The sequence below is a fragment of the Hymenobacter siberiensis genome (assembly GCF_018967845.1).
GTDB classification, from domain to species: Bacteria; Bacteroidota; Bacteroidia; order Cytophagales; family Hymenobacteraceae; genus Hymenobacter; species Hymenobacter siberiensis.
Genome location: NZ_JAHLZZ010000001.1, coordinates 1,380,951 through 1,437,153, shown reverse-complemented (window position 1 = coordinate 1,437,153; position 56,203 = coordinate 1,380,951). Strand labels below are relative to the sequence as shown.

Sequence of the window (56,203 nt, the reverse complement as noted above, 5' to 3'; positions counted from 1 at the left end):
ATACCGCAGCGGGCACCGCCTGCATGGTGAGGGCCCGGCCGCGCCGAATGGGCTGCGGGTAGCGGCCCAACAGGCGGTTGATGGTGTTCTCGGCGGCGGCAATGCGCTGGCGAGCCTCAGCCGCCAGGCTGCGGGTGCGCAGCAGCTGGGCGGCAAACTGCTGCACGGCTAGCTCGGTGGCCCGCCCACCCAGCTTCTGGATTTTCACCACTTCGAGGGCCCGCTCCTGGTAGGCGCGGTTTTTTTCGAGCACGGCCAACTGGTTGTCGTAGGTCAGCAGCTCGTAGTAGCCGCTGGCCACCTGGGCTACCAACGCAGTTTGCACCAGGCGTCGGCCCTGCTCAGTGGCCAGCAAGCGGGCGTAGGCGGCCTTGCGACGGCTGCGCAGCTTGCCCCAGAGGTCAATCTCCCAGGTGCTGCGGAAGCCCACAAACAGGTCGGGCACGAGGCTGGGCAGGCGGCGGCCGTCGTTGGTGTCGGTGTTGCCCACGCCGCTGTAGTCGGCAAACTTATCGAGGCTGCCCACACCGCCGGCGCTCACCTGCGGGTACAGGGCACCCCGGGCGGCCAGCAGGCCGGCGCGGGCCTGCTCCACCCGTTGCAGGGCAATGGCGAGGTCGGGGTTGGCACGGAGGGCGGTGTCGATGAGGGAAACCAGGGCTGAGTCGGCGAAGAATCGCTGCCAGTCGAGCCGGGCGATGGTGGCGGTGTCGGTGGCCGGGTTCTGAAAGGCGGTGGGGACGGCCGTGGCGCGGGGCTGGGTGACGAGGGGGAGGGAGGCAGTGCAGCTTGTTAAGAAAAGCAGGAGGCCACCTAACGTTCGCCTCACCCCCCGGCCCCCTCTCCGCTGGAGAGGGGGAGCCTGACGACTCGTTGTTGAGTTTGTATCAGAAAAAAGGAATGAGTGAATCAGAGACATAAATCAGTTTTAGTTTTCTATTGCACAAGCTGAAGCATGTGCTACAAGTCGTCTGGCTCCCCCTCTCTGCGGGAGAGGGGGGGCCGGGGGGTGAGGTTACGCGTGGGCTGCCTCGCGCACTTCCTCCTCTGAAAGCGGCTCTTCCACTTTCTCCTTCTTCCCACGCGAAAACAGCACGTACAGCCCCGGAATCAGGATTACCCCGAAGATGGTGCCGATGAACATGCCGCCGGCAGCGGCGGTACCAATGGAGCGGTTGCCCATCGCGCCCGCGCCATCGGCAATGCAGAGCGGGATGAGGCCAGCCACGAAGGCGAACGACGTCATCAGGATGGGGCGCAGGCGGGAGCGGGCGCCTTCCACGGCCGCGTCGAGGGCCGAGAGGCCTTCCTTGCGGCGCAGCACCGCGAATTCGATGATGAGGATGGCGTTTTTGCCCAGCAGGCCCACCAGCATCACCAGCGCCACCTGGGCGTAAATGTTGTTTTCGAGGCCCAGCAGCTTGAGCGCCAGAAAGGCGCCGAAAATGCCCGTGGGCAGGCTCAGCAGCACCGGCAGGGGCAGCAGGAAGCTTTCGTACTGCGCCGCCAGCAGCAGGTACACGAAAATGAGCACCACGCCGAACACGTAGAGTGCCTGGTTGCCGGAGATGATTTGCTCGCGGGTCATGCCGCTCCATTCGTAGCTGTAGCCGCGCGGCAATTCCTTAGCGGCCACTTCCTGAATGGTCTTCACGGCATCGCCGGAGGAGTAGCCGGGGGCGGCGTCGCCGTTCACCTGAGCCGATGTGTACATGTTGTAGCGGGTGAGCTGCTCGGGGCCGTACACGCGCTCCAGGCGCAGGAACGTGGCAAAGGGCACCATCTCACCCCGGTCGTTTTTCACGTACAGTTTCAGCACGTCTTCGGGCTGGGTGCGGGCGCTGGGCAGGGCCTGCACCATCACCTTATACATCTGGCCGAAGCGGATGAAGTTGGAGGCGTAGTTCGCGCCCATCAGGGTTTGCAGGGTGCTCATGGCCCGCTCCACGGTCACGCCTTTTTTGGCGGCCAGGTCGGTATCGAGGTGGATGAGGTACTGCGGGAAATTGGGGTCGAAGCCGGAGAACGTGCCCTCGATGGCCGGCGTAGCGTTCAGGGCCTTGATGAAGCGCTGCGTAACTTTCGCGGTCTGCTGCAAATCGCCGCGCCCGGTGCGGTCCAGCACCCGGAAGTCGAAGCCGCCGGCGTTGCCGAAGCCCGGCACCGTGGGCGGCGTGAAGAACTGAATCTGGGCATCGGTGATGCCGCGGGTTTTGGCTTTCAGCTCGTTGATGATGTCGGTGGTCGACTGCTCACGCTTGTCCCAGGCGGCGAGGTTAATCATGCCCATGCCGTAGCTGGCGCCCGACACGTCGTTGAGCAAGCTGTAGCCGGCCAGGGTCGAAACCGACTCTACCGGACCCAGCTTGCTGGCCACGCGCTGCACCTTATCGAGCACGCGCTGGGTGCGCTCCACGGTGGCGCCGGGCGGCGTGGTTACGTTGATGTACACCATGCCCTGGTCCTCGCTCGGGATGAAGCCGGTGGGCAGAATCCGGCTCACGCCCCAGGTGGCGGCGAAGAAGAACAGCAGCATGGCCACCGTAATCAGGCGGCGCGAAGCCACCGTGCGCACCAGCCCCTGGTAGCGGTCGGCAAAGGCTTCGTAGCGGCGGTTGAAGCCGGCGAAAAACCGGCCCATCAGGCCCGTGCGCTCGCTGTCTTCTTTAGGCTCTTTCAGCAAAAGCGCACAAAGGGCGGGCGTGAGCGTCAGGGCATTCACGCCCGAAATGACAATGGCAATGGCCAGCGTGAGCGAAAACTGCCGGTAGAACACGCCCACCGGCCCGCTCATAAACGACACCGGAATAAACACCGCCGACATCACCAGCGTGATGGCGATGATGGCCCCACCGATTTCGCCCATGGCCGCCAACGTGGCGTCCATGGCGCTGAGGTGCTCCTCGTGCATCTTGGCGTGCACGGCCTCCACCACCACAATGGCGTTATCGACCACAATGCCAATGGCCAGCACCAGCGCAAACAGGGTGAGCAGGTTGATGCTGAAGCCCATGATTTTCATGAAAAACAGCGTGCCCACCAGCGCCACCGGCACGGCCAGCGCCGGAATCAGCGTCGAGCGCCAGTCCTGCAAAAACAGGAATACAATCACGAACACCAGCAAAAATGCCTCGACCAGCGTGCGCAGCACTTCGTGAATACTGGCATCGAGGAAGCGTGATACATCGTAGCTGATGCTATAGCGCATGCCGGGCGGGAAGTTGGTTTTCTGCAGCTCGGCCATGCGCGCCTTCACGGCGTCAATTACGTCCGAAGCATTGGAGCCGGGCAGCTGCTTGAGCATGATGGCGGCCGAGGGCTGGCCGTTCGATTTCGAAGTCATGCGGTAGGTCTGCGCGCCGAATTCCACGTCGGCCACGTCCTGCAGGCGCAGCACCGAGCCGTCGGGGTTGGCCCGCACCACCAGCTGGCGGTACTGCTCCGGCTCGAAAAGCTTGCCCGTGTAGCGCAGCACGTATTGCAGCGCCTGGGCGCCCTGGCCCGAGCTTTCGCCCGAACGCCCGGGAGCCGCCTCAATATTCTGGGCCTGAATGGCGGTTACAATCTCATCAGCCCCCAGCTTGTAGGCCAGCATCCGGTCGGGCTTGAGCCACACGCGCATGGCGTATTCGCGGCTGCCCATAATCTCAGCCAAACCCACGCCTTTGATGCGCTTGAGCTCCTGCAACACGTTGATATCTGCAAAGTTGTAGATAAACTTCTCGCCCACGCTCTTGTCGTCGCTCACCACGTTCAGGTAGAGTAGCATGGAGTTTACCTCCTTCTCAGTGGTCACGCCGGCCTTGATAACTTCCTCCGGCAATTCGTCGATAATGGTGGTCACGCGGTTCTGCACGGCCACGGCAGCCAGGTCGGGGTCGGTGCCCACTTCGAAGAATACCTCCACCAGCGTGGTGCCGTTGTTGGTCGTCACCGTATTCATGTACGTCATGCCCGGTACGCCGTTGATGGCGCGCTCCAGCGGCGTGGCCACGGCCTTGGCGCAGACTTCGGCATTGGCGCCATTGTATTTGGCCCGCACCGTGACGGATGGCGGCACAATGTCGGGAAACTGCGTAACCGGCAGCACAAACAGTGCCCCCACCCCCAGTAGGGTGATGAATAGGGAAATAACGAGCGATAAAACCGGCCGCCGGATGAAGATATTGAACATAGAATCGGGATTTTATCAGACCGTCATGCAGAGCGCGGCGAAGCATCTCGCATAGGGTAGTAATTCAATCGTGAGAAATGGATTAGTGGTAGCACGCGAGATGCTTCGACTGCGCTCAGCATGACGTTCTTTTAGGGCGATGCGAAGCGTTTACTCGTTCGCCGCCACGCTCTTCAGCGTCACCGCACGCCCGGCAATGTGGGTGCCGTCGCGCAGGTCCTGGATGCCTTCGCACACCACCTGCTCACCCGGCTTCAGCCCGGATTTCACCACATAGTAGGCCGCCAGGCGGCTTTTGGGCAGGAAGCTCTGCTGATGCACGATGCCCTTGGCATCCAGCACATATACGTAGTATTTATCCTGCTGCTCAAACACCGCTTTCTGCGGCACCAGCACGGCATCGGATACGGTGTTGGCCAGGCGCACCTTGCCGGTCGCGCCGTGCTTGAGAATGCGCTTCGGATTACCGAAACGGGCCCGGAAGGCAATGGCGCCGGTGTTAGACTCGAACTCACTTTCCACGGTTTCAATCTTGCCGGGGGGCGAGTAGAGGGAGCCGTCGGCCAGCACCAGCCGCACCATATTCGTGCTGCGGGCCGAGTCCTGGGCGCGGGTTTTGATGAACTCCAGGTAATCGGCTTCCGACACGTTGAAGTAGGCGAATACCTCGCTCGCGTCCGATACCGTCGTGAGCAGCGTGCCATCGTCCACGAGGCTGCCTACTTTCAGCAGCTCGCGGTTTACCACCCCGTCGAAGGGGGCGCGTACCAGCGTGTAGCTGAGCATGAGGGCGGCATTGCTTTCGGCCGAGCGGGCCTGGGCCACGTTGGCTTCGGCGGCATTCAGCTGGGCGCGGGCCACGTCGAGCTCCGAGGCGGTAATGACGTTTTTGGCGGTGAGCATCTTCACGCGGTCCAGCTGCAGGGCTGCCACGCGGGCCTGGGCAATGGCATTGCTCAGGCCCGCGTGCAGGCGGGCCAGCTTGGTGCGGTATTCGGCGGCCGAAATCTGGAACAGGGGCTGGCCCTTCTTCACCACGTGGCCTTCATCAACAAAGATTTTTTCGATGTAGCCCTTCACCCGTGCTCGCAGCTCCACGTTGCGTTCGGCCTGAATCTCGGCCACGTATTCGCGGGTAAGCACGGTATCGTGGGCTACGAGGCGCACCACGGGCAACTCCAGCGGCTGGTCGTCTTTAGTGGGCGTGTTGCCTTCCCCACTGCCGCAGCCGGTGAGAGCGGCCCCGCCCAGCACGGGCAGCAGTAAAACAAGGCAGTGGCGGAATAAGCTGGGCAATGGTACAGACATAGAGGGAATAACGAAAAATTTAGACGCTTGGGTATCATTACATCAAAATAGATGGAAGAATCGATATACTCGTACTCAGGGCAGCAGGGCCAGCAGCTCCTCATCCACGGCATCGGGCCGGACGGCCGAGGCACGGGGCGTGACCAAGTAGCAGCGGGCCATGAAATCGAGCAGCACCTGGCCCTGGTGCACAACGGCCGTGTGCTGGTCGGCCGACCATTCCACCACCGGGTCGGCGGCCAGAATGGCGCGGTGCCACCACGAAAGCGAAGCCGCCGAACGGCCCAGACGGCGCACCATGTCGCAGCGCAGTTGGATAACGGCCTGCCACTGGGCGGCGGGCGAAAGGGCGGAGAAGCTGGTGGTCGTCATGGCAACGGCGGAAAAAGGATGAATGAGAAAGGAGAAGGGAGTAGAAATGAAGCGCTAGTAGCTGGTGCGGCAGGCGTCTTCGGCCATGCGGCAGGCATCGGTGCAGCGGCGGCTGAAGTCGCCGGGATGCTGGGTGGTTTCGTCGGCGCAAGCGCGGCACAGCTCAGCGCACTCGCGCAGGATGTAGCGGAAGTGCTCGGAGCCGCGCGCCACGAACACGCCGGCCAGCTGGCACAGGTCGGCGCAGTCGCGGCCCAGGCGCATGCTGCGCGCCCGGCTCGGGAGGTTGGGCTCATTCCAGCTGTAGGCAATGAACTCGTTGCAGGCCGTGGCGCAGGTAAAGAGGGCATCGAGCAGCACCTGCTGGCGGGGCAGCATTTCGGCATGTGCCGGAGCAGTCGAATAGGAAGGAGGAAACATGGTGTTGGGCGGGGTTAAGAATAGCGTGAGGTATCAGGGACGGACGGCCAGTAGCGAATCGGCCGGTGCGGCGGCGGGCTGCCGCAGCGAATCGGGCGGCAGCAGCAAGGCAGTGGGCACACGCAGCTGGGCCTCCAGCTCCTGGTCAAAGGCATGAGTTTCGAGCCGCAGCAAACAGTAAAAGTTGAACGCCGTCGACAGCACCAGGGCCCCCACCAACAGGTAGAGCAGCATGCGCGGACGGGTTTGAGCGGTTCTCTTCATAGCAAAGCCAGTGGCAGTGTTGGCTACAAAGGACCCCAACCGGTATTAACCTGGCCTGAATGCGAGATTAAAAAACATTAAAATGTGCGCGGAAAACGACTGTCATCCTGAGCATTCTGCGATTAAAGCAGAGACGAAGGACCTTCTCACGTCCGCGCCGACAGAATTACTGCAAGCCGTTCCAGCATGATAAGGTCCTTCGTCTCTGCTTTAATCGCAGAATGCTCAGGATGACAGTCGTTTTCCGTTACTTCCTACCCCACCACCGGCAGGCGCAGCGTGGCCGTGGTACCCTGCCCCGGCTCCGAGGCCAGCACCAGCGTGCCGCCGTGGCGCTGCGCAATCTTCTGCGTCACGGCCAAGCCGATGCCGTAGCCAGGCTGCTGGCGGCCGTTTTCGGCTCGGTACAGCGGCTCGAACACCCGCGCCAAATCAGAGGGGGCAATGCCGATGCCGGTATCGGCCACGGCTACCTGCACGGTTTCGGGGTTGGCGTAGCCCAGGGTGGCGCGCACCTCAGCGGCCGAGTATTTGCAGGCGTTGTCGAGCAGGTTGAGCAGGGCCGTGGTGAGGAGCTGAGCATTGCCGGCCACGGCAAAGGGCGTATCCAGTTGGTCGGGCACATCGCCGAAAGCCACCTGCACCAGCCGGCCGGGGTGGCGGGCCTGGCACTGGGCCACGGCCTGGGTCAGGCACTCGTCGAGGCGCACGGGTTCACGGCGGCCGCCCATCTCGCCGGCCTGGGCCAGGGCCAGCAGGCCGTTGGTGATGCCCATCAGCTGGCGCAAATCTTCTACGGCCGAGGCCATACTTTCCTGGGCGTCGGGCAGAGTTTCATCGTAGGCCAGGGCGGTTTGCAGGGTGCCCAGGGCCACGGTGAGGGGCGTGCGCAACTCGTGCGAGGCGTGGCTCACGAAGCTGCGCTGGGCCTCGAAAGCCTGTTCCAGTCCGCCCAGCATCTGGTTGAAGGTAATGGCCAGTTGCGCGATTTCGTCGGTACCGTTGCCTTCATCCACGCGGCGGCTCAGCTCGCGGGCGGTTATTTTTTTCACCTGCTTCACCACCCGGGCAATGGGTTTCAGCGACTCGTCGGCGAAGTACCAGCCGGCCAGAATGATAAGCACCAGCGCCCCCACGTTGCCGGCCAGCAAAATCAGCCGCAGACTGGCTAGCTGGGCCCAGCCCAGCTCGTCGTAGCCGGCCGCAAACAGCCGGTAGGGCTGCCCCGCCGGTCCGTAATTGAAACCCACCGCATCGAGTGGCCCGGCGCGGAAGCGCACCAGCGGTGCGCCAGTGGCCAAGCGTGGCAATTGGCTCTGGTTAGCCTGCTGCGGCACGGTGTCGGCGCTCACGTAAATCAGCCGGTTATCCGGCGCGTAAATGCTGATTTCCTCCTGCTCGATGGTGAGCAAGTCGCTGCGGCTAAAGGTGCGGCGCACGGCCCCGGCCGAGTCGGCGGGCGCAGTGCGCAGGTGCAGGCGGGCCGTCATAATTGCCTTGCCCGCCAGCCGCCGCGTGAAGCGCTGCTCCCGCGCCGCCGCGTGGAAGTAGTACACAAACGCCGAAAACCCGAGCTGAATGGCCAGCACGAGCAGCGTAAAGCGCAGAATCAACTTGTTGCGAATCAGCATGAATTGTAGCGCGGACTTTTAGTCCGTGAGTATTATTATTCAACTCGCGGACTAAAAGTCCGCGCTACTTTACCCACCCTCCCGAGCCACGTAGCCCATGCCCACCACGGTATGAATCAACTTCATACCGAACCCCTTGTCCATCTTCTTGCGCAGGTGGCTCACATACACGTCGATGATATTGGTATTGGTATCGAAGTTCAAATCCCAGACTTTCTCGGCAATATCGACCCGCGAAATCACCCGGTTGCGGTTCAGCAACAGGTACTCGAGCAGGCCATATTCCTTGGTGGTGAGCTCGATGCGCTGGCCGGCGCGGGTCACGGCCTTGGTGTCGAGGTTTAGCTCCAAATCGGCCAGGCGCAGCACCTGCTTCACGGCGGTGGCCTCGGTGCCGCGCCGGGTGAGCACCCGCGCACGCAGTAGCAATTCCTTGAACTCGAAGGGCTTGACGAGGTAGTCGTCGGCCCCGGCCTCGAAGCCAGTCACCTTGTCGTCGAGGCTATCTAGGGCCGTGAGCAGGAGCACCGGCAGGCGCGGGTAGTCGGCCCGGATGAGCCGGCACAGCTCAAAGCCGTTGATGTGGGGCAGGTTCACGTCCAGAATCACCAGGTCGTAGGGCTGCTGCCGCACCATCGAGAGCCCCATCTGGCCGTCGTAGGCCACATCCAGCTCGTAGCCTTCGTGCCGAAAGCCTTTGCTGACAAACGTGGCGAGCTTGGGCTCATCCTCAACGAGTAGTAGTTTCATGGCAAAGAAAAATATGCTGAAGAGCGAAAGGTCGGAACGTCATGGTGGAGTTGTTTAGAAAGTCCCCGAACGGTCATGCTTCGCTGCGCTCTGCATGACCGTTCGGGGACTTTCTAAACAGCTTCGCTACTAAACAGCCGCCGACAACCCCATTAAATCGTCGCGTAGCTCCCGGTAGTCGGCCCGTACCTGGTCAAGGTCGTAGCTGGTGGTGAGGGTGGCTTCGGCCGCTGCCAGTATGAGGTCGGCCTGCTGGCGCAGGGCAGCACGGCTGGCCGTTGCGTGGCATTCGGCCGCGATGGTGCGCAGCGCCACCAGCTGGCGCAGGTAAATAGCCAACGCGTTCGCCGCGTTGGTGCGAATCTGGTCGAAAGCCGTGCCCAGGTAACCGGCAAAGTCGGGCCCCGTGGTTAGCACGCGCACCTGCCCTTCCGCCGCCCGCAGCGGGCTGGCGAGCTGCCGATTGGCCAGCAGCCGCAGCAGCGCACCCAGCCGGTCCACGCACATCACTGCCGTGGTGGTATCGTTGATGCCCGGGGAAAGGGCTTTCATGGCAATATCCACCAGCTGTCGCAGGCCGAAGCCCACGTCTTGGTCGAGGGTGCGCTGGTCGCCGAAGCGGTAGCTGTCGTCCAGGCGGTCGGCGAGCTCATCGGCCGGGGGCAGGGTGTGGCCGTCGGGGCTGGCTACCGCTACCAGCGGCGCGCCCTTCACAATAAAGCTGCCAATGGCCTGCTCCATGCGCACCACCACATTGGCCTGCTCGGCAAAAGCCAGCAGCGCATCATAATCCACGCCCTGAATGTAGCCCGTGACCGGGGCCGGCACCAGCTGCCAGCGCAGGTCCGGGCCGGCGGCCAGGTCGGCACGCTCGGTGGGGGTGGCGGGCTCACCCAGCCGGGCCGGAAACACCTTGTCGAGCAGCTTCTCCGTTTCGGCCGCCACGCCCGCCACAATGTTGGCCGCCTGAATGGAGGTGGCAATATGATGGATAAAGAAAATCAGCATGCCGATGCTCACCAAGGCCAGCACCAGCCCGAAGGCCACGGCCAGGGGCGGCACAAACGAACCTTCGTCGCCCCCACGAATGGTGCGCAGCACCACCAGACAGTACACGAAAATACTTACAAAAAAGCCCATTACCACTTGGTTGGTACGGTCGCGCATGAAATTGTGCAGCAGGCGCGAGGTGTACTGGCTGGCCACCTGCGCCAGCGTGGCCAGCGTGAGCGAGAAGGTGAGGCCCGCCACCGTAATCATGGAGCCGGCAATGGCCGCAAGCATGCCGCGCGCGCCATCGGCCCCCGCCCCAAACAGCAGCGGAAACCGCGCCGTCCACTTCGCCCCGATGTACACGTCGAACACTACCAGCCAGTACGCGGCAAACAGCGAGGCCACGACCATCATCGTCGGCACAAACCAGAGGCTGGAATCCAGCTTCAGCCACAAGGCTTTCAGTTTATTCATATGTCCCGGTTTACTGCCTCCCCGGCCTTACGGTTGTGCGGGCGGGGCCGGCGGTGCGGTGTTGCCAACCTCAGACACCTGAATTGATGTCAAACCTGGCGCGCCCATTTGGCTAGATGTATAGAAGCTGTTTAGAAAGTCACAAAAGGTACTCAAACGGTCATGCTTCGCTGCGCTCTGCATGACCGTTCGGGGACTTTCTAACCAACTCCATAGGCCCAAGAAGTAACAGTGCGTTTTCCGGTCTGGAATTCCACACATAATTATGGGGTATATACGCCTCGGCATCGCCTTCACAGGCCCGGGTTTGGCGTGAAGTCAGTAGGTGTGACCTGAGCAAAGAAAAGGCCCGCTAACAAACTGTAACCAGTTTGTTAGCGGGCCTTTTCTTTGCTCCCTCCTGGGTGCGCCATATGCCCTAATGCAGTCAAAAACGCGGTTTTTAGGTCGAATTTGTCCCGGTTTATGTCCCGAAATCAGGTTGTATCCCGGTTTTGTGTGCCCGCTCCGGTCCTTGATAAATACAATTCACTAAAATATCATATTTCTCCACCCCACCACCTACGTCAGCCCCAACTGCTTGAATTTACGATGCAGCAGCGCCAGGTAGCCCTCCTTCAGCTCGGGCGTTAGAAAGCTTTCCGCCAGCAGCTTCTCCCAGGCCGGCCGGACGCGGACAAACCGGCTAAATACCCCGTCATCACCTTCTCATCTACGCCAGCCCGCTGCGCCGCCGCCAGAAAGTCCTCCGGCCGCAGCTTCTCCTTTTTGCCGTTCAGCGTCAGCGTCAGCTCCTCCGTGTCGGCCGGATTCATCAGCGCCGTGGCCACCAGGTCGTAGGCCGGGGCCAGCCCATGGCCCTGACCCGGCAGCGGCTGGAGGCCCGCGACTTCGGCACGGTGGCAGCGGTGGCCGACGCGGTGGGCTTTGCCTCGGCCAAGCACTTCAGCAACCTCTACGCCGAGCGGTTTGGCCGCCGGCCCAGCGACTACCGCGCGCCCAAAAACCAGCGCTTCTGACGGAACGTGGAGCCGCGCCGGCGGGCCCGGGCCCGGGCCCGCCGGTGGAAAACCCGCCCATCCGCTGGCCAAAGAAGAGTAAATCCCTATCAAAAGGCTTTAAATTTTGCATTAGGCGAAGATTGGCAGAAATTTAACCCGTTTCCAATATAATTATACCATTTTGTAAAACAATAATTAAATGTCGAGGTTAATTATTTCGGAGACCAATGTCCCAAATTACCCGCGTGCTGGCGGTTTGTACCGTGCGCACCACCGCTCAACTGCTTTTTGCTCATCTAAATTTCATGTTTCCTATGCAGCACTTTCTACAAATTACGGCCCCGCCGCGGCGCGGTCTTGGCCGGTTCCTGGTGCTACTCTGCGGGCTGCTGGCCGCCGCGCCCGCCGCCTTCGCCCAGACCGGCTCGGTGGGCATCGGCACCACCACCCCCGCGGCCTCGGCCGCGCTCGACGTGAGCAGCACCAGCAAGGGCCTGCTGCCCCCGCGCCTGACCCAGGCCCAGCGCGATGCCATCGCCAGCCCGGCCGCCGGCCTGACCCTTTACAACACCACCACTGGCAAGTTCAACATCTGGAACGGCACGAGCTGGGACGCGGCCCTGAGCGCCACCGAGCGGCCCGTTATAAACCCCAGCGCCACCTTCGCCTACACCGGCACGGTGCAAAACTACACCGTGCCGGCGGGCGTGTTCCGCCTGCAAGTGGATGCCAAAGGCGCGGCGGGCGGCACCGGGAGCGGGTCGTTCATCGGCAACTTCGGTGGGGCCGGGGCGCGGGTGCAAGCCACCCTGAGCGTGAGTCCGGGCCAGGTGCTGCGAATTCTGGTGGGGGGCAACGGGCTCTATAACAACGCCCAGAGTAGCGGCGGCTACAACGGCGGAGGAACCAATGTAGAAGGTGGCGGGGCCGGGGGCGGGGCCACCGATGTGCGCACCACCGGTGGCGCCCTCACCGACCGCCTGCTGGTGGCGGGCGGCGGCGGCGGCGGCGGCTTAAACCAGTTCGGCTCGCAAGGGGGCGCGGGCGGGGCACCGACCGGGGGCAGCGGCAGCTTCACGAGCAGTAACGGTGCCATTACCTTTTTGGCCACCGGGGGCACCCAGACGGCGGGCGGCAGCATTGGCGGCGTGCTGGGCACGGGCGGCAACGGCCGCGGCACCGTACCTAGCGGCGGCTTCAGCGGCGGCGGCGGCGGGGGTGGCGGCTACTACGGCGGCGGTGGCAGCGATGGCAGCGGCGGCTACAGCGGCGGCGGCGGCGGCTCGTCGTGGGTGACGCCCGCGGACAGCTCGGCCAGCACGTTCACGGCCGGGGCCAATGCCGGCAATGGCAGCCTCACCCTCACCCCGAAAGTGGAGTACGCCGCCCCGGTCCTCGACGGCAGCAACTTCGTGAACCTGCCCGGCTGGAGCCTGAGCGGGGCCGACGTGTACCGCCCCGCCGGCAGCGTGGGCGTAGGCACCAACGGCAGCCCCGCGGCTTCGGCCGCGCTGGAAGTGAGCAGCACCAGCAAGGGCCTGCTGCCCCCGCGCCTGACCACGGCGCAGCGCGATGCCATCGCCAGCCCGGCCGCCGGCCTGACCCTTTACAACACCACCACCGGCAAGCTCAACACCTGGAACGGCACGAGCTGGGACGCGACCCTGAGCGCCACCGAGCAGCCTTTTCAGAACCCCAGCGTCACCTTCGGCTACACCGGCACGGTGCAAAACTACACCGTGCCGGCGGGCGTGACCAGCCTGCAAGTGGATGCACGGGCAGGTTCGGGCGGCACCGGGAGCGGGTCGCTCAGCGTCAACGTGGGCGGGGCCGGGGCGCGGGTGCAAGCCACCCTGAGCGTGAGTCCGGGCCAGGTGCTACAAATTCTGGTGGGGGCAGGCGGGGGCTTCACGGCGGGCACCAACACCGGCGGCGGCTACAACGGCGGCGGGTCCGCCCGTGCCGGCGGGACCGGGGGCGGGGCCACCGACCTGCGCGGCTCCGGTGGCACCCTCGCCGACCGCCTGCTGGTGGCGGGCGGCGGCGGCGGCGGCGGCTACCAAGGGAGCCAGAACAGCTCGCAAGGGGGCGCGGGCGGGGCACCCACCGGGGGCAACGGCACCGTTGGCAGCAGCGGTACCATTTCGGCCACCGGGGGCACCCAGACGGCGGGCGGCACCACGGGCGGCGGCCAGGGCACGGGCGGCGGCGGTAGCACAACCGGCGCCGGCGGCGGCGGCGGCGGCGGCTACTACGGCGGCGGCGGCAGCACCAACTCCGGCGGCGGCGGCGGCGGCTCGTCGTGGGTGACGCTCACGGGCAGCTCGGCCACCACGTTCACGACCGGGGCCAATACCGGCAACGGCAGCCTCACCATTACCACTGGCGGCGTGTACACCGCCCCGACCCTGGACGGCAGTAACTTCGTGAACGTGCCCGGCGACAACCTGGGCAACCACACCGCCACCCAAAACCTCGACCTGGCCGCGAACCAGCTGGTGGGCAACGGCGGCAGCACCGGCCTGGTCATTAGCAGCAGCGGTAGCGTGGGCATCGGCACCACCAGCCCCAACCAGCGCCTGGACGTGCGCACGAGCGACGGCACGGCCCGCATCGTGGTGGGCACCACCGCCAACACGGGCGGCGGCATTGCCTTCGGTAACACCGGCCACGGCATCCAGCGCGGCTTCCCCACCCTCAACGCCGACAACAACGTGGGCTTCTACACCACCGCAGGCAACCTCTACCTGGCCGCCAATGGGGCCGTGACCAACCAGTTTGTGCTTACTAACGGCGGCAACGTGGGTATCGGCACCAGCGCGGCCCCCGCCGCCAAGCTCGACGTGGTGGGCAACGTGCGCGTGGGCGCCGCCAACACCGTAGGCGAGATACTCACCAACACTACCGGCACAAACAACATGCTGGCCGTGGCCTACGGCAAGGCCGGGGGCGGCTCCACCTTGGTGTCCGGCGGCAGCGGCAACTACGGTGTGGGCCGCGGCACGGGGGTGTACGACATCTCCTTCTCGGTCAGCAGTGGCCTGAGCGGGGTCGATTTCCGCAACGTCACCGTCAACGCGACCCTCTTCGGCGACACACCTGGCTTCATCACCTACGACGGTGGCGTGGGCTTCATCAGGGTGCGGACTTTCAACACTAGCGGAGTCCTCAGCTCAAACTACTTCTTCTCCTTCTCGGTGTTTACGCCCTAAGGACCAGCCGGGAGGCCGGCGGCGCCCCGTAGCCTACTTCCTGGTTCAGCCGGAAGGTAGGGTACGGGGCGCCTCAGGTGCTCTCCGGCTGAGCCGGGGGGTAGGCTAGGCGGCGGCGGCTCGAAGCGGGGCAAGGGCAGGCCCAGCGCTGACCCAGGCCGCCGCACCTCACGGCCGAGCTGCCCCGGCGCTTTTCCTCCACTTGTCATCAACTGCTTCCGATGAAAATAGCACTCACCCTCGCCCTGCTGCTGCCCGCCCTCGCCGGCCTGGCCCAGCCTACCCTCACCAACGACGGGGCCACCCTGAGCGTCGGCCCCGGCACCATGCTCTACGTGGCCGGTGCCGTGCAGAACAACGCCGGCAGCACCCTCCTCAACGCCGGCACCGTGCAGCTCACCGGCGACCTGACCAACGCCGGCACCCTCGCTTCGGCCGGCACGCTGCTGTTTGGCGGGGCCGCCAACCAGGTATTTACGCCCGGTGCGGCCACCGTGGCCACGCTCGTGCTGAATAACACCGGGGCCCCCGGCCAGCGCACCCTCGCCCTGCCCGCCGACCTCGCCGTGGGCACCGCCCTGACGCTGCAAAGCGGCCTGCTGCGCACGGCCCCCGCCGCCACCCTCACCCTGCCCGACGGCGCTACGCTCAGCGGCGAAGGCCCCGGCCAGTACGTGCAGGGCAACCTGCGCATCATCCGGGCCGCCGGTAGTGGGGTGCTCGATTTCGGCCACGGCCTAAGCCTGGACCGCAGCGGCCTGGGCCGGGTCACGGCCACCCGCACCGCCGGCCTGCTGACGGACAACCTGAGCCGGGGCGTGAACCTGGGCAATACCGCCTACCAAGGCATCGACCGCATCTGGACCGTGGAAACCGCCGCCGCCCCCGCCGCCGCCGTGCCCGTGACCCTGAGTTGGCTGGCCGACGACGACAACAGCCTGAGCAGCTTCGCGGCCGCCCAGGCCTGGCGCGCCGACCCCGGCACCAGCGCCTGGGGCAAGGCCGGCAGCCCGGCAGCCGCCACGGTGGCCGGCAGCAGCCGCAGCTTCTCGTTTGCCACCGCCGCGCTGGGCCGCCTCACCATCAGCAACGCGGCCAACCCGCTGCCCGTCGAACTGGCCCGCTTCACGGCCGAGCCGCTGGGGGCCGACGCGCTGCTGCGCTGGGCCACGGCCTCGGAAAAGAACAACGACCGGTTTGAGGTGGAAGCCAGCGCCGACGGACGCACGTTCCGGCGCATCGGCCAGGTGCCCGGCCACGGCAGCAGCAGCCAGCCCCACGAGTACCAGCTCGTCGACCCGGCCATTGCCCGCTACGCCGCCAGCCTGGTCTACTACCGCCTGCGGCAGGTTGATGCCGACGGCACGTTCGCCTACTCGCCCGTGCGCACCGTGGCCGCGCGTGGGCTGGCCGGGCTGGCCCTGTTCCCGAACCCGACCAAGCAGGCCGCCACGCTCACCGGCGCGGAGCCGGGCGTGGCCGTCACCGTGTTCGATGCCGTGGGCCGGCTGGTACTGACCCTCCCGGCCGATGCCGCCGGCACCGCCGTACTCACCTTGCCCAACGGCTTTGCCACGGGCGTGTACGTGGTGCGCACGGGCAGTAAAGCCCTGCGCCTCACGGTGGAGTAAGATATAACGGCATTTGAGCAGCTCCGAAAGCTTTCAACAACAGTCGCCCGCCATCTACGCCAGCCCCAGCTGCTCAAATTTACGATGCAGCAGCGCCAGGTAGCCCTCCTTCAACTCGGGCGTTAGAAAGCTTTCCGCCAGCAGCTTCTCCCAGGCCGGCCGGACGCGGACAAACCGGGTAAATACCCCCGTCATCACCTTGTCCTCCACGCCAGCCCGCCGCGCCGCCGCCAGGAAGTCCTCCTGCCGCAGCTTCTTCTTTTTGCCGTTCAGCGTCAAGACCAGCTCCTCCGTGTCGGCCGGATTCACCAGCGCCGTGGCCACCAGGTCGTAGGCCGGGGCCAGCCCGTAGCCCAGGCCCGGCGTGTGCAGCAGCGAGAAGTTCTTCAGGTGCATGTCGGCGTTGCCGGTCAGGAAACTGAACAACATCAGCTCATAGCAATTCACCACGTCCAGACCGGGATTGGCCGAGTAGGTGCGCAGGGCGCGGGCTATCTGCTCATGCGAGCCGTCGTACTTGTTTTCGGTCAGCCGCTCGGTCAGCTGGCACATGTCCTCCATGTGCAGCTTTTCACCCTTCCGGCGGTCGATGCGCCGCGTCACGTAGGCCAAGGCCCCGTCCTGCAGCCGCAGCAGGCCGTGCGGCACGGTGGTAATGCGGGCCAGCGCGGCCAGGTGCATGGTGGCGTCTTCTACTTCCGGCAGGTGCAGGTAGCGCGAAGTCGGCGGCTTCAGAATATACTCCCCGCCCAGGGCCCCCACGATGGTCAGCCGGGCCGGACCATCCGCGGCGCTGCCCGGCACCAGGGATAGCGAAAGCTTGGGCTGCACGCCTGTCACCGTCATGTGCTGGCGTACTATCTCCTCAGCCAAACCCAGCATCTGTGCTTCCGAGTAGGGGAAGGCCGGCGGCGTGGCCCGTGCCCAGGGCATTTCGCCCGCCCTGTTGGGCTGCTGGCAGCGCCAGGCGCTGGATCAAGCCGTGCCCAGTAGCGTCGAGCGTGACGAAATTAAGCAGCTGCGCGTCGCGCTCCAGCGCGTGGAAATGGAGCGCGATATTTTAAAAAAAGCCGTAACCATCTTTGCGTAAGCGCCTCAATCATGAGGCGTTACCAGTTCATCGAGGACTGCGCCGAGCCCTGGCCGGTGCAGGTGCTCTGCCGCTTGTTGGCCGTGAGCACGGCCGGGTATTACCAGTGGCGCCAACGGCCCGCTGCGGCCCCGGCACCTTGGCATATTGCGGCCCAACAGGCCTTTACGCGCCATGCCGGCCGCTACGGCACCCGCCGGTTGCGGGCGGAGTTACGCGCCGAAGGCCACGCAATCGGCCGCTACGCGCTACGCTCGTGGCTGTACCGGCAGGGATTGTGGGCCTTGAGCACCCGGCCCCAACGTCTCCGCACGACCGTGGCTGACCCAGCGGCCATCGTGGCCGAAAACCGACTGCTGGGCCAGCCGGCCCCCACCGCCCCCAACCAGGTCTGGGTCGGCAACATCACGTATTTGCCGTTGGTGGCCGGGCGCTGGTGCTACCTGGCCACCTGGCGCGACGCTTGTTTGCGCCGGGTCGTGGGCTGGCACCTGGCCGCGCAGATGCCCACCGAACTCGTGCTCCACGCGCTCGAACAAGCCCTGCCGCTACGCCAGCCGGCACCCGGGCTCATCATCCACGCCGACCTCGGCAGCCAATACACCAGCGCCGCTTGCCGCGCCCGTATCACACAAGCCGGGGCCCTGCCCAGCTTTAGTCGGCCGGGCAACCCTTACGACAATGCCCAGGCCGAAGCGGGCTGGAGCACCCTCAAAACCGAATTACTACCCGGCGGCAGCCCATTTACCTCCCTGGAAGAGGCCCGGCTGGAGGTCGCCCATTACCTCGACACCTACTTCAATCTCGACCGCCGCCACTCCGCCCTTGACGACCGCTCACCGCATCAATTTGAATGCGACTTCAAAAGCAACCTGCCTTCGCTTACTATCCGTTTTTATTGGACCACCCCAGGCCTCGAGTATCGTAGTTACGCTGGATACTTAAAACCGTGGGTGTGGGTAAGGCACTAAACGAAAGCAGAGGTGATGGACCAAAAGCAAGCTTGTTCATTAAAGTGGCCGCGGAGTAGATGCCCGTCAGGTGAATATGTGGCGAGGCGCTGAGGGCATATGGGCACACCAACGAGCATACAAAGAAAAACCCCCATGTAAACGCTTGGTTTACATGGGGGTTTTTCTTTGTAGCGCTCCCTCCTGGGCTCGAACCAGGGACCCTCTGATTAACAGTCAGATGCTCTAACCGGCTGAGCTAAGGAAGCGTTTTTTCTAGCCGAAACACCGGTTGTTGTTGTTTCGGAGTGCAAATCTACAACGGGCTATTAAAGAAACGCAAGCCTTCGCCCATTTTTTTTCAAAAAAATATGCGAAGGCTCAGTTCGTAATATTGAGAATATTGCCTTGCAGACTGGTACTGTATTGTTTAAGTGGCCGCGGGGCGGGGCCGCCCGTTATTTGCCCCTGCAAATCAAATTGCGAGTTGCAGCACGAATCGCGCATAAAAAGCCGCGACTTGTCCAGGCTGACCGTCGCGCAGGCATCGTACGGGCGGTAAGGGCAGTTGCGCTCGAAGGCTAAATAGCTGTTTGCGTTCTGACGCACGACGATGACGCCTTTTACGCCACCGGTACCAGCCGGGCCCTGCACGGGCAGCGTCACGGCCCCGTTATTGGCACGTAGGTTCACGTACTCTTGGTTGGTGAGCACCAGGCTCAGGTTTACCGGAGCGTAGGGAATGAGCGGCTGGTCATCGTTTTTAGCGCCGCATGCTGCTGTGCCCAGCATTAGGCACAAAATTATAAATACGGAGAGGCGCTGCATAGGAGGATGAACTAAATGAGTGGCTTGCGAAGCGTTTGCCGAGGGCTGCAAATTTCCGCGAGGCCGCTTGCTGCAAACGCAAACCAGCCCTGCTTATTTCTTAAACAGCGAGTTCACGAACGTATGCCGGTCAAAGAGCTGCAAATCCGTCATCTTCTCCCCCACCCCGATGTAGCGCACCGGAATGCTGAGCTGGTCCGAAATGCCGATTACCACGCCGCCACGGGCCGTGCCGTCGAGCTTGGTAATGGCCAGGGCCGTAACTTCGGTGGCTTTCGTGAACTCCTTGGCTTGCAGGAAGGCATTCTGGCCGGTGCTGCCGTCGAGCACCAGCAGCACCTCGTGGGGCGCGTCGGGAATCATCTTCTGCATCACACGCTTGATTTTGCTCAGCTCGTTCATCAGGTTCACCTTGTTGTGCAGGCGGCCGGCCGTGTCGATGATGATGACATCGGCCCCCATTTCCACGCCGGTTTTCACGGCATCGAAGGCCACGGAGGCGGGGTCGGTGTTCATGCCGTGGCTCACCACGGGCACGCCCACGCGCTGGCCCCAGATGATGAGCTGGTCGACGGCGGCGGCGCGGAAGGTATCGGCCGCGCCCAGCACCACCTTTTTGCCGGCCGAGTGGAAGCGGTGGGCCAGCTTGCCAATGGTAGTGGTTTTGCCCACACCATTCACACCTACCACCATAATCACGAAGGGCTGGCCGGTACTACCGGCGCGGTCCAGCACGGCGGTTGAGCCGGAGTCATTATCCTCCAGCAGGGCCACGATTTCCTCGCGCAGTATGCGGTCGAGCTCGCCGGTGCTCACGTACTTGTCGCGCGCCACCCGGGCCTCGATGCGGTCGATGACCTTCACCGTGGTGTCGATGCCCACATCGGCGTGCACCAGCAGAGTTTCCAGGTCGTCGAGCACAGACTCGTCCACGGTGCTTTTGCCCACCACGGCCTTGCTCAGCTGCTCGAAGAAGTTGGTCTTTGTTTTTTCCAGGCCAGCATCAAGCGAGGCTTGCTGGGCAGGAGTTTCCTTGTCCTTTTTAAAAAAATCGAAGAGGCCCATGGGGTTCTGTCATGCTGAGCCTGCGAAGCAACTTATCACGCTCGCAGCACTCGGATTGGTAACTCTACTGAAAGCACCCCGGCTGAGATGCTTCCTTGGCTAACGCCGACCTTCGGCTCGTCAGCAGAACAAAAGTGAGCATACCAAAAGGTATTACACGCAAAAAGTCCCACGAAGGTGGGACTTTTTAAACTTTTACAAAGCCGAAGCAGGCTGGCAACTATTTGTTGCCGGTAGCCAGGTAGTCCTGCACTTTGTCGAGCAACACCATTTCCTCGCGGAAGGTGTAGGCTCCGGTTTTCTCCGATTTAACGGCACGAATTACTTTCGCCCAGTTCTTGGCGTTTTCAACGGTTTTCAGCGTTGCTACTACTTTCTTAGCCATTGTTCAGGTTATTTAATTTCCTTGTGAACAGTCATTTTCCGCATAATCGGGTTGAATTTCTTCAGCTCGATGCGCTCGGGGGTATTCTTGCGGTTCTTGGTGGTGATGTAGCGCGAGGTGCCCGGCAGGCCCGAGGTTTTATGCTCGGTGCACTCCATGATAACCTGCACCCGGTTTCCTTTCTTGGCCATCTCGACGGGGGTGTATGTGTTTTAAAATTTAGGACTGCAAAGGTACGGGGATTTTTGGAAATGCCAAAGGACTCAGCCGCAACTTTCAGTTGGAGAAGCAGAACGGAGGTAAATGTGTGCCAAACAACGTCATGCAGAGCGCAGCGAAGCATCTTGCCCGCCACCACATAAACCAATCTAATGACTTACTTACTGCGAGCAAGATGCTTCGCTGCGCTCTGCATGACGTTCAGTGACACCCAGCACCCGGCCACTAGCTACTTCAATTCCGGCAGTTTGAAGCCTTCCAGGGCACTGGGTTCGGCCATTAGCTTCTCAATGTCGGCCACGGTGCGCGGGGCTTCGGCCGATAAATTCTCGTAGCCGGTGGCGGTAATCAGGGCATCGTCTTCGATGCGGACGCCGATATTCCACCACTTGGGGTCGCAGGGCGAGCCGGCGGGGATGTAGATACCGGGCTCGACGGTGATGACGTTGCCGGCTTGCAGCGGGCCGTAGCTGCCGCTGTCGTGCACGTCGAGGCCGAGGTAGTGGCTGGCCCCGTGGGGGTAATAGTTACGAAATTCCTCTTTCTTTTTGATAATGCCGAGCTTTTGCAGGCCGGCGGCTACTACTTCCTGGGTGGCTTTGTTGGGGGCATCGAAGGGTGCGCCGGGCCGGCAGGCGTCGAAACCTGCCTCCTGGGCGGCCAGCACCAGCTCGTAAATCTGGCGCTGGGCGGGGCTAAAGGTGCCGGAGGGCGGCGCGGTGCGCGTGACGTCGGCGGAGTAGCCGTGGTATTCGGCCCCGCAGTCCATAAGCACGAGGTCGTTGTCGAGGCGCTGGCGGTCGTTGGTTTCGTAGTGCAGGATGCAGCCGTTGGCCCCGCCGCCCACAATGCTGGGGTAGCCCTGGAACTCGGCCCCGTAGCGGCGGTACACGTACTCGTGCAGGCCCTGCACTGCCATTTCGCCCATATCGGGGCGCAGCAGCTTCAGCACCTCGCGCTGGCCCTGGGCGCTGATGCGGATGGCGCGGCGCAGCAGGGCCAGTTCCTCGGGCGTTTTGATGGCGCGCAGGTCGCCGAGCTTTTCGCCCAGCGTGGCATCGTCCAGGCGGCCGGGCGGATTGGCGGCGATGGCTGCCTGACGGGCGGCATCGGTGGTGGCGGCCAGGTAGGCGCCGATGAGCGGCGTGGTGCCGAGGGCCGGCGTTTCCTTCACCTGGCTGCTCAGGTATTCGGCAACGCGCCTGGCATTTCGCATGCCGTTGCGGCGGATGATGCTGTTGAATTCGGTGACGGCCGGGTTGTAGTCGGCTGGCACACCAGCCTGCTGGCGGAAAGTGGCCACCAGGCTGTGCAAATCGGCGGGGTTGGCGAAGTCATCGCGGGTGTCGGCGGGCAGGTTGGGAACCAGTATTTTATCAAAACCAGCCCACTTGATACCGGCGGCGGCGAAGTCTTTGTTGTCGGCGGCATATTGCAGGGCCAGCTGCGATTTGGCCCCGGCAGCGCCCAGGCGGCGGCCGGTCCACTGCTCGCGGGCGGGGTTGCGGGGCTGGGTGAACAGGGCTTCGGTCACGCCGGGCTGGCCACCCACGGTGCGCGGCTCCTTGAAAAGCAGCAGCACGGCATCGGGCTCTTCATAGCCGGTGAGGTAGTGAAAATCGGGGTTTTGGTGGTAGATGTAGTCCACGTCGTTGGCCCGATTGCGGACAGGTGCGGCGAACACCACGGCCACGCTATTGGCAGGCATTTGGGCCCGGAGCAGCTCGCGCCGCTGCTTATGGAAGGCGGGCGTTAGGAAATTGGTGGGCCGAGCGGGGGCCGGGTTATTGGCTAGCGGCTCGGGGATGGAAGTGGGCGCCTGGGCCGAAGCCGCGAAGCCCAGCAGCCCCAGTAAACCGACAAAAACCACTAAGGAAGCTTGTAGCCACGGCCGGAGCGACCAAAAACGGGGAGAGAGCCGGAGCCGCATGAGCATCAGGAATTATGATAACAATCAGACTAACATGCAAGGTAGCCGCCAACAGACAAAGCCAGCGCCGATACGTTTGCCCTGGAGGGCAAACGTATCGGCGCTGGCTTTAAATCAGATTAGCGTTTCCAGTGACTGGTTTCAGACTATTTTAGTCGAACCGGAAACAGGAAACGAGCAACCTAAATTGCTAGTAAACGATGAAGCCCTGCTCCTTTGCCTTCTTCAGGACGGCCATAATGCCGTTCTTGTTGATGGTGCGGATGGTGGAGGTAGCTACTTTCAGGGTTACCCAAGCATCTTGCTCGGGGATGTAGAAGCGCTTTTTCTGCAGGTTCGGATAGAACTTGCGCTTAGTCTTGTTGTTAGCGCGCGAAACGTTGTTACCAACGCGGGTACGCTTGCCGGTCAAATCACAAACACGGGCCATGATATCGGAGGGTTAAATTTTATTGCAAAGCAGGTAAACGGGCCGCAAATATCGGCAAAAGTCTGGCATTCACCAAACACCCCACCCTTATTTCTGGTCAGATGCGCCCTGAGCGCCTGGTTTGGGCTTAAAATTCCAGGGGCAGTGGCGGCAGCTACTCTGGCAACAGCTCCCCCGACGACGGTGGTACTGCTCGGTGAAGACGAGGTAGCCTTCGGGCGTGTAGTAAAAATCGCCGGGCTGGAGCGGCTGGGGTACGGGAGCGGGCATCGGGGAATCAAAGGTAGGTCCGGTGGCGTTGAATAGCTGAGGTGTTGTACCTTGTGCTACTGAAATTTCTAATTAAATCTATGAAAACGCCTACTGGTTTCACGCTGTCGCTCCTAGCTGCGGCCGCCGTATTGCTGGCCCTGCCGGCTGTGGCCCAGGTTGCTACGCCAGTAGTACTAACTATCGCCACGGCCCCGGCCGGGGTACGCCCGGCCCTGGCCCGCGACGAAACGGCCCTGGCCGACCCTGTGCGCGAGGCCCTGCGCACGCTGCCTCAAGCCAAGAAAAAATTCCTGGCCGGCCTGCCCATCGGCGACCAGTTTTTGCTGTCGGTGCGGGTGATTGCCACGGATACCAGCTTCCGACAGGCCTCGGTGCGGGTGCTGGGCTGGCACGGCAATACGGTGCAGGCCTTGCTGCTGCCCGATAAAGCTGCTGTAGCCACTACTCCGGCCGAGCCCACGGCGGTGACCTTCCCCGAAACCGCCGTGGTGGACTGGACCCTGCTGCGGGCCAGCGGCCGCGAAGAAGGCAACTACGTGGGCCGCTACACCGACACCGCGCGCCAGGTGGAAGGCATGCGCCTTCGCTAGTAGACTGGTAAGCGGGCTGCTTGTCATTCCGACGCAGGAGGAATCTGAGTAAAACGGTCACGCACAGTTCTCAGACTCCTCCTGCGTCGGAATGACAGGCTCTACACCAAATAGTATGGGCCGAAAACCCGTAATTTCGGGCTTCACCAACTCCCGCCCGTGCCATGTCAACCACCGCCTCCCCCACCGCCACGTCCAGCCGCGCCGAGCAGCTCATGCAGCTCGAAGACCAGTACGGCGCGCACAACTACCACCCCCTGCCTGTGGTGCTGAACCGGGGCGAAGGCGTGTACCTGTGGGACGTGGACGGCAAGCAGTATTTCGACTTCCTTTCGGCCTATTCGGCAGTCAACCAGGGCCACTGCCACCCGCGCATTATTGATGCGCTGACCAAGCAGGCGCAGCAGCTCACGCTCACGTCGCGGGCTTTTTTTAATGACCAGCTGGGCGCGGCCGAAAAGCAGCTGTGCGAACTGTTTGGCTACGAAAAAGCCCTGATGATGAACTCCGGGGCCGAGGCCGTGGAAACCGCCCTGAAGCTGGCCCGCAAGTGGGGCTACCAAGAAAAAGGCATTGCCCCGAACATGGCCCAAATCATCGTGGCCGAGCACAACTTCCACGGGCGTACCACGGGCATTATTTCCTTCAGCACCGACGGCGACAGCACGGGCGGCTTCGGGCCGTTTGCGCCCGGCTACCGGGTGGTGCCCTACAACGATATGGAGGCGCTGGAAGAGGCCTTGCAGGACCCGCACGTGTGCGGCTTTCTCATTGAGCCCATTCAGGGCGAGGCGGGCGTGATGGTGCCCTCGGTGGGCTACCTGGCCCAGGCGGCGGCGCTGTGCAAGGCGCACAACGTGCTGCTGATTACCGACGAAATCCAGACCGGCCTGGGCCGCACCGGCAAGCTGCTGGCCTGCGACCACGAGGCCGTGCGCGGCGATATTCTCATCCTGGGCAAGGCCCTGAGCGGCGGCGTACTGCCGGTGTCGGCGGTGCTGGCCGACGACCACATCATGCTCACCATTCAGCCGGGCCAGCACGGCTCTACGTTTGGCGGCAACCCCCTGGCCTGCGCTGTGATGCGCGCCGCGCTGGATGTGCTCATCGACGAGAAGCTGGCCGAGAATGCCGCCCGACTGGGCGAGATATTCCGCCAGCGCATGCGCCAAATCCAGGCCCAGCGCCCCGAAACGGTGGACCTAGTGCGCGGTAAGGGCCTGCTGAACGCGGTAATTATTATGCCCGCCGAGGACGGCCGCACCGCCTGGGACGTGTGCGTGACCCTGATGGAGCGCGGCGTGCTGGCCAAGCCCACGCACGGCGACATCATCCGTTTCGCCCCGCCGCTGGTGATTACCGAGGAGCAGCTGCACGCCGCCTGCGATGTGATTGAGGAAGTGATTCTGGCGTTTTAAGCTGTCTGTCATCCTGAGCGCAGCGAAGGACCTTGGCACACCCGAACAAAACGTTCAGATGTGCCAAGGTCCTTCGCTGCGCTCAGGATGACCGTTTTTTTGTGTCCTCATGCCCAACACCAACCTTTCCTACTGGGAACAACGGTCCTTCTTCGGCCCGGCCGATGTCGCCATCATCGGCGCGGGACTGGTGGGCCTCACGGCGGCCATCTACCTGAAGCAGCAGCGGCCCACCTGGCGCGTGGTGGTGCTGGAGCGCGGCGCGCTGCCCAGCGGCGCATCGACTAAAAACGCCGGCTTCGCGTGCTTTGGGTCGATTTCGGAATTGCTGGAGCAGGAAAAGCGGGGCGACTTGCAGGCCGTGGTGGCCGCCCGCTGGGCCGGACTAGGCCGGCTGCGTGCGCTGCTGGGCGATGCCGCGCTGGACTATCAGCCGGTGGGCGGCTATGAGCTATTTCGGCACGAGGAAGCACCGCTGGCAGCTGAGTGCCGGGATAAAATTGACTATTTCAACACCCTGCTGGCGCCGGTGGTGGGCCACGCCCGCACCTTTCGCGACGCCAGTGCCGAAACCGGGCAATTCGGTTTCGGAGGCGTGGGCACACTGCTGAAAAACGAGCACGAAGGCAGCCTCGACGCCGGCCGCATGATGCGCGCCCTGCTGGCCCGCGCCTGGGCCGCCGATATGCCCGTGCTCACCAGCTGCGCCGTGGAAAGCGTGGAAAGCACCGCCGCCGGCCACATCTTATTCCTGGCCAATGGCGCGGCCGTGACAGCCGGCCAGGTGCTGCTGGCCACCAACGCCTTCGCTACAGAGCTGCTGCCGGAGCTGGCCGTGACGCCCGGCCGCGGCCAGGTGCTGGTGACTGAGCCGCTGCCGGACGTGCGCCTGCCGGGCACTTTTCATTACGACCACGGCTACACCTATTTCCGCCAGCTGGCCGACCACCGCATCTTGTTGGGAGGCGGGCGCAACCTGGATTTTCCGGCCGAAGAAACCACCGCGTCCGGCCTCACGCCCACGGTGCAGCACTACCTCGAAAACCTGCTGCATGAGGTGATTATGGCCGGCCAGCGGCCCCGCATCGACTACCGCTGGAGCGGGGTGATGGGGTTCGGGCCGGCGCTGGCGCCCATCATCGACTGGGTGCGGCCGGGCGTGCTGGCCGCCGTGCGCTGCAACGGCATGGGTGTGGCCCTGGGAGCGGGCATTGGCTGGGAGGCGGCGCAAAAGCTGACCGACGGGTAGCGGAAACCGGCCAATATTCGTACAGCCCTGCTCAGACCTCACTTCCGGCTTTCCTCTATGCTTTTTGCTACGCGCCCCCGCCTGTTTCACTCCCGTTTGCTGGCTTTGCTGGTGGTCATTGGCGGCCTGGCCAGTGGCTGCCAGAGTAGCCGGCGCAGCTTCTCGTTTCAGCCGATGCCGGGGCGGGTGCAGGCGGTGAAAGCCGCCGCCGCAGCTGCTGCCACGCCGGAAGCAGCCGCCGCGCCGCTGGCCGTGACCGCAGCCAAAACGGCCGCTCAGCCAATCCTTGCTTTGCCCGCTGCCCGAGAGTACCGCCGTGCATTGCCGCAGCCTGAACCATTGATGGCATCAACAAAAACCGCTGATATTGCGACTTTGCCGATGGTGCGCCCGGCCGCCACGCACCGGCGGCCCCTGCTGGCCCGGGCGCACGCCCCGGCCGAGGCCGGGCTGGGCACCACGGTGCTGGGTGTGCTGGGGCTGGTGGTGCTGCCCATTGCCCTGCTGGGCCTGCTGCTGAGCGGTGGCGGGCTGGTGTGGGGCATTGTGGCGGGCGCGGCGGCGCTGGCGGTGCTGGTGGCGTACATCGACCCGTTTGGGCGGCGGTAGGGTTTCGGGCCGAACTTTGTGGCTTCGTTTTGCTTTTACAGAACGTTTGATTTTCTTTTTTCACGTTCCGGGCGCAGGCCCGGCGTCATCGATATATGCTCCCAACCCACCGCCCCCGCCGCAACCGCAAGTCCGAAGTTATTCGGGACATGGTGCAGGAAACCCGTCTCACCACCCACGATTTCATCTTTCCGCTCTTCATTATTGAAGGCGAGAGTCAAAAGCTGGAAGTGAAGTCCATGCCCGGCATCTACCGGTTTTCGGCCGACCGCATTATCGAAGAAGTGGGCCAGTGCGTGGAGCTGGGCATCAAAACCTTCGCCCCTTTTCCCAGCATCAATGATGCGCTGAAGGACCGGCTGGCCAAGGAATCGGCCAACCCCGAAGGCCTGTACCTGAAAGTAGTGGCCGACATCAAGCGCCAGTTCCCGGAAGTGGTGCTGATGACCGATGTGGCCATGGACCCCTACAGCAGCGACGGCCACGACGGCGTGGTAGATGCCGAATCGGGCGAAATCCTCAATGATGCCACCCTGGAAGTACTGGGCCAGATGGCCCTGGCCCAGGCCCGCGCCGGGGCCGATATCATCGGGCCCAGCGATATGATGGACGGCCGCGTGGCCTGGATTCGGCGGGTACTGGACGAGAATGCATTCAGCCACGTGAGCATCATGAGCTACACGGCCAAGTACGCCTCGGCTTTCTACGGTCCGTTCCGCGACGCCCTGGATTCGGCCCCCAAAAAAGGCGACAAAAAAAGCTACCAGATGAACCCCGCTAACAAGCGCGAGGCCCTGCGCGAGCTGGCCCTCGACGAGGCCGAAGGCGCCGACATAGTGATGATAAAGCCCGCCCTGAGCTACCTCGACGTGATTCATGCCGTGAAGGAGCGCACCCACCTGCCCGTGACGGCCTACAACGTATCGGGGGAGTACGCCATGGTGAAAGCCGCCGCCCAAAACGGCTGGCTCGACGGCGAAAAGACGATGATGGAAGTGCTAACCAGCATCAAGCGCGCTGGGGCCGATGCCATCCTGACCTACTTTGCGAAGGAAGCGGCCGCTGTGCTGCGGCGCGGGTAGCACGGCTTGTATTATTTAGCAGCGTTGGGCAAATGCAGTGGGTAATACCGCCGGATTTGCCCAATTTTGTTGATGGGCAGTGTGCCTGTTTGTCCTTATGACATCGTTTTTCTACCGTTGTGTGCTGCTGGCGCTGCTGGCGTGGGCTGGCCTGGCCCAGCCCGTGCGGGCGCAGGGGAGCAAGCCGAAGCCCCGCCCGGCTGTCCCGGTGCCCTATCGGGCCGTGGATGCCCGGATGCGGGCCGTGCCCGATTCGTCGGCGCGGACGGTGGGCGGGCTGGCGCGCTTCATCACGGCCTCGTTTCCGACGGAAGGCGACCGGGCCCGGGCGGCCTTCGTGTGGGTGGCCCACAACATCCGCTACGACGTGGAGGACATGTATGTGCCGGACCTGCAGGGCGAACACCCCATTTCTGCGCAGCAAACGCTGGACCAACGACGCGGGACGTGCGAGCACTACGCCGAATTGTATAGTGCGCTGGCCAACCAAGTGGGCGTACTGACTTACGTGGTAACCGGCTACACCAGCCTGCGCGCCCCGGTGGGTCATGCCTGGTGTGCCAGCCGCATAGCCAGCCAGTGGTGGCTGATGGACCCTACCTGGGCAGCAGGCTACCTGGAAAAGGAGAAGTTCGCGTTTCGCTTGAACAACTACTTTTTCCGAGTAGCACCGGCCACGTTCATCGCTACCCATATGCCCTTCGACCCGCTATGGCAGTTGCTACCAGCGCCGCGCATGCCCCAACAGTTTCAGCAAGGCACGCGCCCTGCCCCGCCCGGCCTCCCCTTCGCCTTTGCCGACTCAGTAGCCGCCTACGCCTTGCAAAGCCCGGAGCAACGACTACGAGCCACGGCGCGCCGGGTGGAGCAGAACGGCGTGAAAAACGACTTGACGTATAGCTTTCTGCTTCACATTCGCCAGCAGAAGTCCAACCAATTTGTCGATGCGTACAACAGTGCCATCGATGCCTTCAACGTGAGCACCAAGGAGTTTAATGCGTTTATCGTTTTTTTCAATCATCAATTTCTGCCCCGCCGGACCGACCAAGAGCTGCAGCAGGTGCTGGTGCCTTTGGCCGCGCAGCTGGCCGAGGTGCGTCGCTTACTAGCTACGGCCCAGCCGGTTGCCCCAGTCCAACAGGCTTCGCTGACGGAATTTCTTGTTTCGGTGCAGCTACTCGAAACCAAGCTCCATGATGGCCAGGCCTTCGTGGCGCGTTACCAACGCACCAACAAACTTTTGCGGCTCATGCTCTTTGCTAATCCGGCCGCTACGGGGTCGCTGTCGCACTGAGCGGACCAAGTAGCAAGCAGCACTATTCTAGCAACCGCATTCCCATTTCACTGCTCATGCCCACCATCCGCCGCGCCACCGCTGCCGACCTGCCGGCCATTCTGGCCCTCATCCGGCGGGCCGTGCCGCTGATGCACGCCAGCGGCAACTTCCAATGGTCGGCTGACTACCCCAACGAAGCCGTATTCATCGCCGACATCGCACACAACCACCTGTGGGTGGCCGAGCTGGCTGGCACAGTGGCCGGCGTGGCCGCCCTCACCCAGGACCAGGATGCCGAATACGCCCAGGCCGACTGGGACGTGACCGAGCCCGCCCTGGTAACGCACCGCCTGGCCGTGGACCCGGCCGCGCAGGGAAAAGGCGTGGCGCTGGCCCTGATGGCGCAGGCCGAAAGGCAGGCCGTGGCGCAAGGTTTGAAGTTTTTGCGCGTGGACACCAACTCGGAGAATGCCGCCACGCAACGGCTGTTTCCGAAGCTGGGCTACCGATTTGCGGGCGAGATTACGCTGGCATTTCGGCCGGGGCTGCGATTTTTTTGCTACGAAAAGCGGCTGGGGTAATGGATTTATTTCGGGTCGGCTTGGTAGTGGTGTTGCTCGGGCTAGGCATGCTTTACAGCAAGCGAGCGGGCAAACTGACTGCGGCCGCGGCCGGAACCGGCGGAGCATTGGGACTGCTGATTTACCTGGGCAGCGGGTTTGCGGGGCTGGCGCTGCTGGCGTTATTCTTCGGCCTCGGCACGGCGGCTTCCAGCTGGCGCGTGGCCGACAAGCGCCGCCTCGGGCTGGCTGAGGAAAACCGGGGCCGCCGCACCGCCGGGCAGGTAGTGGCCAATGCTGGCGTGGCGGGCCTGCTGGGGCTACTGGCCTGGCAATATCCGCCCGCCGCTCCGCTGGCCCAGCTCATGCTGGCGGGCAGCCTCGCCGCCGCCACCGCCGACACGTTGTCCTCAGAATTAGGCAACGTGTATGGCCGCCGCTACTACAACATCCTCACCCTGCGGCCCGACACGCGCGGCCTCAACGGCGTGGTGAGCCTGGAGGGCACGGCGCTGGGGCTGGCGGGCACGGCCGTTATCGCCACGGCCTACTGCCTGGGCTTCGGCTGGGGGGCGGCGTTTGGGTGGCTGCTGGTGGCGGGCACGGCCGGCAATCTGGTCGATTCGGTGCTGGGCGCTACACTGGAGCGGCGCGGATTATTGAGTAATAACGCTGTCAATTTTATCAATACCCTGACCGGCGCGCTAGTGGCGGGTGGGCTGATGAAGTGGTTGGGTTAGCTGAGCTTTACAAGCGAAAAAATGCCGATACCTCGGCCAGAACTATATTTTCTGGCTGCGGTGAGTGCTGCTAGCGCATCGGGAAATCCTTTGCCACCATCGTGCGCAATTGTTTCTCCAGCACCGCTTCATTTAATGGTTCCCGCTCGGCGGGCGGAGGCGTATGGTTATAGTAAACGATATTCTTTTGCTCCCCATCATAGATAAACAAGCAGATATCTGACTTGGCCTTGATGGCTATCGGCACCATCATTCCCATTGTCAGCAGCCCAACCCCAATACTTTTGGCCAATTGATTGCCGTAATTACCCTCCAGTCGGGTGAAGCCTTGAGTTGCCGCTACCAGTACATAACGTTGATTCTGACTTGCCAATAGATGGTCCAGCACCGGCAAATGTGCTCCCGTATCCAAACGCTGACGCTTTTCAATCCCGTTCACCGCCCGGTAAATCTCTTGTCTGGCCTGTTGCTGAAGCGAATCAGGAATCACCAGCTCATTTCGCAGATGCAGCTCGACCTGATGATTAACCAATAATTTTCGCATCAGCCGCACCGACTCAGCTGATGCTTCCGGATTGAATTCCGGCTGATTACCACGCTGAATAGTAGATACTTGCGCTACTGGCGAAGCAAAGGACATTTCAAGGATAGCCTTGGGCTGAAACCCGGGACGCAGGATGCCAGAAGTGGTGGCACAGGATGATAGCAGCCCCGTGAGCGTTACCAGAATCACAGCGTAGCGCATTTTTTGCATCATGGTGTTCGAAGTGGCGAAAATGCTAAGCTACCGCGCAAACGGCCACCGGCCCAGCCGCCGACTCCAGAGCAGGAATGCGCCGGTGCCCAGCGCCATCATGCCCAGCGCGGCCACTTGGAAGTAGAGTTTGAAGGTCACCCCAAACCACTCTACCTCGGCCGGCGCGATGCCCACGAACACGAACAGCCACACGATGATGGCCAGGATGACAGGCAGCGGGTAGAGCGGCATCTTGAACGGCAGCGCACTGGTGCCACGCCGCTTCCGCAGCAATATCAGGCCCACGGCCTGGCCCACAAACTGCACCAGAATCCGCATGGCCAGAATGGCCGAAATGACCTCGCCCAGCCGGAACAGCAGGCTGAATACAAAGCCCACGCCGCCCAGCAGCAGCAGCGATACGTAAGGGAAGTTTTTGGTGGGATGCAGCTTGCCGAACACGGGCAGGAACTCGCCATCGGCCGCCGCCGCGTAGGGAATGCGCGAGTAGCCCAGCAACACCGCGAACAGCGAGGCAAATGCCACCAGCAGCACCATGGCCGTGGCCACGTTGGCCGCCGTGGGCCCGTACAGCCGCTCCATAAATACGCTGATGATGAACTGCGACTTGTCGCCGGCACCGGCCTGCCAGCTCTGCACTTCCTGCCACGGAATGACGGTGCCCACGCTCCAGTTCAGGAGCAGGTACAGCACCGCGATGCCCAGAATGCTTAGGAAAATGCTGCGCGGAATAACCTTTTCCGGCCTTTTGATTTCGGCCCCGAGGTGGCACACATTATAGTAGCCGAGGTAGGAGTAGATGGTTTTGACAGCCGCCTGGCCCATGGCGGCCGAAATCAGCAGCCCCGGCAGGGCCGAAAAGCCGCCGGCCGGAAAAATATCGACGTGGTGGTTGGGGTGCGTAACGCCGCCGAAAATCAGCCAGCCCATGAGGCTCAGTACGCCCACCCACAGGGCCACGCCCAGCTTACCAATGTCCTCGATGCGGCGGTAGAGCAGCGCCACCAGCAGCAAAACCACCGTGCCGGCTACGGCCTTGGGCTGCCACCACTCGGTCATGGGCACGAGGTAGCCGAAGTACTGGGCGAAGCCGATGGCGCCAGAGGCCAGCACCAGCGGCGACTGAATGAGCGTTTGCCACACGTAGAGGAACGACATGTAGCGGCCCCATTTCTGCTCGCCATACGCCAGCTTGAGGAAACGGTAGCTACCGCCGGCTTCGGGGTAGGCTGCGCCCAGCTCGCTCCAAATCAGGCCATCGACGGAAGCCAGGGCCGCGCCTACCAGCCAAGCCAGCAGGAAATTCGGGCCCATAAAGCCCATCACGAGCGGCAGGGTGACAAAGGGGCCAATGCCCACCATGTCAATCATATTGAGGGCGGTAGCTTGAACCAGGCCCAGACGGCGCTGCAAAGTAGGTGCGGACATAGGAACGAAAGTAGCGCGGACTTTCAGTCCGCGACTGCATTGGCCCCCTCGCGGACTGAAAGTCCGCGCTACATTTTACCAACCTCCGCCCGCCCACCTTCGTACCCCAATGCATCATTTCATACAATGTTCATCGAAAACCAATGGCTGGCAACTCTTCTAAAATCGTAGTCTACGGAGCCATTGGGGCTAACGTGGCCATTGCCATTTCCAAATTTGTGGCGGCCTATTTCACCGGTAGCGCGGCCATGATGTCGGAAGGTATCCACTCGCTCGTGGACAGCGGCAACGGCGGGCTGATTCTTTTCGGGCTGAACCGCAGCGAGCGGCCGGCCGATGCCCGGCACCCCTTTGGCCACAGCAAGGACCTGTATTTCTGGACGGTGATTGTGGCGGTGATGATTTTTGCCGTAGGTGGCGGCATGTCGCTCTACAAGGGCTACCAGTACCTGCAGCACCCCGCGCCCCTCACCGACCCCACCTGGAACTACTGGGTACTGGGCCTGGCCATGCTGTTTGAGGGCACGGCCTGCGCGCTGGCCTACCGCGAATTTCGCAAAACCCAGGGCGCGGCAGGTTTCTGGCAAGCCCTGCGCGACAGCCGCGACCCAGCCGTATTTGCCATTCTGCTCGAAGACATGGCCGCCCTGGTCGGCCTGGTGATTGCGCTGGCCAGCATATTTCTCGGGCATTATTTCAATAATCCTTACTTCGACGGGGCCGCCTCCGTGGCCATTGGCGCGCTGCTGGTGGGCATGTCGATATTCATGTTGCGCGAAGCCCGGGGGTTGCTGGTGGGCGAAGGGGCCAGCCCCGAGGTGCTACGCGGGCTCGAAGCCCTGGCCAGCCAGGACGCCGCCGTCACGAAGCTGCGCGCGCCGCTTACCATGTACCTCGGCCCCACCGATGCCATCCTGGCCCTCGACATTGCCTTTCACGACCACCTTACGGCCGTGGAGATAGAGCAGGCCGTGGAGCGCCTGCAAACCGCCATCAAAGGCAAGTACCCCGAGTTCCAGCGCGTCTTCATCGAAGCCTCGTCCCTCAATGGCCAGCAGCGCCAGAAGGCCTCTCCGCTAACTCCTGGCTAGACTTCTGCCAACGGCAACCCCATTTCCTGCGTACTTGCGCATCTATGTCAGACGCGAACGCATCCAAAATATCCCTCTACGGCGGGATTGCTGCCAACGTGGCCATTGCCATCAGCAAGTTTGTGGCGGCGTATTTCACCGGCTCATCGGCCATGCTCTCGGAGGGCATTCACTCGCTCGTGGATACCGGCAACAGCGGCCTGCTGCTCTACGGCACCGCCCAGAGCCAGCGCCCGCCCGATGCCGAGCATCCCTTCGGCCACAGCAAGGAGCTGTATTTCTGGGGCTTGATTGTGGCCGTGCTCATCTTCGCCATCGGCGGCGGCATGTCGTTTTACGAGGGCATCAAGCACATTCAGCACCCCGAGCCCATCGAAGACGCGGGCTGGAACTACGTGGTGCTGGGCATTTCTTTTCTGTTCGAAGGCATTGCCTTTTATCTCTCGGTGAAAGCGCTACTGGCCCAGGCCGATGCCAACGTGGGCTTCGTAAAAATGCTGCGCACGAGCAAAGACCCCGCAGTATTTGCCTCGGTGATGGAAAACCTGGCGGCCCTCGTGGGCCTGGCATTGGCGGGCCTGGGGGTATTCCTGGGGCATTTGCTGAACAATCCTTACTTCGATGGCGGCGCGTCCATCGCCATCGGCCTGCTGCTGATGCTGGTGGCCATGTTTCTGGTGGGCCGCACCAAGGGCCTACTGGTGGGCACCGGCGTAGATGCCGCCACGCTGGCCAACCTGGAGCGCATTGCCCGCGACCAGCCGCAGGTGCGCAACATCCGCTCGCCCCTCACCATGTACCTCGGCCCAAACGACGTGATGCTGGCCCTCGACGTAGACTTTGCGGACAACCTGACGTCGAGCGAAGTAGCCACCGCCGTCGAGCGCTTGCAGGATGCTATTCGGGTGGAGCATCCGGAGGTAAAGCGCATTTTCATCGAGGCCAAAAACCTGGCAAATGCGGCCCCGGTAGGGATACAATAAAACCATCATGCCGCGCGGAGCAGAAGCATGACGGTCAAAATAAGCCCAATATTAACCCCAATCCCACTTTCGCGGTAAACCCCCGGTGCGCCCGCCGCAGCTACCGGGCTGACGCGGGCGGCCGCCTGTTCCACACAGCCCCTTTGCTATGAAAGTTCCTACCCCCGTTGCCTCGCCGTTTCGCTCCTTTTGGTGGGGCGGCTACGAGTGCACCGACCAGCTTAACGCCTTCGGCCACCGCGTCGATTTCCTGCCCCTCACGGGCCATTTGCAGCTAATTGACGAAGATTATACCGCTCTCGACCCGTTCAACGTCCGCACCGTGCGCGAGGGCATTCGCTGGGCGCAGATTGAAAAAACGCCCTATCAATACGATTTCAGCACGGTAAAAATCATGTTCGACGCCGGGCAGCGCCACGGCATTCAGCAGGTGTGGGACTTGTGTCACTTCGGCTACCCCGACGACCTCTCGCCGCTGCACCCGCTATTTGCCCGGCGCTTTGCCGCGCTGTGCCGCGCCTTCGTCGATTTCTACCGCTCTGTGCGACCCGACGATGTGCTCATCGTCACGCCCATCAACGAGGTTAGCTTCATCAGCTGGCTTGGGGGCGATGCCCGCGGCACTACCCCCTACTGCCATGGCCAGGGCTGGGACGTGAAATACGGCCTCATGCGCGCCTACATCGAAGGGGCTCACGCCCTGCGCGAGGCCGACCCCAGCATCCGCATGCTCAGCACCGAGCCGCTGGTGCACATTGTGCCGCCGCTGCACGCCACGCCCCGCGAGCGCCGCTGGGCCCGCGAAGCCCACGACAACCAGTTTCAGGCCACCGACATCCTCGCCGGCCGCCTGTGTCCCGAGCTGGGCGGCCACGAAGACCTGCTCGATATCGTGGGCTTCAACTACTACTACGACAACCAGTGGCAGAACGGCACGCCCAACAAGCTGGGCTGGCGCGACGACGTGCCCGACCCGCGCTGGGTGCCCCTGCGCAACCTGCTGCGCTCGGCCCACAAGCGTTACCACCGCCCCTTCGCCCTCACCGAAACCAGCCACCCCGGCGTCGACCGCCCCCAGTGGCTGCGCATGATTGCCGAAGAATGCGCCGCCGTGCTCCGCGAGGGCCTGCCGCTGCAAGGTATCTGCCTCTACCCCATCATCGACCGGCCCGACTGGGACCACCTCGACCAGTGGCACCAGTCCGGCCTCTGGGATGCCGACCTCAGCCAGCCCGGCCCCGCCCGCGTGCTGCACCAGCCCAGCGCCGAGGCTTTGCTGGCTGCCCAGGCTCTGGTAACCGAAGCCGTACCCCAGCGCCGTCCCCGGGCAATATTGGTGTAGCGCAAACTGCACAGCTTGTGTTTTGGCCGCCGGCCCGGCCGTATTTTCAGCCCATGGATGCTACAGTTTACCTCCCTTCGCCCCTCGGCCCGCTCGCTATCATTAGCTCCGATGCGGGCCTTCGGGCCGTTTCGTTTCTTGATGCTGAAGTAACCACTACACCGTTTGCCGCCGTGCCCGCCTGTCTGCGTCCGGCGCATCAGCAGCTGCAAGCTTATTTCGGCCGCGAGCTGCGGGAGTTTGACCTTACTTATGATTCCGATTTCGGCACCGATTTCCAGCGGCAGGTATGGCAGACGCTGCTGGGCATCGGTTACGGCCGCACGGCCTCCTATCTCGACGTGGCGAAGGTGTTGAATAATCCTAAATCCGTCCGGGCCGTGGGGGCGGCCAACGGCCAGAATCCGCTGGCCATTGTGTGGCCCTGTCACCGCATCATCGGGGCCGATGGCAGCCTCACGGGCTACGCCGGCGGCATGCACCGCAAGAAGTGGCTACTGGAATTTGAGCAGCCGGTCAGGCAGGGCGGGCTGTTTGGGTAAGGTGCCCTTATTCAGAATAAAAAACGTCATGCTGAGCGAAGTCGAAGCATCTCTACCGTGCACGTAATTCATTTACTCTCGCGGTAGAGTTGCTTCGACTTCGCTCAGCATGACGTTCTCCCCCACCCCCGTTTATCCCGGTGCCCCCACCAGCTTGAGCAGCCCCTTATAAATAATGTTGTGCTGCCAGTACAGCTGCAGCACCATGGGAATATGGTGCCGGCCGGGAATAATAGTGTACGGCGCGGGCTGCCCCGTCGGCTTCAACCGGTCCCGGAAGCGTCCCGAGCTGCCGCTGATGCTTGGGTACGTTTCGCCGCCGATGTAGAAGATGAACGGCGGCAGGTTGGGCTTAATCTTATAGATGGGCGACATTTCCTTCCACACGGCCGGGTCCTTGCCGAAGGGCACGAGGTATTGGGCGTCGCCCTCGTACTTCATTTCCGTGAGGTAGCTATACATATCCAGCCCCGCCGGGTCGTCCATGATGGCCCCTTTAACCGGATTCTGAGGCAAGCCATTTTTCGCTAATAATTCATCATCGGTAGCCAGCAGGGCGGCCAGACCGCCGCCCGCCGAGTGGCCCATCACGAACACGCGCTGCGGGTCGCCGCCGTATTGTTTGATGTTGTTTACCGTCCAGGCCAGGGCGCGGGCACAGTCGGCCGCCTGCTCGGGCACGTGCACGGGCGGAGCGAGGCGGTAGTTAATCACCACGGCTATCACGCCCTGCTTGGCCAGCCGCCGGCCAATGAAGGTGTAAATATTCTTGTTGCCACTCGTCCAACTCCCGCCGTGGATGAACAGCACGACTGGATACCCGGCCCCGTTGGGCGCGGCTTTTTTGGGCGAATACACATCCAGAATATGGCGCTCCTTGTCGAAATCGGGGGCGGTGGCGGGCACGTAGGCCACGTCTTTGGTGCGGTGGCTGGGGCGGGCCACCACGTATTCGGTGGCCAGCATGATGACCACAACAGCCAGCAGTACGACCATGGGGGTCAGCAAAGAGAAACGACGCATGCGCGGGGATTAAGCAGAGGGGCCTGCGGCCGAATGCCGGCGCAGGAGCTACACCTACGCCCGGGCCGGGACGGCAGTTTGCCCGGCAGTGGCGTGGCACCGGGGTCGGGTGCTTGGCAGCATTGGCTTTATCTTTGTCAGAACGGCTGCTGGCTGGCTTTTGCCGGGCCGGGCTTCCCTCATTTATTTATTCGCACCCGTGTCGATTTCTGCTTTGCCTAAGAATATTTCGGCGGCCCTGGCCGCCCTGCTGCTGGCAGGCCTGCTGGAAGCCGCGCCCGCCCAGGCCCAGCGCAAGGGCGCGGCCGCCCCCACCGTGAACGCCGATGGCAGCCTGGCCACCCCGGCCCCGAGCAAGCCCATGCGCCTGCAGCCCCTGTTCGGTGGCCTCAGCCCCACGCAGGCCACTCAGGTTATCGGCGAGGCGCAGCTCAAGGCCATTGCCGCCAGCTTCGCCTCCACGACCGAAGCCAGCACGTTCTTCACCAATAAGGGCTACGAATACCTGCGCGAAAACCAGCCCGACACCGCTGCCTACCGCTTCAACCTGGCCTGGCTCCTCAACCCCCAGAATGCCGAAGCCTACCGCGGCCTGGGCATTATTGCCAGCGGCCAGCCCACCCCCGACGCCGCCATTACCCTGCTGAGCAAGGGGTTCGGCATTGCCCCCACCAGCACCCTGCTCATGAGCGACCTGGGCGCGAGCTACCTCATCCGCTACGGCCAGACCAAGAAGAAAAAGGACCTCGCCATGGGCCTGACCCTGTTGCAGCGCGCCACCGCCGCCGACCCCACCAACGCCAACGGCTGGCAGCAGCTGGCCCGCGGCCTCTACTACCAGGAAAAGTATGCCGAAGCCTGGGATGCTGTGCACAAAGGCCAGAACGCCAGCGTCGGCAGCCTCGATTTCGACCTCGTCACCGACCTGCTGACCAAGCTACCCGACCCGCAGGGCATCTTCAAATAAACCCCGGCCGGCAGACGGATTTCAGCGGTTTGGGCGTTGGGTTCCGTATAGGCATTTTTTGCTTCACTTTAGTTGGATAGTATGCGGTTTCGCTCGTTGATTTTTGGAGGGCTGGCGGCTGGCGCACTTAGCAGCCACCCGGCCCTGGCGCAGTACCACCGCCCCGTGCGGCACTACAACCGCCAGGAGCGGGCCTACTTCCGGGGGCCGCTGCACGTCACGCTCGGCGGCGGCACGGCCCTCTATAATGGCGACCTGGGCAACAGCCCCAGCGATAATTTCCTGGGCCCGGCCCTGAGCCTGGGCGTGCTCTACCGCCTCACGCCACACCTGCACCTGGGCAGTGAGTTTTCCTACGTGCAGATGGGCGCGCGCGACAAAGCCAAGGAGCGCGGCCTGGCCTTCACCAGCACCAACGGCCTGGGCACGGTTTTCTTCCGGTTCGATTTACTGCCCGACGAGTCCGTTTTCGCGTCCTCCATGGCCGAAGCGCCCGTTTTCCAGGTGTTTGTGCAGGGCGGCGCGGGGCTGCTGCTCTACAATCCGCAGGCTTACTACGGCACGGAGCGCGCCAACGATGCCACGTCCTTCCTACCGCCCGAGCGCAACGACTACCCGGCCCTGGCCGGCGCGTTCCCGGTGGGCGCGGGCTTCGGCGTGCGCCTCACCGATAAGCTGCGCGCCAACCTCGAAGGCAACTACTACTTCACCACCACCGACCAGCTCGACGACATCAACCTGCGTCTCGGCGGGGCTTCGGCCAGCAAAGACGGCTTTGGCACGGTAATGCTAAAGCTGGACTATGCGCTGAAGTAAGTTCCTGGTTTAATTGCGTATATTATTCTGAGCTTGCGAACCGAAGGTCGGCGTAGCCAAGGACCTTATCGCCGAAGCTCAGTTTACAGTAATCCAAACGGGCAAAACGTGATAAGGTCCTTGGCTACGCCGACCTTCGGTTCGCAAGCTCAGGATGATAGAAAAAAAGGCCCGCCAGCAATGCTGACGGGCCTTTTTTCACTAACTCAAAAAGAGAACTACTCTTTCACAAAGCGCTGATGGAAGGTCTGCACCCCGTCGCTCACGTTGATAACGTACATGCCCTTGGCCAAGCTGCTCACGTCGAGGGTGCCGCTGCCATTGTAGCGGGTGGTGGCCACCATGGCACCACGCAGGTCGCTCACGCTCACACGCACGATTTCAGCATTGCCGTCGAGCAGCAGATGCAGCTCGCTGGTAGCCGGCATTGGGTACAGGCTCAGGGCATGGGCCGAAGCCACGCCCGTCAGCGAAGCCGCGCCGCTGATGGCGGGGGCGCTGGTAGGGCCCGTCTGGGCTATAAGGGCGGCTCCGGTGGTCACGCCCACGGCGTTCCAGGCGTTGGTTACCGACTGCACCTGCACCGAGCCGGTGCCGTACAAGTCCGTAGCGGCCTGAATGGAGTAGGTACGGGCCTGGGCGTAGGTCGAGCTGGCCACCATGTACACGTCTTCCATGCGGAAGGTGATTTTAGCGGCGGCATCCAGGCCGAGGCCGGCTACCGAGTAGGCCACGCCTTTCTCGTTGGTGCCGGATTTGCCGTCGGCAATGAGGTAGTACCAGTAGTTGATAACACCCGAGTTGGTGTGCACACCGCCGTTATCGGAGGTGCCGGTGTACCAGTTGATGCCTTTGTAGTAATCGGGCTGGCCCTGCGATTTGGGGTCGCTCATCGAGCGCAGAGCGGCCTGCTGCTTGTCGATTTCCTCGCCAATGAGCCAGGTTGACTTTGCCTTGGGGCCGCTGGAGGTGAAGCCTAAGTTGGCCACGGCGTAGGCCTCAATCGAAGCACCCCAGATGTCGGACAGGCCTTCGTTCATCGCGCCCGATTCGTTGGAGTAAGTCAGGTTGGCCGTCTTTTCGCACACGGCGTGGCCGATTTCGTGGCCACACACGTCCAGCGCCGTCAGGGGGCGGAAGCGGGTGGCGCCGTCCCCATAAGTCATGCGCGTGCCGTCCCAGTAGGCATTCTCGTAGCTGCGGCTGTAGTGCACGTAGCTCTTGATGATGGCGCCGGCGTTGTCGTAGGAGTTGCGGCCGTGCACGTTCTGCCAGTAGTCGTAGGTTGCTTCGGCTCCCACGTGGGCGTCGCCGGCCACGTTGTCGAAGTTGGCATTGTTGTACTCGGCGGCCGTCCAGTTGTTGTCGGCATCAATGAAGTCGGTGGCGCGGGCATACTGAGTGCCCTTCTTCATGTTGAAAGTCTGGATGCCCAGGCCCCGGCCGGTTTCGCGCAGGAAATACCCGCCGGTGGTGGTGCCGTCGCCAATGGAGCGGCTACCGCTGTAGGCCGTGGCAAACGTGCCCGTGGCGCTGGTATGCTTAATGATGTTGTCCTGTAGCACGACTTCGCCGGTGCGGGCATCTACGTACACAAAGGCCCGGCTCACCGGCTCCTGGGCATACACGTCGAACTTCCAGGCCAGTACCGGCTTGTTCATCACCTCCGCTTTGGTCGAGCGCTCGTTGCGCACAATCACCAGCTCGCCCTGAGGGTAGTAGCTGGCCGACGACTTGCCCGTTTCCTGCTTCAGCAGCGTTTCCTCGCCCAGGTCCTGCCACATATATTTATGGGCCCCCACGTAAGCCAGTGCCCGGTCCAAGGCGGCCGAAGCACTCAGGCCAGGCGTGGTGTTCAGGCCCGAAATCTTCTCAAAATCGCCGCTGATGCTTTCCACGGTGCCACCCTTGGCGTGAACCGTGTAGTCGGCGTGCTCTACGCGAATGCCCTGGTAGTACTGGGCAAACTTCTCGTGCGTGAAGCCGAGCTGGTCGGTTTGCACGCGAGCCACGCGCATCTGGTCGGCATCGGTGAGAGCCAGCTGCTGGCGCAGTACCTGGCTGCTTTCGACACCACGGTAGGCGGCTTTGCCTTCGGCGCTGAACTGCACCAGCACGGGCTGGTTGTCGTCGCCCAAAACTTTGGTTTGGATGCGGCGGGCATCCTGCGCTTGGGCATTAGTAGCCAGCGAGCTAAGCAGCAGCAGCGTGGCAGCAGAGTATTTATTAAGCATAACGAATGGGAAAGATGGTGGTGGAATTTGTTGGCAACGCTGAGGGTCAGATTTCATCAGTGTTTACGCCGCAACTTAATGATTTTTTCATTAAATACTTCATGTTAACATCATGATTACAGTAATGTCCGAATTTTATTACCAGCAACTCAATAAATTGAATTTCAACTAGATAAAATTGAACCACTAAAAAATATTATCGGCTACTAAAAGAAAAAAGGTCCGCCAGCATTGCTGGCAGACCTTTTTATAAATTGTGAAAGAGTGACTATTCTTTCACAAAGCGCTGGTGGAACACTTTCTCGCCGTTGCTCACGGTGATGGTGTACATACCCTTCGCGAGGCGGCTGATGTTTACCTGGCCATTGGCGAAAGAAACATCGCTCATGCGAGCACCACGCACGTCCGAGATTTGCACGCTGGTAGCCTCACCGGGTACCGAGATGTTCAGCATTTCCGAAGCGGGGTTCGGGTACACTTCCAAGGTGCGGGCAGCCTCGTTGCCGAGCGGCGTAGCACTGCTGCCGCTGAGGGTAGCCACGCCGGTGAGCGCCGCACCGCCGGTGATGTTCACGGTATAGTCTTCGGCTTCGCCGTAGCTGAAAGTGCCGCAGCTGGTAGTGGCCGAGTTGTCGCTCATCACCACGCGCATGCGGGTAGTGCCGTTGCGGGCCGTTGTGGGCACCGTGAAGGTGCTGCTAAGGGTACCGGTGCTGGCGGCCGAACCGCTTACAACCAGTTCGCCCGCATCGGTGAAGACACCATTCTTGTTGTAGTCGATGTAGATTTTCCAGTACTCGGTGTAAGCCGTAGAGGCATAGCCGGCGCTGAAGTAGATGGTATTGCTGGAGCCGGCAGCGAGGCTGGTGCTCAGGGCGGTGCCGTTGTAGTAGCCGGCATCGGAACCCGAAGTACGGTTGATGCTGCCGATATTCACGAGGTCAATCCACTCAAACGCCTGGCTGGTGCCTTTGATGGTGCAATAGGTAGGCGTAGTGGTGCCGCCCGAAGCAGCGCCCACACCCACGGCAAACCACGCGTTCGTCACGGCTATTACCTGGGCCGAACCGGCTCCGTAGAGGTCGGTCGCGGCCTGGATGGAGTAGGTCCGAGCTTGGGCGTAAGTCGAGGAAGCGACCATGTACACGCTCTCCATGCGGTAGGTAATTTTGGCAGCCGCGTCGAGGCCTAGGCCGGTCACGCTGTAGGTACCACCGCCTTCGTTGGTGCCCGACTCGCCGGCCGCGAGGATATAGTACCAGTGGTTGAGCACGCCCGAGTTGGTATGCACGCCGCCGTTGTCGCCGGTGCCAGTGTACCAGTTAACCCCCTTGTAGTAGGCCGGCTGGCCCAGGGATTTGGGGTCGCTCATCGAGCGCAAAGCAGCCTGCTGCTTGTCGATTTCCTCGCCAATGAGCCAGGTCGACTTCGCTTTCACGCCGCCCGAAGTGAAGCCCAGGCTGGCCACAGCGTAGGCCTCAATCGAAGCACCCCAGATATCGGACAGGCCTTCGTTCATCGCGCCCGACTCGTTGGAGTAGGTCAGGTTGGCCGTTTTTTCGCACACGGCGTGGCCGATTTCGTGGCCGCACACGTCCAGCGCCGTCAGGGGGCGGAAGCGCGTTGCGCCGTCGCCGTAGGTCATCACCGAGCCGTTCCAGTACGCATTCTCGTAGCCCACACCGTCGCCAGGGGTATCGTCGAAGTGCACGTAGCTCTTGATTTTGGCACCGGCATTGTCGTAGGAATTACGGCCGTGCACGTTTTTCCAGTAATCGTAAGTGGCCTGAGCACCCGCGTGGGCATCGCCCGACACGTTGTCGAAGTTAGCATTGTTGTATTCGGCAGCCGTCCAGTTGTTGTCGGCGTCGATGAAGTCGGTAGCAGAGGTATAGCTATTACCCTTTTTGCAGTTGTAGGTTTCGATGCCCAGACCGCGGGTAGTGCCTTCGCGCAGGAAATAGCCGCCCGTGGTAGTGCCGTCGTTGATGGAGCGGCTGCCACTGTAGGCCGTGGCAAACGTGCCCGTAGCCGCAGTGTGCTTAATGATGGCATCCGTGAGGACCACCTCGCCGGTGCTGGCATTTACATAAACGTAGGCGCGGCTGATGGGCTGCTGGGCGTACACGTCAAATTTCCAGGCCAGCACGAGCGGGCCGGTAGAGCTGGTGCGCGTGTCGCGCACAATTACCAGCTCGCCCTTCGGAGCATACGAAGCGGCATCGGCTTCGGTGGTTTGCCACATGTATTTGCGGGCGCCCACCGAGGCCAGCGCCTGGGTGAGGGCGGCGGTGGCGCTGATACCAGGCGTGGTATTGAGCTTGGAAATGCGCTCAAAGTCGCCGCTGATGCTTTCCACCGTACCGCCCTTGGCGTGTACCGTATAGTCGGCGTGCTCTACGCGAATGCCCTGGTAGTACTGGGCAAATTTCTGGTGCGTGAAGCCGAGCTGGTCGGTTTCGACGCGGGCTACGCGCATTTCGTCGGCTGGCGTGAGGGCCAGCTGTTGGCGCAGCACCTGGTTGGCGTCCAGCCCACGGAGGGCCATTTTGCCTTCGGCATTGAACGCAACCAGCAATGGCTGGCTGTCGTCGCCCAGTACCTTGCTTTGAATGCGCGACGCATCCTGGGCATTGACAGCCAGTGAGCTGAGCATCAGCAATGCAGCAGCTGAGTATTGTTTTTTCATGCAACTATTCAGGTTAATGGTGAGAAATCGAGGCTTAGCAATTTTTTAACGTTTTGCACTAAACCTGCCGCAACATAGGCAACTTTATTAGCGAAAGGCCTCAATTACCATTAATTCGACAATAATACCCGAATTTTGTACGTTTCATGAAAAAACAATGAAGACACAATTGCACTTAACCAAATTGTAATATTCCTTTAGCCAGAACCATTACATGGTTTGATTTTTGCTACCGTTTACCAGCATTCAGATAGTCGGCGGCCAGCGTGGCCAGGGTTTTTACGCCCAGCGTAAGGCCGCTTTCATCGATGCGAAAACCGGCCGTGTGGTGGTCGGCGGCGGTGGCGGGGTCCTGGCCTTTGGTCATGCCACCCACGAAGAGAAACAGGCCGGGCACCTTCTCCTGATAGAAGGCAAAATCCTCGGCCCCGGTCACGGCTTTTATTTCCCGCACGTGGGCCGGGCCGGCGGCGGCTTGCAGGGTGGGCAGCATCTGGGCCGTGAGGGCGGGGTCGTTGATGGTCACGGGCACGTAGGGGTCGATGGTAACGTCGGCGGTGGCCCCGGCACTCTCGGCAATGTTGGTAGCAATGCGGCGGATACTGGCCCATATTTGCTGCTGCACGGCCGGGTTCAGCGCCCGGATGGTGCCCGACATCTCCACATCGGGCGGAATAACGTTGTAGCGCACCCCGCCGTTGATGGTGCCCACCGTGACCACGGCCGCATCGTCAATCAGCTTCACCTGCCGGCTCACGATGGTTTGCAGGCCCATGATAATCTGGGCGGCCGTCACCACGGGGTCCACGCTGTTCCAGGGGTAGGCCCCGTGCGAGCCTTTGCCGTGCACCTTGATGGTGAAGCGGTCGGAGCTGGCCATTTCGCCGCCGGGGCGGTACGTGAGGTTGCCCACCTCGGTCCCGGCGCTGATGTGCACCCCGAACACGGCATCGACCTTGGGCTTGTCGAGCACGCCTTCCTGCACCATGAGCTTGGCCCCGCCCTCCACGCCCGGCAACGAGCCTTCCTCGGCGGGCTGAAAAATGAACTTCACGGTGCCGGGCAGGTCGGCCTTCACCTGGCTCAGCACCTCGGCCGCGCCCATGAGCATGGCCACGTGGGTATCGTGGCCGCAGGCGTGCATCACGCCCACGGGCTGACCCAGGTAGGTGGTTTTAACCTTGGAAGCGAAGGGCAAGTCGTTATTTTCGGTGAGAGGCAGGCCGTCCATATCGGCGCGCAGGGCCACCACGGGGCCGGGCTTGCCGCCCCGCAAAATACCCACCACGCCGGTGCGGCCCACGCCAGTCTGCACTTCCAGGCCCAGCTTTTTGAGGTGCGCGGCGATGATGCCGGCGGTGCGGGTTTCCTGGTTGCCCAGCTCGGGATGCTCGTGAATATCGCGCCGCCAGGCAATGACCTTGCTTTCTTCCTGGGTGGCCAGCTGGGCAATACGGGCATCGAGGGCCGCATTCTGGGCGTGGGCGGTGGGGGCGGCGGCCAGCGCCAGCACAAGGCCGGCCGGCAAAGCAGAAAGTAAAAAGCGCATCATAAAATCAAGAATGAGGAATGAAAGCCGGGCGGCACGTTTCGGCCGGTAGGCAATGTTACGCCACCGTGGCCAACCAGCGCGCTACTGTTCAGCCCGGGACGTATTTTTGCGCGTTGGTTTATTGCCTTTCCATTATCTGAACCCGTTATTTTTTGTGGCTACGATTCTGACGCCTGCCCCCCTGCCCCACCCCGTGAGTGCCCCGCATCAGCCGGGCCGCCCACGCTCCTGGCCGGCGGCCTGGGCATCAAAGGGTTTCCGCCTGCGGCTGGGCGCAGTGGTGCTGCTGCTGCTGTGCCTGCTGCCGGTGGTGCCGGGCTTCTATCATTTCATTCAGGCGCGGCCCGGCCAGCGGCTCCCCGACCCGCTGCTGGAGCTGCTGCCGGTGCACGATGTTTCGGCCCTCACGTTTGCGCTCATTTACGGGGCCATCGCGGCCACGCTGGCCTACCTGCTGCCCCGGCCGCAACGGCTGTTACCGGCGCTGTGGGCCTATTATTTCCTGCAATTGCTGCGCATGGGCACGCTGTGGCTGCTGCCGCTGGAGCCGCCCACCACGCTGGTCATTCTGCACGACCCGGTGATGGACCGCATTTTCGAAGTAACCACCCAGCCCATCGTGCGCGACCTATTTTTCTCGGGCCACACCGCCACCATGGTGCTCCTCACACTGGTAGGCCGGGGCCGCAGCTGGCGCTGGGTGCTGGGCCTGATGAGCGTGGCCGTGGGCGTGCTGGTACTGGTGCAGCGCGTGCACTACTCGTATGATGTGCTGGCCGCGCCGTTTTTCGCCGGGGCCGCCTACTGGCTGGCCGGGCGCGTGTGCCGGAAGTAGCACGGGCTTTTAGTCCGCGAGTTGAATGGCCTGAACCGGGCTACTCGCGGACTAAAAGTCCGCGCTACAAATACTTCTCGTAAATCCCGGCGGCAATCTTCTCCACAATGCCTTTGGGTACCACGCTGGTAAGGCCGGCCGACACTTTATTGAGTACGCCGGGGATGATTTCTGCCTCGCCGGCCAGCAGGCCGTTCACGGCGGCGGTAGCCACGGCTTCGGGCGTCATCGACACTTTGTTGGCGGTGGCTTGCAGCTCGGCGCCCATGCCGGCGCGGTCGGCAAAGCTGGTGGTGGTGGCGCCGGGGCTCAGGCAGCTAACGGATATATTACTGGTTTTCAGCTCGTAGCGCAAACCCCGGCTGAAGCTCAGCAAAAACGCCTTGCTGGCCGCATACAGCGTCAGCGAAGGCACGGCCTGGTAGGCGGCGGTACTGGCCACGTTCAGGATGTAGGCTTTGGGAGTTTTGTGCAGGGCCGGCAGCAGGGCGTGGGTAAGAGCCACGGGCAGGTGCATGTTCAGCTGCAGCATATTCTGCTGCTCAGCCAGGCTGAGCTGCTCGAAGCGGCCCCAGAGGCCGTAGCCGGCATTATTCACCAGCACGGCCAGCTGCTCGGTTTGCTGAATGGCCCAGGCGGCCACGGTTTCGGCGGCGGCGGGGGCAGCCAGGTCGGTGGCCAGTACGTGGGCCTGGCGCTTGTGCCGGGTGCCGATTTCGAGGGCCAGGTTGGTGAGCTGGTCTTCGGACCGCGCCACCAGCAGCAGGTCGTAGCCGCGCTGGGCCAGAAGAAGGGCAATGGCCCGGCCAATGCCGCGCGAAGCGCCGGTAACGAGAGCGTAGGCCATTTTTTCGATGGGGATAATGCAGTATTTAGTATTGCTATAAGGCCGTCATGCTGAGCGGAGTCGAAGCATCTCTACCTCAATACAAAATCCTGTCGATTGGGATTAGTTACGCTGTAGAGATGCTTCGACTCCGCTCAGCATGACGGCCTTTTTTATTCGTCCAGCTTACTTCACCAAGTGCAAAAAGCGCAGGTAGAACGGCGTGGGGCTGTCCTCGCTCTTGGGCTGGTACTTGCCCGAGATGATGGGCACATACATCACGCGGCGGCGGCTTTCGAGGCCGGTGAGCGGCGACTGGGCTACGCGGTGCCACATGCGGCCATCGTGCACGGTGAGGTCACCGGGCTCGGTTTCGATGGCCATTTCGTTGGGGTCGTAGTACACGTCCTTGTAGTACTTCTTGCGAAACAGCATCTTGTGCAGGCCCTGGCGGTGAGTGCCGGGTATCACGCGCAGGCCGCCGTTGGTGGCCTTGGTGCCGTCGAGGTGCAGGCCCACGTTGAGCATGGGGCCGATGCGCTTGCCGTAGAATACGTCGCGCAGCGAGTCGGTATGCCAGCCCATCTGGCTGAATTCGGAGCCGGGCACGTTCACGTAATGGTTCACCACAAGGCCGTCCTTTTCATTCTCGCCCACGCGGCCGCCTTCGGCCTCGAGGAGGGGAAAAAGGGCCTCGAAACGCTCGTCCTGAAGCAACTCGTGCAACACAGGATGGTGCTGCGAGGCAAAGGCGAAGCGCTGCACAATGCGCGAGCCGTCCACGTCGTGGCCGTACTTAATGGGTACGCCGTTCACCTTTTCTACGCCTTCGGCCAGCCATCTGGCTTGCACTTCCTGGGTAGCCAGAAGGATTTGCTGAACATATTCGGGCGAGGCAAAAGGCCGGAAGTGCAGGAAACCGTATTTAGTAAAAAAGGCCCGTTGCTCGGCGGTGAGAGTGCTGCCGAGCGTGAAGCGTGGATAATCAGAGGATAAGGCCATAACAGAAATTTGGCGGCCGCCGGGTATTCCCGGGCGACACGCAAAGGTAATACGTCCGGCGTGGCCTGTGCCGATTTTTGGACACGGACCGGGAGCAGCACGGCGGCTATAACCGCGCCGCCGCGCAGTAGTTTCGATGCGGCAAATACGCGTTAGGCACGTGAACCGATGATGAATTACCGCCCCGGTGCTCCCGCGCGCTAACGGCTACCGGCCTGCAATGCTTTAACGCTCAATCCTTCTTCTGATACCGGCCCCGACCCGGGAGTACGGAGCCGGGGCCGTCGCACGCAAGGAAACGGCCGCAACGGCGTTGGGAAGAGGGTACTAATCGCGAAAACTCCTATCTTTTCTCCCTCCAATCTGCCCGGCCGATGCTCCTGCTGCCCACTTCTAACGCCGTTTTACAGCCGTATGCCGTAGGGCCAGCGGCTTTCCAGGCCCACGCACAAGGCCATTTTTGCGCCAGCTGCCAGCGGGTGGTGCAGGATTTCAGCCAGTCGGCAAACCCCGTGGCTGACCTGGCTGCCGCCCGCTCCGCCGCCCCCGATGGCCGGGTCTGCGGCAGCTTTCGGTCCGCGCAGGTGCAGCAGGTGCAGCAGGTGCAGCAGGTGCCGGTAACACTGACGCGGTGCCTAAAGTAGTTCCTGCTGGCGCTGGTGCTGGTAGTGGGCCAGGGCTTGACGGCGCGGGAGGCGCTGGCGCAGGTGCGGCGGCCGGTAAAACAGCAAACATCCTTGCCAAGAGCTGATAAGGCAGTGTTAGCCTCGCCCAAGTCTGAAGACCGAGTGTATGGAGAAATGACAGAAGCAATGCCCGTATTTCAGCACGGTGGCAGCAACCGCGAGGTAATTGACTATATCCAGCAGCGAATAGCATGGCCCCAGGAAAATGGCAAAATCGTAGCAGCAGAAGGCCGGATTTTCGTCTCTTTTACCATAGATATTACTGGTCAGGTTCGTGATGCAAGGGTTATCAAAACATTCAATCCCAAGTTTGATGACGCTGTGTTACTGGTGGTACGGAGCCTACCGCCGTTCAGGCCTGGCTCACAAAACGGACTGCCTGTGCCTGTGGGTATGACGTTGCCGATTACCTTCAAACTGAAATAAACCCGACCTGCTTACGCATTCCGACCAAAATTCCCCACCTTCACCCTTCCACACCTAACCCCCACCCTCCCCGCAATGATTTTCACGCCCAGCCCCATGCTTCTCAAGCTGCTCTACACCCGTGGCAGCCTACACAACCTGCCCGAGAACGCAGGTGTGGCCTTCAGCCTCAAAAACCGGCTCGACACCGTGAAAGTGACGGCGTTCAAGCAAGTGCAGATTGGTGATGTGGTGGTGCCGGCCGAGAAAATCCGGGTTGATTTGGGCAATGGCGAGCATCGCGCTGCCACGGCCATCGATGCCGACGGGCAGGCCGTGGAGCTGCCCGTGGGCCGCGCCATCACGGTAATGGTCGACATGCCGGCCCTGCCCGAGGGCATTCATCCGGTGCAGATGTGGTTTTCGACCGACGTTTTCGGCGACCTTCATGTGGAAGTGGAAGATGCCATCGTGGGCGTGGCCAGCTCCCAGCCCCGCATTCCGCGCTCCGAGGAAGACGACTACTCCGAAGCCGCCATCGCGGCCCGGCAGCGCTTCGCCGAGCAATTTGCGGACAAAGAATTTAAGCACCTCAAGCACTATTCCTTCGATGCCCACCAGTTGCAGGGCAACTGCGAGCATTTCCTGGGCGTGGCCCAGATTCCGGTGGGCCTGGCCGGGCCGCTGACCGTGAACGGCGAGCACGCCCAGGGCGATTTTCTGATTCCGATGGCCACTACCGAGGGTACGCTCGTGGCCAGCTACAACCGCGGCATGCAGGTGCTCAACCTGTGCGGCGGCGTGAAGTGCACCGTGGTGGGCGATGCCATGCAGCGGGCTCCGGTGTTCGTGTTCGAGGATGCGCGCGGGGCGCGCGACTTTGGCCTGTGGGTGGAAGAACACATTGGCCTGATTCGGCCGCAGGCCGAAAGCACCTCCAGCGTGGCCAAGCTGCAGTACATCGACACGTACCTGAGCAACAAATTCGCCTACCTGCGCTTCAATTTCAGCACCGGCGACGCAGCCGGCCAGAACATGGTGGGCCGCGCCACCTTCGCCGCCTGCTCCTGGATTCTGGAAAATTACAAGGGCGCGAAAGTGGAGCATTTCTACCTCGAATCGAACTTCGCCACCGACAAAAAGGCCTCCCAAATCAACGTAATGCGCACCCGGGGCAAGCGCGTGGTGGCCGAAGCCGTCATCAAGCGCGACATCCTGATGCAACGCATGCGCGTGACGCCCGAGCAGCTGGCCTACCACGGGCAGGTGAGCAACGTGGGCGCGTTCATTTCGGGGGCCAACAACAACGGCGCGCACTCGGCCAACGGCATCACGGCCATGTTCATTGCCACGGGGCAGGACGTGGCCAACGTGAGCGAGTCCTCGGCCGGCATCCTGTATTCGGAAGTGAATAAGGACGGGGATTTGTACATCAGCATCACCATTCCGTCGCTGATTGTGGCCACCCACGGCGGCGGCACCGGCCTGGCCACCCAAAACGAGTGCCTGCAAATGCTGGGCTGCGTGGGCCGGGGCACGGTACGCAAGTTTGCCGAGATAGTGGCCGGCGTGGTGCTGGCCGGCGAGCTAAGCCTGGGCGCGGCCATCAGCAGCTCCGACTGGGTGAGCAGCCACGAGCAGTACGGCCGCAACCGGTAGAAGCATCTGATACAAACAGTTACCCTTTCCTACCTCTACTCAATGAAACTGCAAAAACTAGCCTTCCTGGTCGTTGGCCTGTGGCTGGGGGCAGGCCGTGCGCAAGCGCAGATGCAATCCTCGCGCGAGCTTGGGGAGCTCGGGATGGACCTATACCAGCGGGCCAATTCGCCCGATGCCCTGGCCCGGATGCGCAAGGACCTAGTGAGTGCCCCCGAAGCCTATCTGGAGGGCGCGGAGCAGCCCGGCACCCTGGTCTTGCTCGATAAGCGCCGGGTGCGGGTGCCGGCCCTGAAATACAACGTGGCCCTGCGCCTGCTCGAAGTGCGCGACTCGACCGGCAGCCACGTATGGCCGCCCGGCAGCCTCGACGGCTTCTACCTGGGCCGGGGCAGCGAGGCGCGGCACTTCCGCAGTAAGCTGGTGCGCAACGGCAGCACCCGGCTCGATTTTGTGGAAGTACTGACGCAGTCCGACAACAGCCCCCTGGCCCTGGCCGTGCTACACAGCTACCGGCACCAGGATGCCCGCCTCGACCCCATCCTGCGCACCGAAATTCAGCCGGAGCGCAACGAAATCGGCCAAACGGTATTGGCCGGCACCGACCTTGTGGCCAAAGAACCCCTGCGGGCACTGCCCCTCAGCCAAAAAAATGTGAGCCAGCTTTTTGGCAGCCGCGGTCCCGAAGTAGCGGCCTGGGCCGCCAAACAGCACCTGAGCTACACCGACCTGGGCCAGGTGCTGCGCATGGTGGAATATTATAATCAGATATCCTTCAAACAACCCTGAAGTGCTTTGCATAGCCGAGCAGGACTTGTCATTCCGACAAAGGAGGAACCTGAGGACTGTGTTTCGACGACTGCATCCAGATTCCTGCTTTGCCGGAATAACAATTGGCCCCGGACTGGCACGGTGCTTGAAATCGAGGCTTAAACAGTGCGTAACCGCCTAATTATCGTATTTTTGACGTCCTCTGTAACGTTCACCTTCTTTTATTGTCTTTAGTGAAACTTCATCCTTACTTATTTGCTATTTTCCTACTCGCCAGCGGGCAACAAGCAAACGCGCAGGCCGCGAAAGAACAGGCTGAAGCCCGCACTATCTACGCTCAAAGCAACCGCAACCCCACCACCGCCACCCTGCGGGCTAGCCTGAAAACCCAGGCCACCGGCTTCCTCGGCGATGGCACCTTTCAGCTGGGCGCCCTGCGCACCTTCGACGGGCGCTACCGGCCCGTGCCGGGCGTGCGCTTCCACGCCGGCATGCGCCTGCTCGAAGCCCAGGATTCCATCAATACCGATTCGACGCACTTGTGGCCGGTGGGCAGCCTGCGCGGCTTCGATATAGGCGAGATGGGCGGTACCGGGGCCGATGCCCTGCGCCGCTTCCGCCCCCGCCTGGTGAAGGAAGGCAGCGCCGGCACCCGCCGCGAATTCGTGGAAGTGCTCACGGCCGTGGATGCCGGCCCGCTGCTGCTGGCCCACCTCTACTCCTCGGGAGCCGATGCCACGGCCGGCCGCCTCTCCATGGCTCCAATGCTGCTGGTGGGCGTGGGCAACGAGCCCACGGAGCCGCTGCACCCCATCACCCTCAACCAAGGCGACGTGCTGCGCCTGTTTGGCAAGCGCGATACCGAAATCAGCACCTTCGCCAACGCCCAGCACCTGCAATACGACCAACCCGCCGACGTGGCCAAGATGCTGGATCACTACAACCGCGTGGCGGTGGTGAAGTAGGTGAGGTGTGAAATGGTGAGATGGCGAGTTTGATGTTGTACTTGCGCCAACTGCATCAATCGAACATCAAACTCACCATCTCTCACACCTCACCGCCTAGTCCATCATATCGGCTGAGCGGGGTGGGTCGGGCACGAAGCCGGGGTTCCAGCTCATGGGATAGCGGCCGTCCACGTATTGCAGGGCCGTTTCGGTGAGGTAGAGCGGGCGGAACGTGTCGAGCATCACGGCCAGCTCGTGGGTTTCTTTTTTGCCGATGCTGGCCTCCACGGTGCCGGGGTGCGGGCCGTGCGGCAGGCCGGTAGGATGCCAGGTGAAAGAGGCCAAATCGACGCCCTTGCGCGACATGAAATTGCCGGCCACGTAGTACAGCACCTCGTCCGAATCGACGTTGGAGTGGTTGTAGGGGGCCGGAATGCTGAGCGGATGGTAGTCGAACAGCCGCGGCACGAAGGAGCAGATAACGTAATTATGCCCCTCAAATGTCTGATGGACGGGCGGCGGCTGGTGCAGGCGGCCGGTTATCGGCTCAAAATCGTGGATACTGAAGGCGTAGGGGTAGAAATAGCCGTCCCAGCCCACCACGTCGAACGGCGAGTGCGCGTAGGTCAACTCGTGCAGCAGGCCTTCCTTTTTGGTATATACCAGGTAATCGCCTTCCGGGAATTCTTCGGTAATGAGCTCGCTCGGCGGGCGCATGTCGCGCTCGCAGTAGGGCGAGTGCTCCAGCAGCTGGCCGAAGTGGTTGCGGTAGCGCCGCACGGTTTCCACGGGGCTGAACGACTCGATAATCATGAGCCGCACGGGGCCTTCCTCGAAGTGCAGCTGGTGGATAACGGTGCGCGGCACCACCACATAGTCGCCGGGCTCGAAGGCTACTTTGCCCATCTGGCTCCACAGTTCGCCCCGGCCTTCGTGCACGAAAATCACCTCGTCGGCCTGGGCATTTTTATAGTAATAGTCCATCCGCTTCTCCGTGGGATTGCAGATGCTCATCGTCACGTCGGCATTGCCGAGCAGGGTTTGGCGGGCGGCCAGGTAGTCACCGCCGGTGCTGGTCTGGGCCAAGGTGCGCAGGTGCTCGGGCTGGAGCGGCCGGTCCTTAATTAGCTTCGGGGCAAAAGGCCGGGGCGTGCCGACGTGCTTAATCTGGGTCGGCGGATGCACATGGTAGAGCAGCGACGACACGCCGTGAAACCCCAGCGTGCCCACCAGCTGCTCCGAATACAGGGAGCCGTCAGGCTGGCGAAACTGGGTGTGGCGCTTGCGCGGAATCTGGCCGAGGCGGTGGTAATGCGACATAACAAACGAGGGTGGGATGGAGCTGTGAAGTTACGGAACACGGCTCTGCCCGCGCGAAACTCCTCCCCTACTTCCCCAGCAGGGCCAGTTGCGCGGTGCTGTCGCTCACCACGTGCAGGGCGCGCTGCAATTCAGCATCCTGCTCGCGGAGCACGGTGTAGTAGGCCACGGTGCCGTAGGCGCTGCGGGCAATGTAGGCCTTTAGCTGGTTGCGCAGCAGCGCCGCGCAGCGGCGCACGGCGGCCGCGTCGGCCTTCACGCCATCCTGGGTGGCCTGGGCGGTCAGGCTCAGCAGCTGCGCATCGGTGATGCGGAAGGTGGCGTTGAACTGCTCAAAGCGCAGGCCTTCCAGCTCGGCCTTGTGGCCTTGGTAGAAACTCAGGGCGAAGGCGCGGACCACGCCGTGGCTCAGCAGCTTGGTATAGTAAACGGAATGGGCCACCGAATCGCGCGGCACGAACACATCGGGCATGATGCCACCGCCGCCATACACGGTGCGGCCGTGGTCGGTGCGAAAGCGCAGCTTGTTGGAAAAGTGGATACTGTCGGCCGATTGCAGCTCGCCCCGGTCGGAGCGGCCGCTCAGCTCGGCACTGTATTCGGCGTAGTTGGCCCCGTAGGGTTTTTGGATGGAGCGACCGGCCGGCGTGTAGTAGCGGGCAATGGTGAGGCGCAGCTCGCCGCCGTCGCTCAGGGCGATAGGCTGCTGCACGAGGCCTTTGCCGAAGGTGCGACGGCCCACCAGCGTGGCGCGGTCGTGGTCCTGCAAGGCACCGGCCACTACTTCGGCGGCCGAGGCGCTCCCTTCATCCACGAGCACAACCAGGGAGCCTTCCTCAAATTCGCCGGCTACTTTGGCGTAGGTCTGCGAGTCGTACTGGTCGCCCTTGCCGTCGGTGTACACGATTTTGCGCGAGCCGGCGATGAACTCATCGGCCAGGCGGGTGGCACGGTCGAGGTAGCCGCCGGGGTTGCCGCGCAGGTCCAGCACGAGGTGGGTGAGGCCCTGGCGGCGCAGGTCGGCCAGGGCGGCCTTAAACTCGTCGTAGGTATTGGAAGCGAAGCGGCTTACTTTAATGTAGCCGGTCTGGTCATCAACCAGGTACGCGGCATCAATCGAGCTATTGGGAATGCTTCTGCGGGCAATGCTGAAGCTCAGCGAGCGCGCCAGCCGGTGGCGGCGCAGCTCGATAGCCACGCTGCTGCCCCGGGGGCCGCGCAATAGCTGCGACAGCTGCCCGGAGGTGAGATGCGCGCCCGAAACCCGCTTGCCGCCGATGCTCAGAATCTGGTCGCCGGCCTGCACGCCGGCCTGCTCGGCCGGGCCACCGCTGAGCGGGGCCACTACCGTCACGGTATCGCGGAAGGTGTTGAATTCGACCCCGATGCCGTCGTAGTCGCTTT

Annotated in this window: 52 protein-coding genes and 1 tRNA gene (2 of these 53 only partly in view); 25 read left to right on the top strand and 28 right to left on the bottom strand. The window is 62.5% G+C overall.

What is annotated here, in order from left to right:
• The 9 genes from KQ661_RS06085 to KQ661_RS06045 all read right to left on the bottom strand — a co-directional run.
• Window positions 1-829, bottom strand: the 5' portion of a protein-coding gene (locus KQ661_RS06085; RefSeq protein WP_317196074.1) for an efflux transporter outer membrane subunit. The gene continues 587 nt to the left of window position 1, outside the view; only the first 829 of its 1,416 coding nucleotides appear in the window; its start codon is at window positions 827-829; the stop codon falls past the left edge of the window.
• Between the two features lie 186 nt (window positions 830-1,015).
• Window positions 1,016-4,174, bottom strand: coding sequence for an efflux RND transporter permease subunit (locus KQ661_RS06080; RefSeq protein WP_216685927.1), 3,159 nt, complete (start codon window positions 4,172-4,174; stop codon window positions 1,016-1,018).
• Between the two features lie 150 nt (window positions 4,175-4,324).
• Window positions 4,325-5,482 (bottom strand): efflux RND transporter periplasmic adaptor subunit, encoded by a 1,158-nt coding sequence (locus KQ661_RS06075; protein WP_216679820.1) that lies wholly within the window; start codon window positions 5,480-5,482, stop codon window positions 4,325-4,327.
• A 75-nt stretch (window positions 5,483-5,557) separates the two neighbouring features.
• On the bottom strand, window positions 5,558-5,854 hold the full coding sequence (locus KQ661_RS06070; protein WP_216679819.1) for a hypothetical protein: 297 nt from the start codon (window positions 5,852-5,854) through the stop codon (window positions 5,558-5,560).
• 54 nt (window positions 5,855-5,908) lie between these two features.
• Window positions 5,909-6,274: a four-helix bundle copper-binding protein gene (locus KQ661_RS06065; RefSeq protein WP_216685926.1), complete on the bottom strand. Its 366-nt coding sequence runs from the start codon at window positions 6,272-6,274 to the stop codon at window positions 5,909-5,911.
• Window positions 6,275-6,307: 33 nt separating this feature from the next.
• Complete coding sequence (locus KQ661_RS06060) at window positions 6,308-6,538, bottom strand: hypothetical protein (protein WP_216679817.1); 231 nt, start codon at window positions 6,536-6,538, stop codon at window positions 6,308-6,310.
• Window positions 6,539-6,792: 254 nt separating this feature from the next.
• Complete coding sequence (locus tag KQ661_RS06055) at window positions 6,793-8,169, bottom strand: sensor histidine kinase (protein ID WP_216685925.1); 1,377 nt, start codon at window positions 8,167-8,169, stop codon at window positions 6,793-6,795.
• A gap of 69 nt (window positions 8,170-8,238) precedes the next feature.
• Window positions 8,239-8,919 carry a response regulator transcription factor gene (locus tag KQ661_RS06050; RefSeq protein WP_168672278.1) on the bottom strand — a complete coding sequence of 227 codons (681 nt, stop codon included), beginning with the start codon at window positions 8,917-8,919 and terminating at the stop codon, window positions 8,239-8,241.
• Between the two features lie 129 nt (window positions 8,920-9,048).
• Entirely contained in the window at window positions 9,049-10,386 is a 1,338-nt protein-coding gene (locus KQ661_RS06045) for a DUF2254 domain-containing protein (RefSeq protein WP_216679815.1), read from the bottom strand.
• A gap of 854 nt (window positions 10,387-11,240) precedes the next feature.
• Here KQ661_RS06045 and KQ661_RS06040 point away from each other — a divergent pair.
• The 3 genes from KQ661_RS06040 to KQ661_RS06030 all read left to right on the top strand — a co-directional run bounded on the left by KQ661_RS06040 (window position 11,241) and on the right by KQ661_RS06030 (window position 16,230).
• Window positions 11,241-11,405 (top strand): helix-turn-helix domain-containing protein, encoded by a 165-nt coding sequence (locus tag KQ661_RS06040; protein WP_216685924.1) that lies wholly within the window; start codon window positions 11,241-11,243, stop codon window positions 11,403-11,405.
• 296 nt (window positions 11,406-11,701) lie between these two features.
• On the top strand, window positions 11,702-14,599 hold the full coding sequence (locus KQ661_RS06035; RefSeq protein WP_216685923.1) for a beta strand repeat-containing protein: 2,898 nt from the start codon (window positions 11,702-11,704) through the stop codon (window positions 14,597-14,599).
• A gap of 221 nt (window positions 14,600-14,820) precedes the next feature.
• Entirely contained in the window at window positions 14,821-16,230 is a 1,410-nt protein-coding gene (locus tag KQ661_RS06030; protein ID WP_216685922.1) for a T9SS type A sorting domain-containing protein, read from the top strand.
• A gap of 54 nt (window positions 16,231-16,284) precedes the next feature.
• On the opposite strand, the gene KQ661_RS06025 is transcribed toward KQ661_RS06030, so the two are convergent.
• Window positions 16,285-17,112 carry a HipA domain-containing protein gene (locus KQ661_RS06025; RefSeq protein WP_216685921.1) on the bottom strand — a complete coding sequence of 276 codons (828 nt, stop codon included), beginning with the start codon at window positions 17,110-17,112 and terminating at the stop codon, window positions 16,285-16,287.
• Between the two features lie 31 nt (window positions 17,113-17,143).
• Here KQ661_RS06025 and KQ661_RS06020 point away from each other — a divergent pair, with 31 nt between their 5' ends.
• Entirely contained in the window at window positions 17,144-17,320 is a 177-nt protein-coding gene (locus KQ661_RS06020; protein ID WP_216685920.1) for a hypothetical protein, read from the top strand.
• An 11-nt stretch (window positions 17,321-17,331) separates the two neighbouring features.
• Entirely contained in the window at window positions 17,332-18,291 is a 960-nt protein-coding gene (locus KQ661_RS06015) for an IS3 family transposase (RefSeq protein ID WP_235726932.1), read from the top strand.
• 174 nt (window positions 18,292-18,465) lie between these two features.
• Here the strand turns inward: KQ661_RS06015 and KQ661_RS06010 are convergent.
• From KQ661_RS06010 to KQ661_RS05975, 8 genes are all read right to left on the bottom strand, one after another.
• Window positions 18,466-18,539 (bottom strand) — tRNA-Asn (locus KQ661_RS06010).
• Between the two features lie 112 nt (window positions 18,540-18,651).
• Window positions 18,652-19,062, bottom strand: a complete 411-nt coding sequence (locus KQ661_RS06005) for a Rieske (2Fe-2S) protein (RefSeq protein ID WP_216679809.1) — start codon at window positions 19,060-19,062, stop codon at window positions 18,652-18,654.
• A 129-nt stretch (window positions 19,063-19,191) separates the two neighbouring features.
• Entirely contained in the window at window positions 19,192-20,163 is a 972-nt protein-coding gene (ftsY, locus tag KQ661_RS06000; protein ID WP_216679808.1) for a signal recognition particle-docking protein FtsY, read from the bottom strand.
• Window positions 20,164-20,383: 220 nt separating this feature from the next.
• Window positions 20,384-20,548, bottom strand: a complete 165-nt coding sequence (locus KQ661_RS05995) for a DUF4295 domain-containing protein (protein WP_072008680.1) — start codon at window positions 20,546-20,548, stop codon at window positions 20,384-20,386.
• Window positions 20,549-20,556: 8 nt separating this feature from the next.
• The gene (rpmG, locus tag KQ661_RS05990) at window positions 20,557-20,739 is read right to left on the bottom strand and encodes a 50S ribosomal protein L33 (RefSeq protein ID WP_168674975.1); all 183 of its coding nucleotides are present in this window, start codon (window positions 20,737-20,739) and stop codon (window positions 20,557-20,559) included.
• A 257-nt stretch (window positions 20,740-20,996) separates the two neighbouring features.
• Entirely contained in the window at window positions 20,997-22,637 is a 1,641-nt protein-coding gene (locus tag KQ661_RS05985) for an aminopeptidase P N-terminal domain-containing protein (protein WP_226915736.1), read from the bottom strand.
• A gap of 250 nt (window positions 22,638-22,887) precedes the next feature.
• Entirely contained in the window at window positions 22,888-23,127 is a 240-nt protein-coding gene (gene rpmB / locus KQ661_RS05980; RefSeq protein ID WP_168674977.1) for a 50S ribosomal protein L28, read from the bottom strand.
• A gap of 87 nt (window positions 23,128-23,214) precedes the next feature.
• The gene (locus KQ661_RS05975) at window positions 23,215-23,397 is read right to left on the bottom strand and encodes a DUF5522 domain-containing protein (RefSeq protein ID WP_216679806.1); all 183 of its coding nucleotides are present in this window, start codon (window positions 23,395-23,397) and stop codon (window positions 23,215-23,217) included.
• 80 nt (window positions 23,398-23,477) lie between these two features.
• On the opposite strand from KQ661_RS05975, the gene KQ661_RS05970 reads away from it, so the two are divergent.
• The 8 genes from KQ661_RS05970 (at window position 23,478) to KQ661_RS05935 (ending at window position 30,924) form a co-directional block, all read left to right on the top strand.
• Complete coding sequence (locus KQ661_RS05970) at window positions 23,478-23,990, top strand: hypothetical protein (protein ID WP_216679805.1); 513 nt, start codon at window positions 23,478-23,480, stop codon at window positions 23,988-23,990.
• Between the two features lie 164 nt (window positions 23,991-24,154).
• Entirely contained in the window at window positions 24,155-25,408 is a 1,254-nt protein-coding gene (gene rocD, locus KQ661_RS05965) for an ornithine--oxo-acid transaminase (protein WP_216679804.1), read from the top strand.
• A gap of 109 nt (window positions 25,409-25,517) precedes the next feature.
• Entirely contained in the window at window positions 25,518-26,657 is a 1,140-nt protein-coding gene (locus tag KQ661_RS05960) for an NAD(P)/FAD-dependent oxidoreductase (RefSeq protein WP_216685919.1), read from the top strand.
• A 57-nt stretch (window positions 26,658-26,714) separates the two neighbouring features.
• Window positions 26,715-27,266 (top strand): hypothetical protein, encoded by a 552-nt coding sequence (locus tag KQ661_RS05955; RefSeq protein WP_216679802.1) that lies wholly within the window; start codon window positions 26,715-26,717, stop codon window positions 27,264-27,266.
• 95 nt (window positions 27,267-27,361) lie between these two features.
• Entirely contained in the window at window positions 27,362-28,348 is a 987-nt protein-coding gene (gene hemB, locus KQ661_RS05950; RefSeq protein WP_216685918.1) for a porphobilinogen synthase, read from the top strand.
• A gap of 97 nt (window positions 28,349-28,445) precedes the next feature.
• Window positions 28,446-29,642: a transglutaminase domain-containing protein gene (locus tag KQ661_RS05945; protein ID WP_216685917.1), complete on the top strand. Its 1,197-nt coding sequence runs from the start codon at window positions 28,446-28,448 to the stop codon at window positions 29,640-29,642.
• 56 nt (window positions 29,643-29,698) lie between these two features.
• Window positions 29,699-30,205: a GNAT family N-acetyltransferase gene (locus KQ661_RS05940; RefSeq protein ID WP_216685916.1), complete on the top strand. Its 507-nt coding sequence runs from the start codon at window positions 29,699-29,701 to the stop codon at window positions 30,203-30,205.
• On the top strand, window positions 30,205-30,924 hold the full coding sequence (locus KQ661_RS05935; protein WP_216685915.1) for a DUF92 domain-containing protein: 720 nt from the start codon (window positions 30,205-30,207) through the stop codon (window positions 30,922-30,924). The genes KQ661_RS05940 and KQ661_RS05935 overlap by 1 nt, the downstream gene beginning before the upstream one ends.
• Before the next feature lie 70 nt (window positions 30,925-30,994).
• On the opposite strand, the gene KQ661_RS05930 is transcribed toward KQ661_RS05935, so the two are convergent.
• Window positions 30,995-31,681, bottom strand: coding sequence for a hypothetical protein (locus KQ661_RS05930; RefSeq protein WP_216685914.1), 687 nt, complete (start codon window positions 31,679-31,681; stop codon window positions 30,995-30,997).
• 27 nt (window positions 31,682-31,708) lie between these two features.
• A complete protein-coding gene (locus KQ661_RS05925) occupies window positions 31,709-33,109 on the bottom strand; it encodes an APC family permease (protein ID WP_216679796.1) in 1,401 nt (466 codons plus the stop codon).
• 143 nt (window positions 33,110-33,252) lie between these two features.
• On the opposite strand from KQ661_RS05925, the gene KQ661_RS05920 reads away from it, so the two are divergent.
• The 4 genes from KQ661_RS05920 to KQ661_RS05905 all read left to right on the top strand — a co-directional run bounded on the left by KQ661_RS05920 (window position 33,253) and on the right by KQ661_RS05905 (window position 37,067).
• Window positions 33,253-34,200 (top strand): cation diffusion facilitator family transporter, encoded by a 948-nt coding sequence (locus KQ661_RS05920; RefSeq protein ID WP_216679795.1) that lies wholly within the window; start codon window positions 33,253-33,255, stop codon window positions 34,198-34,200.
• 44 nt (window positions 34,201-34,244) lie between these two features.
• Window positions 34,245-35,183, top strand: a complete 939-nt coding sequence (locus KQ661_RS05915) for a cation diffusion facilitator family transporter (RefSeq protein WP_216685913.1) — start codon at window positions 34,245-34,247, stop codon at window positions 35,181-35,183.
• A gap of 148 nt (window positions 35,184-35,331) precedes the next feature.
• On the top strand, window positions 35,332-36,525 hold the full coding sequence (locus tag KQ661_RS05910) for an amine oxidase (RefSeq protein WP_216685912.1): 1,194 nt from the start codon (window positions 35,332-35,334) through the stop codon (window positions 36,523-36,525).
• 53 nt (window positions 36,526-36,578) lie between these two features.
• Window positions 36,579-37,067 (top strand): methylated-DNA--[protein]-cysteine S-methyltransferase, encoded by a 489-nt coding sequence (locus KQ661_RS05905; protein ID WP_216685911.1) that lies wholly within the window; start codon window positions 36,579-36,581, stop codon window positions 37,065-37,067.
• Between the two features lie 132 nt (window positions 37,068-37,199).
• Here KQ661_RS05905 and KQ661_RS05900 read toward each other — a convergent pair whose 3' ends face one another.
• Window positions 37,200-38,090, bottom strand: a complete 891-nt coding sequence (locus KQ661_RS05900; RefSeq protein WP_216685910.1) for an alpha/beta fold hydrolase — start codon at window positions 38,088-38,090, stop codon at window positions 37,200-37,202.
• 199 nt (window positions 38,091-38,289) lie between these two features.
• On the opposite strand from KQ661_RS05900, the gene KQ661_RS05895 reads away from it, so the two are divergent.
• A complete protein-coding gene (locus tag KQ661_RS05895) occupies window positions 38,290-39,057 on the top strand; it encodes a tetratricopeptide repeat protein (protein ID WP_216685909.1) in 768 nt (255 codons plus the stop codon).
• An 81-nt stretch (window positions 39,058-39,138) separates the two neighbouring features.
• Window positions 39,139-39,873 (top strand): outer membrane beta-barrel protein, encoded by a 735-nt coding sequence (locus KQ661_RS05890; RefSeq protein ID WP_216679789.1) that lies wholly within the window; start codon window positions 39,139-39,141, stop codon window positions 39,871-39,873.
• Between the two features lie 218 nt (window positions 39,874-40,091).
• Here KQ661_RS05890 and KQ661_RS05885 read toward each other — a convergent pair whose 3' ends face one another.
• From KQ661_RS05885 to KQ661_RS05875, 3 genes are all read right to left on the bottom strand, one after another.
• A complete protein-coding gene (locus KQ661_RS05885; RefSeq protein WP_216679788.1) occupies window positions 40,092-42,107 on the bottom strand; it encodes a M4 family metallopeptidase in 2,016 nt (671 codons plus the stop codon).
• A gap of 268 nt (window positions 42,108-42,375) precedes the next feature.
• A complete protein-coding gene (locus KQ661_RS05880; RefSeq protein ID WP_216685908.1) occupies window positions 42,376-44,796 on the bottom strand; it encodes a M4 family metallopeptidase in 2,421 nt (806 codons plus the stop codon).
• Window positions 44,797-45,025: 229 nt separating this feature from the next.
• Window positions 45,026-46,348, bottom strand: a complete 1,323-nt coding sequence (locus tag KQ661_RS05875) for an amidohydrolase (protein WP_394369617.1) — start codon at window positions 46,346-46,348, stop codon at window positions 45,026-45,028.
• Window positions 46,349-46,502: 154 nt separating this feature from the next.
• Between KQ661_RS05875 and KQ661_RS22745 the strand changes: the two genes are divergently transcribed.
• A complete protein-coding gene (locus KQ661_RS22745; RefSeq protein WP_216685907.1) occupies window positions 46,503-47,183 on the top strand; it encodes a phosphatase PAP2-related protein in 681 nt (226 codons plus the stop codon).
• Between the two features lie 64 nt (window positions 47,184-47,247).
• Here KQ661_RS22745 and KQ661_RS05865 read toward each other — a convergent pair whose 3' ends face one another.
• Both KQ661_RS05865 and KQ661_RS05860 read right to left on the bottom strand, forming a co-directional pair.
• Complete coding sequence (locus KQ661_RS05865) at window positions 47,248-48,030, bottom strand: SDR family NAD(P)-dependent oxidoreductase (protein ID WP_216679785.1); 783 nt, start codon at window positions 48,028-48,030, stop codon at window positions 47,248-47,250.
• A gap of 165 nt (window positions 48,031-48,195) precedes the next feature.
• Window positions 48,196-49,011: a phytanoyl-CoA dioxygenase family protein gene (locus KQ661_RS05860; RefSeq protein WP_216679784.1), complete on the bottom strand. Its 816-nt coding sequence runs from the start codon at window positions 49,009-49,011 to the stop codon at window positions 48,196-48,198.
• Window positions 49,012-49,385: 374 nt separating this feature from the next.
• Here KQ661_RS05860 and KQ661_RS05855 point away from each other — a divergent pair, with 374 nt between their 5' ends.
• The 5 genes from KQ661_RS05855 (at window position 49,386) to KQ661_RS05835 (ending at window position 53,497) form a co-directional block, all read left to right on the top strand.
• A complete protein-coding gene (locus tag KQ661_RS05855) occupies window positions 49,386-49,655 on the top strand; it encodes a hypothetical protein (protein WP_216685906.1) in 270 nt (89 codons plus the stop codon).
• Window positions 49,656-49,670: 15 nt separating this feature from the next.
• Window positions 49,671-50,123, top strand: a complete 453-nt coding sequence (locus tag KQ661_RS05850; protein ID WP_216679782.1) for an energy transducer TonB — start codon at window positions 49,671-49,673, stop codon at window positions 50,121-50,123.
• A gap of 96 nt (window positions 50,124-50,219) precedes the next feature.
• Window positions 50,220-51,761, top strand: a complete 1,542-nt coding sequence (locus tag KQ661_RS05845) for a hydroxymethylglutaryl-CoA reductase (RefSeq protein WP_235726931.1) — start codon at window positions 50,220-50,222, stop codon at window positions 51,759-51,761.
• A gap of 42 nt (window positions 51,762-51,803) precedes the next feature.
• Window positions 51,804-52,550 carry a hypothetical protein gene (locus KQ661_RS05840; protein WP_216685905.1) on the top strand — a complete coding sequence of 249 codons (747 nt, stop codon included), beginning with the start codon at window positions 51,804-51,806 and terminating at the stop codon, window positions 52,548-52,550.
• A 215-nt stretch (window positions 52,551-52,765) separates the two neighbouring features.
• The gene (locus KQ661_RS05835) at window positions 52,766-53,497 is read left to right on the top strand and encodes a hypothetical protein (protein WP_216685904.1); all 732 of its coding nucleotides are present in this window, start codon (window positions 52,766-52,768) and stop codon (window positions 53,495-53,497) included.
• Between the two features lie 96 nt (window positions 53,498-53,593).
• Here the strand turns inward: KQ661_RS05835 and KQ661_RS05830 are convergent, their stop codons facing one another.
• Window positions 53,594-54,799 carry a homogentisate 1,2-dioxygenase gene (locus KQ661_RS05830; protein ID WP_216685903.1) on the bottom strand — a complete coding sequence of 402 codons (1,206 nt, stop codon included), beginning with the start codon at window positions 54,797-54,799 and terminating at the stop codon, window positions 53,594-53,596.
• A 67-nt stretch (window positions 54,800-54,866) separates the two neighbouring features.
• Window positions 54,867-56,203: the 3' portion of a S41 family peptidase gene (locus KQ661_RS05825; protein ID WP_216685902.1), read on the bottom strand. The gene runs 337 nt beyond the window's last position; the window shows 1,337 of its 1,674 coding nt (coding positions 338-1,674); the start codon falls outside the window, past its right edge; the stop codon is at window positions 54,867-54,869.

What these genes read in the sequence shown, in the direction of transcription:
- KQ661_RS05885 (WP_216679788.1), bottom strand. Translation starts at nt 42,107, where the DNA reads ATGCTTAATAAATACTCTGCTGCCACGCTGCTGCTGCTTAGCTCGCTG.
- hemB (WP_216685918.1), top strand. Translation starts at nt 27,362, where the DNA reads ATGCTCCCAACCCACCGCCCCCGCCGCAACCGCAAGTCCGAAGTTATT.
- KQ661_RS06035 (WP_216685923.1), top strand. Translation starts at nt 11,702, where the DNA reads ATGCAGCACTTTCTACAAATTACGGCCCCGCCGCGGCGCGGTCTTGGC.
- KQ661_RS05855 (WP_216685906.1), top strand. Translation starts at nt 49,386, where the DNA reads ATGCTCCTGCTGCCCACTTCTAACGCCGTTTTACAGCCGTATGCCGTA.
- KQ661_RS05875 (WP_394369617.1), bottom strand. Translation starts at nt 46,348, where the DNA reads ATGATGCGCTTTTTACTTTCTGCTTTGCCGGCCGGCCTTGTGCTGGCG.
- KQ661_RS05830 (WP_216685903.1), bottom strand. Translation starts at nt 54,799, where the DNA reads ATGTCGCATTACCACCGCCTCGGCCAGATTCCGCGCAAGCGCCACACC.
- KQ661_RS05915 (WP_216685913.1), top strand. Translation starts at nt 34,245, where the DNA reads ATGTCAGACGCGAACGCATCCAAAATATCCCTCTACGGCGGGATTGCT.
- KQ661_RS05900 (WP_216685910.1), bottom strand. Translation starts at nt 38,090, where the DNA reads ATGCGTCGTTTCTCTTTGCTGACCCCCATGGTCGTACTGCTGGCTGTT.
- KQ661_RS05890 (WP_216679789.1), top strand. Translation starts at nt 39,139, where the DNA reads ATGCGGTTTCGCTCGTTGATTTTTGGAGGGCTGGCGGCTGGCGCACTT.
- KQ661_RS05970 (WP_216679805.1), top strand. Translation starts at nt 23,478, where the DNA reads ATGAAAACGCCTACTGGTTTCACGCTGTCGCTCCTAGCTGCGGCCGCC.
- KQ661_RS06070 (WP_216679819.1), bottom strand. Translation starts at nt 5,854, where the DNA reads ATGACGACCACCAGCTTCTCCGCCCTTTCGCCCGCCGCCCAGTGGCAG.
- KQ661_RS06055 (WP_216685925.1), bottom strand. Translation starts at nt 8,169, where the DNA reads ATGCTGATTCGCAACAAGTTGATTCTGCGCTTTACGCTGCTCGTGCTG.
- KQ661_RS06005 (WP_216679809.1), bottom strand. Translation starts at nt 19,062, where the DNA reads ATGCTGGGCACAGCAGCATGCGGCGCTAAAAACGATGACCAGCCGCTC.
- KQ661_RS06030 (WP_216685922.1), top strand. Translation starts at nt 14,821, where the DNA reads ATGAAAATAGCACTCACCCTCGCCCTGCTGCTGCCCGCCCTCGCCGGC.
- KQ661_RS05925 (WP_216679796.1), bottom strand. Translation starts at nt 33,109, where the DNA reads ATGTCCGCACCTACTTTGCAGCGCCGTCTGGGCCTGGTTCAAGCTACC.
- KQ661_RS05910 (WP_216685912.1), top strand. Translation starts at nt 35,332, where the DNA reads ATGAAAGTTCCTACCCCCGTTGCCTCGCCGTTTCGCTCCTTTTGGTGG.
- KQ661_RS06040 (WP_216685924.1), top strand. Translation starts at nt 11,241, where the DNA reads ATGGCCCTGACCCGGCAGCGGCTGGAGGCCCGCGACTTCGGCACGGTG.
- KQ661_RS05995 (WP_072008680.1), bottom strand. Translation starts at nt 20,548, where the DNA reads ATGGCTAAGAAAGTAGTAGCAACGCTGAAAACCGTTGAAAACGCCAAG.
- KQ661_RS06045 (WP_216679815.1), bottom strand. Translation starts at nt 10,386, where the DNA reads ATGAATAAACTGAAAGCCTTGTGGCTGAAGCTGGATTCCAGCCTCTGG.
- rpmB (WP_168674977.1), bottom strand. Translation starts at nt 23,127, where the DNA reads ATGGCCCGTGTTTGTGATTTGACCGGCAAGCGTACCCGCGTTGGTAAC.
- KQ661_RS05945 (WP_216685917.1), top strand. Translation starts at nt 28,446, where the DNA reads ATGACATCGTTTTTCTACCGTTGTGTGCTGCTGGCGCTGCTGGCGTGG.
- KQ661_RS05865 (WP_216679785.1), bottom strand. Translation starts at nt 48,030, where the DNA reads ATGGCCTACGCTCTCGTTACCGGCGCTTCGCGCGGCATTGGCCGGGCC.
- KQ661_RS05860 (WP_216679784.1), bottom strand. Translation starts at nt 49,011, where the DNA reads ATGGCCTTATCCTCTGATTATCCACGCTTCACGCTCGGCAGCACTCTC.
- KQ661_RS05975 (WP_216679806.1), bottom strand. Translation starts at nt 23,397, where the DNA reads ATGCCCGCTCCCGTACCCCAGCCGCTCCAGCCCGGCGATTTTTACTAC.
- KQ661_RS05845 (WP_235726931.1), top strand. Translation starts at nt 50,220, where the DNA reads ATGCTTCTCAAGCTGCTCTACACCCGTGGCAGCCTACACAACCTGCCC.
- KQ661_RS05935 (WP_216685915.1), top strand. Translation starts at nt 30,205, where the DNA reads ATGGATTTATTTCGGGTCGGCTTGGTAGTGGTGTTGCTCGGGCTAGGC.
- KQ661_RS06025 (WP_216685921.1), bottom strand. Translation starts at nt 17,112, where the DNA reads ATGCTGGGTTTGGCTGAGGAGATAGTACGCCAGCACATGACGGTGACA.
- KQ661_RS05940 (WP_216685916.1), top strand. Translation starts at nt 29,699, where the DNA reads ATGCCCACCATCCGCCGCGCCACCGCTGCCGACCTGCCGGCCATTCTG.
- KQ661_RS05905 (WP_216685911.1), top strand. Translation starts at nt 36,579, where the DNA reads ATGGATGCTACAGTTTACCTCCCTTCGCCCCTCGGCCCGCTCGCTATC.
- KQ661_RS06065 (WP_216685926.1), bottom strand. Translation starts at nt 6,274, where the DNA reads ATGTTTCCTCCTTCCTATTCGACTGCTCCGGCACATGCCGAAATGCTG.
- KQ661_RS06060 (WP_216679817.1), bottom strand. Translation starts at nt 6,538, where the DNA reads ATGAAGAGAACCGCTCAAACCCGTCCGCGCATGCTGCTCTACCTGTTG.
- KQ661_RS06015 (WP_235726932.1), top strand. Translation starts at nt 17,332, where the DNA reads ATGAGGCGTTACCAGTTCATCGAGGACTGCGCCGAGCCCTGGCCGGTG.
- KQ661_RS06050 (WP_168672278.1), bottom strand. Translation starts at nt 8,919, where the DNA reads ATGAAACTACTACTCGTTGAGGATGAGCCCAAGCTCGCCACGTTTGTC.
- KQ661_RS06080 (WP_216685927.1), bottom strand. Translation starts at nt 4,174, where the DNA reads ATGTTCAATATCTTCATCCGGCGGCCGGTTTTATCGCTCGTTATTTCC.
- KQ661_RS05880 (WP_216685908.1), bottom strand. Translation starts at nt 44,796, where the DNA reads ATGAAAAAACAATACTCAGCTGCTGCATTGCTGATGCTCAGCTCACTG.
- KQ661_RS05930 (WP_216685914.1), bottom strand. Translation starts at nt 31,681, where the DNA reads ATGATGCAAAAAATGCGCTACGCTGTGATTCTGGTAACGCTCACGGGG.
- KQ661_RS05955 (WP_216679802.1), top strand. Translation starts at nt 26,715, where the DNA reads ATGCTTTTTGCTACGCGCCCCCGCCTGTTTCACTCCCGTTTGCTGGCT.
- ftsY (WP_216679808.1), bottom strand. Translation starts at nt 20,163, where the DNA reads ATGGGCCTCTTCGATTTTTTTAAAAAGGACAAGGAAACTCCTGCCCAG.
- KQ661_RS05920 (WP_216679795.1), top strand. Translation starts at nt 33,253, where the DNA reads ATGGCTGGCAACTCTTCTAAAATCGTAGTCTACGGAGCCATTGGGGCT.
- KQ661_RS05840 (WP_216685905.1), top strand. Translation starts at nt 51,804, where the DNA reads ATGAAACTGCAAAAACTAGCCTTCCTGGTCGTTGGCCTGTGGCTGGGG.
- rocD (WP_216679804.1), top strand. Translation starts at nt 24,155, where the DNA reads ATGTCAACCACCGCCTCCCCCACCGCCACGTCCAGCCGCGCCGAGCAG.
- rpmG (WP_168674975.1), bottom strand. Translation starts at nt 20,739, where the DNA reads ATGGCCAAGAAAGGAAACCGGGTGCAGGTTATCATGGAGTGCACCGAG.
- KQ661_RS06075 (WP_216679820.1), bottom strand. Translation starts at nt 5,482, where the DNA reads ATGTCTGTACCATTGCCCAGCTTATTCCGCCACTGCCTTGTTTTACTG.
- KQ661_RS05960 (WP_216685919.1), top strand. Translation starts at nt 25,518, where the DNA reads ATGCCCAACACCAACCTTTCCTACTGGGAACAACGGTCCTTCTTCGGC.